The 57,671-nt window shown below is 41.7% G+C and carries 48 protein-coding genes and 2 riboswitches (1 of these 50 running past the window's edge); of the genes, 13 read left to right on the top strand and 35 right to left on the bottom strand.

Going from position 1 to position 57,671, the window contains the following annotated elements; genetic code table 11:
* From ACFSX4_RS09100 to gltB, 8 genes are all read right to left on the bottom strand, one after another.
* On the bottom strand, positions 1–784 hold the 5' portion of the coding sequence (locus ACFSX4_RS09100) for a metallophosphoesterase (RefSeq protein WP_377773822.1). The gene continues 65 nt to the left of window position 1, outside the view; only the first 784 of its 849 coding nucleotides appear in the window; the start codon lies at positions 782–784; its stop codon lies beyond the left edge, outside the window.
* Positions 785–815: 31 nt separating this feature from the next.
* On the bottom strand, positions 816–2,072 hold the full coding sequence (locus ACFSX4_RS09095; protein ID WP_377773820.1) for a hemolysin family protein: 1,257 nt from the start codon (positions 2,070–2,072) through the stop codon (positions 816–818).
* 128 nt (positions 2,073–2,200) lie between these two features.
* Positions 2,201–2,503, bottom strand: coding sequence for a metal-sensing transcriptional repressor (locus ACFSX4_RS09090; protein WP_377774009.1), 303 nt, complete (start codon positions 2,501–2,503; stop codon positions 2,201–2,203).
* Between the two features lie 135 nt (positions 2,504–2,638).
* Positions 2,639–4,663 (bottom strand): glucose-specific PTS transporter subunit IIBC, encoded by a 2,025-nt coding sequence (gene ptsG / locus ACFSX4_RS09085; RefSeq protein WP_377773818.1) that lies wholly within the window; start codon positions 4,661–4,663, stop codon positions 2,639–2,641.
* A gap of 110 nt (positions 4,664–4,773) precedes the next feature.
* On the bottom strand, positions 4,774–5,607 hold the full coding sequence (gene glcT, locus ACFSX4_RS09080; RefSeq protein ID WP_377773816.1) for a glucose PTS transporter transcription antiterminator GlcT: 834 nt from the start codon (positions 5,605–5,607) through the stop codon (positions 4,774–4,776).
* Between the two features lie 44 nt (positions 5,608–5,651).
* Entirely contained in the window at positions 5,652–6,704 is a 1,053-nt protein-coding gene (locus tag ACFSX4_RS09075; RefSeq protein WP_377773814.1) for a hypothetical protein, read from the bottom strand.
* 136 nt (positions 6,705–6,840) lie between these two features.
* Complete coding sequence (locus ACFSX4_RS09070) at positions 6,841–8,301, bottom strand: glutamate synthase subunit beta (protein WP_377773812.1); 1,461 nt, start codon at positions 8,299–8,301, stop codon at positions 6,841–6,843.
* A 23-nt stretch (positions 8,302–8,324) separates the two neighbouring features.
* Positions 8,325–12,773: a glutamate synthase large subunit gene (gene gltB, locus ACFSX4_RS09065; RefSeq protein WP_377773810.1), complete on the bottom strand. Its 4,449-nt coding sequence runs from the start codon at positions 12,771–12,773 to the stop codon at positions 8,325–8,327.
* 137 nt (positions 12,774–12,910) lie between these two features.
* Here gltB and ACFSX4_RS09060 point away from each other — a divergent pair, with 137 nt between their 5' ends.
* Positions 12,911–13,801: a LysR family transcriptional regulator gene (locus tag ACFSX4_RS09060; RefSeq protein WP_377773808.1), complete on the top strand. Its 891-nt coding sequence runs from the start codon at positions 12,911–12,913 to the stop codon at positions 13,799–13,801.
* Positions 13,802–13,835: 34 nt separating this feature from the next.
* Here ACFSX4_RS09060 and ACFSX4_RS09055 read toward each other — a convergent pair whose 3' ends face one another.
* Entirely contained in the window at positions 13,836–14,888 is a 1,053-nt protein-coding gene (locus ACFSX4_RS09055) for a tartrate dehydrogenase (protein WP_377773806.1), read from the bottom strand.
* 171 nt (positions 14,889–15,059) lie between these two features.
* On the opposite strand from ACFSX4_RS09055, the gene ACFSX4_RS09050 reads away from it, so the two are divergent.
* Positions 15,060–16,124: a branched-chain amino acid aminotransferase gene (locus tag ACFSX4_RS09050; RefSeq protein WP_377773804.1), complete on the top strand. Its 1,065-nt coding sequence runs from the start codon at positions 15,060–15,062 to the stop codon at positions 16,122–16,124.
* Between the two features lie 112 nt (positions 16,125–16,236).
* On the opposite strand, the gene ACFSX4_RS09045 is transcribed toward ACFSX4_RS09050, so the two are convergent.
* From ACFSX4_RS09045 to ACFSX4_RS09030, 4 genes are read right to left on the bottom strand one after another with little or no spacing between them, the layout of a single operon-like run.
* Positions 16,237–16,572, bottom strand: a complete 336-nt coding sequence (locus ACFSX4_RS09045) for a cupin domain-containing protein (RefSeq protein ID WP_377773802.1) — start codon at positions 16,570–16,572, stop codon at positions 16,237–16,239.
* 5 nt (positions 16,573–16,577) lie between these two features.
* Entirely contained in the window at positions 16,578–17,864 is a 1,287-nt protein-coding gene (locus ACFSX4_RS09040) for a TRAP transporter large permease (protein ID WP_377773800.1), read from the bottom strand.
* Positions 17,861–18,328 (bottom strand): TRAP transporter small permease, encoded by a 468-nt coding sequence (locus tag ACFSX4_RS09035; protein ID WP_377773798.1) that lies wholly within the window; start codon positions 18,326–18,328, stop codon positions 17,861–17,863. The genes ACFSX4_RS09040 and ACFSX4_RS09035 overlap by 4 nt, the downstream gene beginning before the upstream one ends.
* An 18-nt stretch (positions 18,329–18,346) precedes the next feature.
* A complete protein-coding gene (locus tag ACFSX4_RS09030; protein WP_377773796.1) occupies positions 18,347–19,345 on the bottom strand; it encodes a DctP family TRAP transporter solute-binding subunit in 999 nt (332 codons plus the stop codon).
* A gap of 185 nt (positions 19,346–19,530) precedes the next feature.
* Between ACFSX4_RS09030 and ACFSX4_RS09025 the strand changes: the two genes are divergently transcribed.
* Genes ACFSX4_RS09025 through ACFSX4_RS09015 form a run of 3 tightly spaced genes read left to right on the top strand, consistent with a single transcriptional unit; the run spans position 19,531 to position 22,967 of the window.
* Positions 19,531–20,676: an aminotransferase class I/II-fold pyridoxal phosphate-dependent enzyme gene (locus ACFSX4_RS09025; protein WP_377773794.1), complete on the top strand. Its 1,146-nt coding sequence runs from the start codon at positions 19,531–19,533 to the stop codon at positions 20,674–20,676.
* A 14-nt stretch (positions 20,677–20,690) separates the two neighbouring features.
* Complete coding sequence (locus tag ACFSX4_RS09020) at positions 20,691–21,371, top strand: GntR family transcriptional regulator (protein ID WP_377773792.1); 681 nt, start codon at positions 20,691–20,693, stop codon at positions 21,369–21,371.
* The gene (locus ACFSX4_RS09015; RefSeq protein ID WP_377773790.1) at positions 21,372–22,967 is read left to right on the top strand and encodes a M20/M25/M40 family metallo-hydrolase; all 1,596 of its coding nucleotides are present in this window, start codon (positions 21,372–21,374) and stop codon (positions 22,965–22,967) included.
* Positions 22,968–22,994: 27 nt separating this feature from the next.
* Here ACFSX4_RS09015 and ACFSX4_RS09010 read toward each other — a convergent pair whose 3' ends face one another.
* The 6 genes from ACFSX4_RS09010 to ACFSX4_RS08985 all read right to left on the bottom strand — a co-directional run bounded on the left by ACFSX4_RS09010 (position 22,995) and on the right by ACFSX4_RS08985 (position 29,054).
* A complete protein-coding gene (locus tag ACFSX4_RS09010) occupies positions 22,995–23,849 on the bottom strand; it encodes a MurR/RpiR family transcriptional regulator (protein ID WP_377773788.1) in 855 nt (284 codons plus the stop codon).
* A 4-nt stretch (positions 23,850–23,853) separates the two neighbouring features.
* Positions 23,854–24,867: a MupG family TIM beta-alpha barrel fold protein gene (locus tag ACFSX4_RS09005; RefSeq protein WP_377773786.1), complete on the bottom strand. Its 1,014-nt coding sequence runs from the start codon at positions 24,865–24,867 to the stop codon at positions 23,854–23,856.
* A gap of 3 nt (positions 24,868–24,870) precedes the next feature.
* A complete protein-coding gene (locus ACFSX4_RS09000) occupies positions 24,871–26,187 on the bottom strand; it encodes a PTS transporter subunit EIIC (RefSeq protein WP_377773784.1) in 1,317 nt (438 codons plus the stop codon).
* 14 nt (positions 26,188–26,201) lie between these two features.
* Positions 26,202–27,077 carry an N-acetylmuramic acid 6-phosphate etherase gene (gene murQ, locus ACFSX4_RS08995; protein ID WP_377773782.1) on the bottom strand — a complete coding sequence of 292 codons (876 nt, stop codon included), beginning with the start codon at positions 27,075–27,077 and terminating at the stop codon, positions 26,202–26,204.
* A 135-nt stretch (positions 27,078–27,212) separates the two neighbouring features.
* Entirely contained in the window at positions 27,213–28,688 is a 1,476-nt protein-coding gene (locus ACFSX4_RS08990; RefSeq protein WP_377773780.1) for an anthrax toxin lethal factor-related metalloendopeptidase, read from the bottom strand.
* 87 nt (positions 28,689–28,775) lie between these two features.
* Entirely contained in the window at positions 28,776–29,054 is a 279-nt protein-coding gene (locus ACFSX4_RS08985; RefSeq protein ID WP_377773778.1) for a YciI family protein, read from the bottom strand.
* A 162-nt stretch (positions 29,055–29,216) separates the two neighbouring features.
* Between ACFSX4_RS08985 and ACFSX4_RS08980 the strand changes: the two genes are divergently transcribed.
* Both ACFSX4_RS08980 and ACFSX4_RS08975 read left to right on the top strand, forming a co-directional pair.
* The gene (locus ACFSX4_RS08980) at positions 29,217–30,233 is read left to right on the top strand and encodes an NAD(P)/FAD-dependent oxidoreductase (protein ID WP_377773776.1); all 1,017 of its coding nucleotides are present in this window, start codon (positions 29,217–29,219) and stop codon (positions 30,231–30,233) included.
* A 145-nt stretch (positions 30,234–30,378) separates the two neighbouring features.
* Entirely contained in the window at positions 30,379–31,599 is a 1,221-nt protein-coding gene (locus tag ACFSX4_RS08975; RefSeq protein ID WP_377773774.1) for a DUF819 family protein, read from the top strand.
* Between the two features lie 53 nt (positions 31,600–31,652).
* Here the strand turns inward: ACFSX4_RS08975 and ACFSX4_RS08970 are convergent, their stop codons facing one another.
* Both ACFSX4_RS08970 and ACFSX4_RS08965 read right to left on the bottom strand, forming a co-directional pair.
* Positions 31,653–32,540, bottom strand: coding sequence for an ROK family protein (locus tag ACFSX4_RS08970; RefSeq protein WP_377773772.1), 888 nt, complete (start codon positions 32,538–32,540; stop codon positions 31,653–31,655).
* Between the two features lie 54 nt (positions 32,541–32,594).
* Positions 32,595–34,274 carry a glutathione ABC transporter substrate-binding protein gene (locus tag ACFSX4_RS08965; RefSeq protein WP_377773770.1) on the bottom strand — a complete coding sequence of 560 codons (1,680 nt, stop codon included), beginning with the start codon at positions 34,272–34,274 and terminating at the stop codon, positions 32,595–32,597.
* A 262-nt stretch (positions 34,275–34,536) separates the two neighbouring features.
* Between ACFSX4_RS08965 and ACFSX4_RS08960 the strand changes: the two genes are divergently transcribed.
* On the top strand, positions 34,537–36,354 hold the full coding sequence (locus tag ACFSX4_RS08960) for an oligopeptide ABC transporter substrate-binding protein (protein ID WP_377773768.1): 1,818 nt from the start codon (positions 34,537–34,539) through the stop codon (positions 36,352–36,354).
* A 51-nt stretch (positions 36,355–36,405) separates the two neighbouring features.
* On the opposite strand, the gene ACFSX4_RS08955 is transcribed toward ACFSX4_RS08960, so the two are convergent.
* From ACFSX4_RS08955 to ACFSX4_RS08945, 3 genes are all read right to left on the bottom strand, one after another.
* Positions 36,406–36,924 (bottom strand): thioredoxin domain-containing protein, encoded by a 519-nt coding sequence (locus ACFSX4_RS08955; protein ID WP_377773766.1) that lies wholly within the window; start codon positions 36,922–36,924, stop codon positions 36,406–36,408.
* A 78-nt stretch (positions 36,925–37,002) separates the two neighbouring features.
* Positions 37,003–38,667 (bottom strand): glutathione ABC transporter substrate-binding protein, encoded by a 1,665-nt coding sequence (locus tag ACFSX4_RS08950; protein ID WP_377773764.1) that lies wholly within the window; start codon positions 38,665–38,667, stop codon positions 37,003–37,005.
* Positions 38,668–38,743: 76 nt separating this feature from the next.
* A riboswitch (SAM riboswitch) is annotated at positions 38,744–38,840 on the bottom strand.
* 140 nt (positions 38,841–38,980) lie between these two features.
* Entirely contained in the window at positions 38,981–41,869 is a 2,889-nt protein-coding gene (locus ACFSX4_RS08945; protein ID WP_377773762.1) for a DUF3427 domain-containing protein, read from the bottom strand.
* A 162-nt stretch (positions 41,870–42,031) separates the two neighbouring features.
* Here ACFSX4_RS08945 and ACFSX4_RS08940 point away from each other — a divergent pair, with 162 nt between their 5' ends.
* From ACFSX4_RS08940 to ACFSX4_RS08925, 4 genes are all read left to right on the top strand, one after another.
* Complete coding sequence (locus tag ACFSX4_RS08940) at positions 42,032–42,964, top strand: ornithine cyclodeaminase family protein (RefSeq protein ID WP_377773760.1); 933 nt, start codon at positions 42,032–42,034, stop codon at positions 42,962–42,964.
* A gap of 111 nt (positions 42,965–43,075) precedes the next feature.
* Entirely contained in the window at positions 43,076–43,609 is a 534-nt protein-coding gene (locus ACFSX4_RS08935; RefSeq protein ID WP_377773758.1) for a chromate transporter, read from the top strand.
* Between the two features lie 13 nt (positions 43,610–43,622).
* Positions 43,623–44,159, top strand: a complete 537-nt coding sequence (locus tag ACFSX4_RS08930) for a chromate transporter (protein WP_377773756.1) — start codon at positions 43,623–43,625, stop codon at positions 44,157–44,159.
* 252 nt (positions 44,160–44,411) lie between these two features.
* Positions 44,412–44,978 (top strand): glycerol-3-phosphate responsive antiterminator, encoded by a 567-nt coding sequence (locus ACFSX4_RS08925; RefSeq protein ID WP_377773754.1) that lies wholly within the window; start codon positions 44,412–44,414, stop codon positions 44,976–44,978.
* Here ACFSX4_RS08925 and ACFSX4_RS08920 read toward each other — a convergent pair.
* The 10 genes from ACFSX4_RS08920 to ribD form a co-directional block, all read right to left on the bottom strand.
* Complete coding sequence (locus ACFSX4_RS08920) at positions 44,973–45,752, bottom strand: HAD-IIA family hydrolase (RefSeq protein ID WP_377773752.1); 780 nt, start codon at positions 45,750–45,752, stop codon at positions 44,973–44,975. The genes ACFSX4_RS08925 and ACFSX4_RS08920 overlap by 6 nt on opposite strands.
* Positions 45,753–45,767: 15 nt before the next feature.
* Positions 45,768–47,459 carry an ABC transporter permease gene (locus tag ACFSX4_RS08915; RefSeq protein ID WP_377773750.1) on the bottom strand — a complete coding sequence of 564 codons (1,692 nt, stop codon included), beginning with the start codon at positions 47,457–47,459 and terminating at the stop codon, positions 45,768–45,770.
* Entirely contained in the window at positions 47,456–48,583 is a 1,128-nt protein-coding gene (locus tag ACFSX4_RS08910; protein WP_377773748.1) for an ABC transporter ATP-binding protein, read from the bottom strand. The genes ACFSX4_RS08915 and ACFSX4_RS08910 overlap by 4 nt, the downstream gene beginning before the upstream one ends.
* A 17-nt stretch (positions 48,584–48,600) precedes the next feature.
* Positions 48,601–49,656, bottom strand: coding sequence for an ABC transporter substrate-binding protein (locus tag ACFSX4_RS08905; RefSeq protein ID WP_377773746.1), 1,056 nt, complete (start codon positions 49,654–49,656; stop codon positions 48,601–48,603).
* A gap of 198 nt (positions 49,657–49,854) precedes the next feature.
* Positions 49,855–50,592, bottom strand: a complete 738-nt coding sequence (locus ACFSX4_RS08900) for a hypothetical protein (RefSeq protein WP_377773744.1) — start codon at positions 50,590–50,592, stop codon at positions 49,855–49,857.
* A gap of 193 nt (positions 50,593–50,785) precedes the next feature.
* Positions 50,786–52,267, bottom strand: a complete 1,482-nt coding sequence (locus ACFSX4_RS08895; protein WP_377773742.1) for an aldehyde dehydrogenase family protein — start codon at positions 52,265–52,267, stop codon at positions 50,786–50,788.
* Positions 52,268–52,381: 114 nt separating this feature from the next.
* Positions 52,382–52,846: a 6,7-dimethyl-8-ribityllumazine synthase gene (gene ribH / locus ACFSX4_RS08890; protein WP_377773740.1), complete on the bottom strand. Its 465-nt coding sequence runs from the start codon at positions 52,844–52,846 to the stop codon at positions 52,382–52,384.
* Positions 52,843–54,021, bottom strand: a complete 1,179-nt coding sequence (gene ribB / locus ACFSX4_RS08885) for a 3,4-dihydroxy-2-butanone-4-phosphate synthase (RefSeq protein ID WP_377773738.1) — start codon at positions 54,019–54,021, stop codon at positions 52,843–52,845. The genes ribH and ribB overlap by 4 nt, the downstream gene beginning before the upstream one ends.
* A gap of 1 nt (position 54,022) precedes the next feature.
* Entirely contained in the window at positions 54,023–54,622 is a 600-nt protein-coding gene (locus tag ACFSX4_RS08880; RefSeq protein ID WP_377773736.1) for a riboflavin synthase, read from the bottom strand.
* Positions 54,607–55,653 carry a bifunctional diaminohydroxyphosphoribosylaminopyrimidine deaminase/5-amino-6-(5-phosphoribosylamino)uracil reductase RibD gene (gene ribD, locus ACFSX4_RS08875; protein WP_377773734.1) on the bottom strand — a complete coding sequence of 349 codons (1,047 nt, stop codon included), beginning with the start codon at positions 55,651–55,653 and terminating at the stop codon, positions 54,607–54,609. Before ribD ends, ACFSX4_RS08880 begins: the two co-directional genes overlap by 16 nt.
* A 137-nt stretch (positions 55,654–55,790) precedes the next feature.
* Positions 55,791–55,928: riboswitch (FMN riboswitch) on the bottom strand.
* Between the two features lie 258 nt (positions 55,929–56,186).
* Between ribD and ACFSX4_RS08870 the strand changes: the two genes are divergently transcribed.
* Entirely contained in the window at positions 56,187–56,705 is a 519-nt protein-coding gene (locus tag ACFSX4_RS08870; protein WP_377773732.1) for an acyl-CoA thioesterase, read from the top strand.
* 40 nt (positions 56,706–56,745) lie between these two features.
* Here ACFSX4_RS08870 and ACFSX4_RS08865 read toward each other — a convergent pair whose 3' ends face one another.
* Positions 56,746–57,651 carry an AEC family transporter gene (locus tag ACFSX4_RS08865; protein WP_377773730.1) on the bottom strand — a complete coding sequence of 302 codons (906 nt, stop codon included), beginning with the start codon at positions 57,649–57,651 and terminating at the stop codon, positions 56,746–56,748.
* Between the last annotated feature and the right edge of the window lie 20 nt (positions 57,652–57,671).

Here is a 57,671-nt window from a genome sequence, read left to right as displayed (position 1 = left end):
GGCTGTTGCCGAGCCCCCTGCTGATGGACAGAGTGGTGCCTGATGATTCATGTATGCCTTCAGTATATTTAGGAAGGACGCCCTGATGCGGTGCATAGAGTCCTTTCACAAACGGCAGTCTGATTTGCCCGCCGTGGGCGTGTCCCGATAAAACGAGATCCACAGGCATGGTGCGGTACATGCTGAACAGCTCCGGACGGTGTGACATCAATATGGTAAATGAATCATCTTCCACCGCCTTCTTGACCATCTCCACCAGCTGCATCTTGAAACGCTGAAAAACAAAAGGATCATCTTCATGTCCGAAAAACCAGGGATCGTTTATTCCTGCAAGGTTTATACTGCTGCCGTTTCTTTCAAGCTGAATCATTTGATTATCCAGACGAACCATTTCAGAATTCACGATTGCTTCTTTCAATTTCGGCCATCTCTTATAATGCGCCTCATGATTCCCCGTAATATAATATGTCGGCAGAATCCGGGTCATTCCTCCAATAAAGTGAACAGCCCGCTTTAAATTCGGCGTCCGCCGGTCGATAATATCACCGGTCATTAAAATAACATCGCCTTTTTGTGCCTCAATCAGTTTAAGTAAATGCTTACTCCGTCTGCCAAAGTATGCATTATGAAAGTCGGATACATGAACCAGCTTATATCCGTCAAAACTTTCCGGTATATTTTTATGCGTAATTGTCCGGCTGTCGACTACGAGGTCTTTATCCTCTTTATACAAAAATCTTGCAGCAGCTATCACTATACCTAATGCTATCGCCTTATATTTCATATCTCGCCTCTTGAATTTCCTATTATTAAATCTATTCTTCTTCAATGATATTATCAGAAGGTACGGTCTTGGTAATTCTCACTTTTCGGATCATTTGATTTTCCATTATCAGTACTTCAAATTTTAAATGATTCTCATCCATCATAGTGTCACCCTCTTCGGGAATATTATAGAATAACTTGAACAAGTATCCGGACAAAGTATCTTCCTCTTCCGAAATATCTGTATCAAATTGAATATTCAGCCTGTGCAGCGTAATCTTCCCGTCACAAACTATCTCATCAACCTTCAAATAATCAATCAAAGCATCATTCTCAAGGTCAGTCTCATCCTCTATATCAAAACCAAGCATGCTTTCAATAATATCTTCATGAGTCAGAATCCCTTCAGTACCCCCGTACTCGTCTAAAACAACTGCCAGATGTCTGCGTTCTTTCGTCATCTTCCTAAGGACCTCTTCAACCGGCTGAAATTCATAAATCATTAATGGTTCAGGATCACAGAAATCCATTAAAGTTTTATCCGGCTCAAGTGACCACTGGAGAATATATTTGGAATGAAACACACCGACAATATCATCAAGGTCATTATCATAAACCGGATAACGCGTATGCATCAAATCCACAACTGTCCTCCGGACTTCATCAAATGCCGCATCCATCTTAATCGCATCCATCTCAGTTCTTGGTGTTGTCAGCACATCTTTAACATTAAGATTCTGAAAATCAAGGACACCTTTCAAGCGGTCGGATTCATCTTTATGAAGCGAACCTTCAGAGTCCGCAATTTCCACCATATTTAATATTTCTTCCTTGGACACTGTCCAGCCGGGATTCTCCCCTTTAGAAAGAATTCGTGTAATTGCATCAGTCAATTTATTAAGTATCCATGTCACAGGTTTCAATACAATAATCACCAGACGAATAACCGGGCCTGCTGCATAAGAAATACGTTCCGGAAACGCTGCTGCAACTGACTTTGGAACGACTTCCGAGCAAACAATAATTGTCACTGTAATTACAAGTGACGCAAAGGCCACACTCCACTCATACTGAATTGCCATCGCAGTAACAATTGTCGGCAGAATAATATTGGCAATATTATTGCCGATTAAAATCGTTGTAATAAATTCACTCGGTGTCGACAAAAGTTTATACAGCCTTTCTGCTTTCTCATCACCGTTTTTAGCCTGTGTCTGTATCTTTCTTTTATCCACCGCAGTCAGTGCAGTTTCACTGCTTGAGAAAAATGCGGAAACTAATAATAACAGAATGATCGCTATCAGCACTCTGTATTCCTCCCCTTGTTACCTTTTGATATAAAAAAACTGCACCTGTCAGAGATGCAGATCATGTAATTAAATTCTATTATATCACGTGATGATTAAAGGCTACAAATGTATATTCCCTGCTTACTTTATTTCGAAAACTGCTTTAAAACAGCCATCAATTCTTCAATCGATTCATCACCGTCACCATTGGCAATCGCATCTTTAACACAATGTTTCATATGACGTTCAGTCACACCATATCCAACATTCTTAAGTGCAGACTGTATTGCACTGATTTGTATTAATATATCCACACAGTAACGTTCTTCTTCAATCATTTTCTCAACACCGCGCACCTGACCCTCAATTCTTTTCAGACGTCTTTTCAGCTTATCTTTTTCTTCATTTGTCCGCGGAGTCACCGGATGGTCATGCAGTGTTTCATTTATTGTCTCAGTCATAGTGCCGTTCCTCCTTTTTATCTCACTCCAATCATACCCCTTATAGGTATAAAAGTCAATGTTAACCACTGATAAAAACGCATGACAACAGCTGTCGTCATGCGTTCTGAATATACTTTTAAGTTACTTCACACTGATTACAATGTCTTCATTTGTAATTTCACCGAGATTTCTCGCGGCAATTTTCACATTTGAAGGTCCTGTAATAATCACAGGTGTAATGGTGCTCTTTGCATGTTCTTTAATATAATCTAAATCAAACTCGAGGAGAACATCACCTTTTTTAAATGTGTCTCCTGTTTTCACATGAAGCGTAAAACCTTCACCCTTCAGGTTTACAGTATCCAGCCCGACATGGATGAGGACTTCGAGGCCGTGTTCATTTAACAGGCCGAGCGCATGTTTTGTCGGGAAGTCTGTCGCAACCTCGCCGTCAAATGGTGCGCGGATTATGCCTTCTGACGGTTCAACAGCGATACCGTCTCCCATCATTTTTTCACTGAATACCTGATCCGGTACATTTTCAAGCTCAACTGCCTTACCGTTCACCGGACTGTATACATCAGACGGGATAATGCCCCCGCTTACTGATTCAGGTGCTTCGGGACTTTCTACTACTGTTGTTTCTTCCGGGGATGTAATCTCACCGTCAATAATACGCTGCATATCATGTCTGATCTGGTCTGATTTCGTGCCGAAAATTGCCTGCATATTATTGCCGACTTTCATAACACCTGAAGCCCCGAGACTCTTTAACGTACCCTCATCAACAACACCGGTATCAAGAACTTCGACTCTGAGACGCGTAATACATGCGTCCAGATGTTTAATATTCTTTTCGCCGCCCATTGCAGCAAGAACATTAAACGGCAGTGCTGCGATGTCCTGGTTACCTTCAGCAACCACTTCATCTTCACGCCCAGGCGTTTTTAAGTTCATTAATTGAATTAAGAAACGGAATATACAGTAATAAATCACTGCGTAAACTGCCCCGACAATTAATACCCACCACCATTCAGTACGGTTCTGCAGAATACCGAATAAGAAGAAATCGATAAACCCGCCGCTGAATGTATAACCGAGATGCACATTAAGCAGATACAGTATTAAGAAACTCAGTCCGTCAAGCACTGCGTGGATAACATATAAAATCGGCGCCACGAACAGGAATGAGAATTCAAGCGGTTCAGTAATCCCTGTCAGAAAACTGGTCAGTGCTGCAGAAATCATAATACCTGCAACATATTTTTTTCGTTCAGGTCTTGCCGTATGATACATCGCAAGTGCCGCTGCCGGCAGACCGAACATCATTACAGGGAACTCACCCTGCATGAAGTATCCCGATGTTAATTCTGCTCCGTCACGAAGCTGCGCAAAGAAGATGTTCAAGTCCCCTCTGACGACTTCACCGGCTGCTGATGTATACGTTCCGAATTCAAACCAGAACGGTGCATGGAAAATATGATGAAGACCGAATGGAATCAAGAGTCTCTTCACCATACCGAAGACGAAGACGCCTAATGCAGTTGCCTCTTCCATTAAGAAGTGGGAGACTGCGTTCAATCCTTCCTGAATCGGCGGCCATATTAAAAACAGAGCCAGACCAATCAGAAACGCAAATGCGGATGTAACAATCGGTACAAACCGCTTTCCTGCAAAGAAGCCCAGGAACTGAGGCAGATTGATATTATAATATCTGTTGTAAGCCCATGCTGCGAGCACCCCGATAATGATACCGCCGAAGACGCCGGTCTGGATTGTAGGCACTCCGAGTACAAGTGCATACGCAGGATCCTCCATTGCCATTTCAGGCGTGACCCCTGCAACCTGGCCGAGTGTCACATTCATAATCATATAACCGACAAAAGCAGCAATCGCTGCGACACCGTCACCTTTTGCAAGACCCACAGCGACACCTAAAGCAAACAGTAAAGCAAGGTTGTCAAATACCACGCCGCCCGCTGCCTGAAGCATATCCGACAGACCGATGACCCAGCCCGTTTCTAAATACGGAATGAATTCAACCATCGCTTCAGTCTGCAGTGCAGCACCAAAACCAAGCATTAAGCCGGCAGCAGGTAAAATCGCAACCGGCAGCATTAATGCTTTACCGATACGCTGCAGTTGACCAAATAACTTTTTAAACATTGTTTTCCTCCTTTTTCGTTTCAGATGATGCATATAAAAAAGGACATAAGTATATAGAGATAGTTTAATAAACTATTCCTATAAACTTATGCCCTCTTATGGTTACACGCTTATTTAGAATAATATTCAAATTGATTAATATGCATGGTTAAGTAAACCACTTCTGATTCATAAACTTTACGCTGCAGTTTATTCTGCATCATCTTCACGATTTTTATAGCAATATTATAACATATCGGATACTGCGCTTTCAATAAGGCATCAAAATGTTCCTGATCCGGCGCTCCTTCACCTTTCATCACCCGCTCCACGCAGAAGCTGATATGTCTGACAAAGCGGTCATATAGAAGAGAGGCCTGGTCCACTTTTGTATTTAAGCCGTTCTCAATAATCAAAATCGACTGATGAACCACCTCTGAAATCATATTCATCTCATGTACGGTCCGGTTATACAGTGCTGAGTGGACGTGAAGCGTGATAAAGCCAACTTCTGCATCCGGCAGCTTAAAACGATATTTCTTATTAATCATTTCAACTACCTCTTCAGCAATTCGGTATTCCTTCGGATACAGTGCCCGGGTTTCATTGATAAAAGGATTTTTAACTTCTATTCCTTCTTCAAGGCGTTTAATGCTGAACAGAAGATGATCAGTCAGTGACAAAAGAATCCGGTCATTAATTTCATGTGCCGTACGTGCATCAATAATTTCTATCGCCTCGAATGCCAGTTGAAACAACGCGTCATCAGCCATTTTTAATAATGTCTGATAACGGTTGGAATCCTGCTGCCCGAGTAATTGATATACTTTGTCAGCTTCATCTTTTTTTATCATGTCACCGGCTTTTTTATTAAAACCGATACCACGGCCGATTAATACAATCTCTTCAAACTCATCATGCGCAACCACCACATTATTATTCAGTGCCTTCTCAACTCTAATCACAAAAATACTCCTTATTCAAAGCTTATTAACACAATTATACAATATCAGGGACCTTCTATGTTCACCGGTTTTTCGATGCCTGTTTCATCATATTCTCCGTACTGCATAAAATCGAGTGCCACATCTATCTGCAGATATTCACTCGGGTTCATACCCGGTGCATGGGAAATATAACTGATATGTTCAAGCTCATCAGTCTCTTTATTGATAATACCGAACACTGAAGACACCAGCTCATCCATATTGGCATTTGTAAATTCTACTTCAAACAAACTGCCGAAACTGTCATATACCGCTTCGCTTTCACCAACATAATAAAGTACATAATAATCTTTAGTTTCACGTACTTCAATGGTATCGGAAAGATCTTTAAGAATCGGTTCCACATTCATGTAAAGGCCGAACATAATTTCTTCTGCACCTGCTTCAGCGGAATAATCCTGCCATGACACACCATCAAATAAAAATGTTTCTCCATCTCCAGTATCACCGAAGCCGTGAGGTGCATAATCTCCGGCAGCTGGATCATACTGATCAACCAGTACTCTGAGGCCGTCACGCTCATCAACTGCACCTCTTAATGCCACCGTATCCGAAAACGCCGGTTCATCGGTGTCCTCAGTGAAGCCGTAAACGCCTAAATATGTCGCAGTATTATACGTTGTAACTGAATCTTGTTCCATCAGCACATCATCGACTGTTAAATCAGTTTCTTCAGCCGAATTAATGACATCAATCAGTTCAGGGTTCGAACTCACCAAAAACGTCACTGAATAGTCTCCGGAGACAATATCTCCATCCGTACTGTTCTTTAAATCATCGACATCCACATCTTCTTCAATCAAGTCGCCGTCCTCGAGACTTTCCTCTGTTCCCGCTGTAACGTTGTCCTCATTGTCCTCACTCTCGGTATTTTCTTCTGTTTCTGCTGTCTCTTCAGTTGTATCTTCTGTTTCTTCCTCTGTACCGCCGTTGTTCTCTTCCGTACTTTCTGTCGTCTCTGTCTCTGACTCCGGAGTCTCTTCATCTGAAGTATCACTGCCGCATGCTGCAAGAAACAGACTGAACAGAAGACCTGCTGCCATCAATTTTTTCATGAATCATCCATCCTTTCAATATTCAGTCTTATGTAAAGTAATAGTTCCCTATACCACTAATCCCATTATAAATAACAAAATTTTTAAAATAATTAAAAAAACAGTGATTCCAAAATTTGAAATCACTGCCTGTTTATCAGCTGTATACTTTTTCTTTAAGTACAAATTTATGTGCCGCACGCGCTGCTCCGCGACCCTCTTTAATCGCCCAGACAACCAGGCTTGCACCGCGTCTTGCATCACCGGCTGCAAATACTTTTCGTCTGTTGGTACGGTAGTCTGTATCATTCGCATGAATACGGTTCTGTTTCACATTTAAATCAAATGCTTTCGGCAGTTCATTTTCAACACCCTCGAAACCGATGGAAAGGAGTACTAAATCCGCTTTAAAATATCTTTCCTGATCTTCCATCGTCATCGCATTGAGTGCTTCCTGTCCGAGCACCTGAGTTCTGAGCCCCTGTAGTTCACCCAGATTATTGACATCATACCCCATTGTCTGAATGCCATACACTCTCGGTTCCACACGGAACTTACTCTGATATTCTTCATGTGCGTAGTCCAGTTTAAATATCTGTTTTGTCATCGGCCAGTCCGGATTCCCATCAATCTCGTCCGGCAGACGGTCATATTTATTAAACTGAAATACACTCTTACATCCTTCACGCAGTGCTGTTGCGACACAGTCTGCACCGGTGTCACCGCCACCGATAACAACCACATGCTTATCCTTCGCTGTAATTGTCACGTCATCAATGTCACCATCCAGATGCAGCATCTGCTCTGTTAAATAGTCCATCGCAAAATGAATATCTTCACTGAATCGGCCTTCAAGCGGCAGGTCACGGTGTTTTCTGGCACCAGTTGCCACAATTACAGCATCAAATTCCTGATCCAGTTCTTCATAACTGATATCACTGCCGACATTCACTCCACATTTAAATTCAATTCCTGCCTCTTTCATTAAGTTGATGCGGCGATCCACAATATGTTTATCCAGTTTCATATTCGGGATACCGTACATCAATAATCCGCCCGGTTTTTTATCACGTTCAAATACCACCACGTTATGTCCCCATGCATTCATCTCATCTGCAGCTGTCAGACCTGCCGGTCCGCTCCCTATCACTGCAATTTTTGTGTCGAGTCGATGCTTTGGTGTACGTGGTTTTACATACCCCTGTTCAAATGCTTCATCAATAATCGTTCTCTCAATCCCCTTGATTGCAACAGCGTCATTATTAATCGCAAGCACACATGATGATTCACATGGTGCAGGACAGACCGTCCCGGTAAAATCCGGGAAGTTATTTGTCTCGGCCAGTCGTTTATATGCTGCTTCAAAATCCCCTTTGTATACTAAATCATTCCATTCCGGAATATAGTTCCCTATCGGACAGCCGACAGTCTCTTTCTCCACACCGATTCCGGTCTGACAAAAGGGTGTGCCGCAGTCCATACATCTTGCACCCTGTTCAGATGCATCTTCATTACAAAAACGCTGCTGGTATGCATCATAATTATCAATTCGCATCTTCGGGTCAAGCTCCCCGAGGTTTTTCCGGCTGTGCTTCATAAAGCCTTTAAATTCACCCATCTGTCCCACCTTCTTCCTTAAAATTAATAGATATTCAATTCCTCAAAATCCGACGCATCGTGATTAAATGCCTGAAGTTCAGCTTCTTCACGTTCCACTGTCTGTTTCAAATGATGCAGTATTCTCTGCTGCATCGTCTTATATTCAGTCGGGATGATTTTTATAATCTCAACATCTTTATGTTCGAGACGGTCTAAAATACGTTCCGCCTTATAACTGTCTGTATGCTTATGATGTTTTTCAATCATCGTCGTCACTTTACGCAGTTCTTTCGGATCTGACACTGTTGATACTTCAATCATTTCATGATTCATGAAACTTTCATTTTCTGAAACAGATTTATCATTGATGATATAGGCAATACCCCCGCTCATACCCGCTGCGAAGTTCTTTCCGATACCGCCGAGTATCAACACTCTGCCGCCTGTCATATATTCAAGACCGTGGTCACCGATTCCTTCAACGACAACTTCAGCACCGCTGTTTCTGACACCGAATCGTTCACCGGCCATTCCGTTAATATATACTTCACCTTTGATTGCACCGTACAGACATACGTTACCGACCGCAATTTCATGGCTTCTTGCAACATTCGGCGCCTTGACAATAATCTGACCGCCGCTCATCCCTTTACCGAGATAGTCATTCAAGTCACCCGTGTGCTTCAGTGTCAGCCCTTTTGGAATAAAGGCACCGTAGCTCTGACCCGCGTGTCCGAATGTGTTCACTTTATAATAATGGTGCGGCAGACTGTCCATTCCGTGCAGCTTTGTAATCAGACTGCCGAGCATGACACCGACATTACGGTGTCTGTTTCTGACATTATATGCCTCTTCGTGCTGAACGCCTTTTTCAACATCTGCATGAAAATCTTTTAAAACCGCCTGATCATCAAGAGACCATTCAAAAGGATGTTTCTGAGACTCAGTTTTGAACCTGTTACCTTTAACACTCTTGATAATCGGTGATAAATCAAGCTCTTCAGCATGATGCTCACGGATCTTTTCATGGTCAACTTCCAGGTACTCTACGGCACCGACCAGTTCATCCATTGATTTCAGACCGAGCTCAGCCAGAATCTCTCTCACTTCTTCAGCAATAAAATACATAAAGTTAACAACGTGATCCGCCTTACCCGTATACAATTTGCGCAGTTCGCCGTTCTGCGTCGCAACACCGACAGGGCATGTATCTTTATGGCAGACACGCATCATAATACAGCCGAGTACCACAAGTGGTGCCGTTGCGAACGCGAACTCTTCAGCACCAAGTGCACATGCGACCGCTACATCACGGCCCGTCATTAATTTACCGTCTGTTTCCAGAGTCACCCTGCTTCTCAGACCGTTCAGCATCAGTGTCTGATGTGCTTCCGAAAGACCGAGTTCCCACGGCAGTCCTGCATGCTGGATACTTGTAATCGGTGACGCGCCTGTTCCGCCGTCATAACCGCTGATTACAATTTTATCTGCATATGCTTTCGCAACACCTGCAGCAATGGTTCCAACACCGTCTTTTGATACGAGTTTCACTGCAATATCCGCTTCACGGTTTGCATTTTTCAAATCGTGAATCAACTGTGCCAGATCTTCGATTGAGTAAATATCATGGTGCGGCGGCGGCGATATCAAGCCGACGCCTGGTGTGGAATTTCTGATTTCGGCAACCCACGGATACACTTTCTGTCCGGGCAGCTGTCCGCCTTCTCCCGGTTTTGCACCCTGTGCCACTTTAATCTGGATTTCCTTCGCACTGTTTAAGTACTCGGAATTTACACCGAAGCGGCCGGATGCCACCTGTTTAATTGCACTGGAGAGCATTTTTCCGTCACTCTGTGTTTCGTAGCGTCTTGGATTTTCACCGCCTTCACCACTGTTGCTTCTGCCGCCGATGCGGTTCATCGCCTCTGCGAGCGTTTCATGTGCTTCTGCTGAAATGGAACCGAAACTCATTGCACCGGTTTTAAAACGTTTCACGATACTCTCAACCGATTCTACTCTGTCGATGGAAACATTTCTTTTGGATTTAAATTTCAGCAGATGGCGGATACTGGAATCATGAGATGCTTTCATATGATCACTGTATTCTTTATATGCATCCTTATCATTTGTCCGGCAGGCAAATTGAAGCAGCCTGATAGAGTTCGGGTTAATTACATGGTAATCCCCCTGCTGTCTCCACTGGAATTTACTTCCCGACTCCAGGTATTCACTTTCAACGTCCTGAAGTTCTTTATTATCACGGTCAATATCACGGATGGATTTACCCCCGATTTTTGAAGGTGCGCCGCCGAAATAATGGTTCATCACATTTTTACTTAAACCGACTGCTTCAAACACCTGTGCACCATGGTAACTCTGCACTGTTGAGATTCCCATTTTCGCCATCACTTTAATCAGACCTTCAGTCAGTCCCGTATTATAATCTTCGACTGTTGCAGGGTCTTTGTGAAGATTATAAAGTGTTTCCTGAGCCAGATGCGGTATCACTGCATTGGCACCGAAGCCAATCAGCGCTGCCACATGGTGAACTTCACGTACTTCACATGATTTCGTCACAAGACTTGTTTTCGTTCTTACATTTTCTTTTATCAGCGCCTGATGTACACAGCTCACTGCAAGAAGTGACGGTATAGCATACCTGTCCTCTTCAAGTACACGTTCGTCAGTTAAAACAAGCACACCGTTTTCGATTTCATCGAGTGCATTTTTACTGAGCGCCTGAAGCGCATCTTCCAGTTCACCGTCGTAAGTGGTATCGAGATACTTCACGCCAAGAGACTGTACATGCTCCTCTTTCAATAGATTGTCAACAATCACTGGGCGTTCAATTTTCACACGGTTAACGTTTTCTGAACCCGGAGACAACAAACGTCCTTCCCCGCCAAGATACTGGGTTTCACTGGTCACAATTTTCTCGCGGTATGAATCAAGCGGCGGGTTTGTAACCTGCGCAAAATGCTGTTTGAAATAGTCAAACAGTAATTTCGGGCGTTCAGACAGAAAAGCAAGCTGCTGATCAAAGCCCATAGCACCGACAGGATCTTTTTTATCTTTAGTTAATGGTTCCATATATTTTTCAATATCTTCTTTTGTGTAGCCGAACTTGACCAGGACACGGTGAAGCAGATCCGCATCATTAATCACCGGCGAATAGTCAGGCACCTCAATTTCATCACCTTTTGCCTGCAGCCATTCGCTGTATGAATACTCATTCGCAATACGGTCTTTCAGTTCATCATTTTCAATGATTTTCGACTGGTCGAAATCAACAAGGAGCAGTTTCCCCGGACTCAGCTGGCCCTTATAAACGATATCCTCTTCACCCACATCAACGACACCGATTTCCGAGGAAAATATAATTTCATTTTCTTTCGTTACATAATAACGTCCCGGTCTTAAACCGTTTCTGTCCGTAAGTGCTCCAAGTTTATGGTTGTCACAGAAGCTGATCATTGTCGGACCGTCCCACGGCTCCATCAAATAACTGTAGTACTCATAAAAATCTCTGACTGCCTGATTATCGTAGCTTTGGTACTTCCACGGTTCAGGAATTAAAATCATCGCTGCCTGTTCCGGCGACATAGACAGACTCAAAAATTCAAGAACATTATCAACAATCGCAGAGTCACTGCCTGTCTCGTCTACAATTGCTTCAATTTCACGCCCGCGCTCTCCGAAAGTATCGAGAAGCAGATTTTTTGTACGGGCTTTCATCCAGTTCACATTGCCTTTAATCGTGTTAATCTCACCGTTATGCATCAACAGACGATTTGGGTGTGCACGCGCCCAGCTCGGGAATGTGTTTGTTGAGAACCTTGAGTGTACAGAGCCGAATTTTGAAACATACCGTTCGTCACTCAAATCCACATAGAACTCTTTAATCTGGGATGCACGGAGCCATCCTTTATATACAATCGTTTCATTCGAAAATGAAGTGACATAGTGCTCGATATCCTCCGCATTTAATGACTGTTCGATTTTCTTTCTGATGTAATAAAGATCAAACGGATCATGAGCATCTGTAAACACCTGCACAAACTGTGGTACTGTATCTTCTACATGTGATGCCAGAGCATCATTATTCGTCGGTGGAATACGGAAGCCGATTAATTGGTATCCTGCATCCGTAATTTCTTTTTCTGCTGTCTTCTTAAAAGCATCCAGCGGTGCATGCTGATCAATAAAGTACATTCCCACCGAATACTCTCCAAAATCAGGAAGGCTTGAATCATATGCTTCCTTAAATAAGTTGTGGGGGATTTCAGTCATAATCCCGGCACCGTCTCCAGTGATACCATCCGCCCCGACGCCGCCGCGGTGATCCAGACGCTCAAGCATCTCAAGAGATTTAGTAACAATATTATGAGAGCGCACATTATCCATGTTTGCATAGAAGCCGATTCCACATGCATCGTGCTCATTTTTATAATCATAAAGTCCATACTGTTTAATTGGTTGAAATACACTCATTGATTCAACACCCCAATCATCGATTCTAAAAGTTTTTTAATAATTCTATCATATTAAAATAGTAATCATGCAATCAATATATCAATGTGATAATATTAATCTAATAATTAGATTAATAGGAAAAGAGGCTGACATACATGGAGTTTAAGCAGTTAAATTATTTTGTAGAAATTGCAAATCAGGAACATATGACAGAAGCTGCACTGACATTAAACATTGCACAGTCTGCCTTATCGAGGCAGATCAGCATGCTGGAGGATGAACTCGGCGTTAAACTTTTTAAACGTCAGGGCAGAAATATAAAGTTAACTGAAGACGGTCATTTATTTTTAAAGGAAGCGGTCGAAATATTGGAAGCAGTAGAAAGATCAAAAATGGTTTTAAGCGATGAGGCAGATAAAGATAAACGTACATTAAATATCAGTTTGACACCAACTGACATGACAGGAAAAGTGATGCAGTCATTAACCCATGTCGTAAATACCGAAGACATCGAATCCTTTTCAATATTTGATATTCCAGATGTCAATCTCACATCAGCTGTCTATGAAGGTGTGATAGATATTGCACTGTCCCCTGTTAAAATGCCCGGGTCCGAGATGAGAAGTATGCTGTTATTTGAGCAGAATTACCGGTATGTATTCCGTGAGAATTCAGCTGTCAACCTGCCGAAAAATGCCAGAATGAGCGAGATAGTTGAATACCCGCTTGCGTCATTCAATCCTATATTAAATATGAAGAATAAATTCCAAAATGCTGAAATCAATAATTTTAACGACCTGACAATTATCCAGCATTTACTGATGTCCCACGGCTACGTGGCCATTGTCACATCCGACCAGGCAAAACTGTTAAAACATTACTATCCAGCCCTGATTGATTATTCTTTAGATCATTTAAATATTACTCAGCCGCTCTACTTATCAATGAAGGCGGATAGTAAAAAGACATTCACACGCCGGTGGTTCAATCAGCTCCGCCAGTCATTCCAGCTTGATATCGACAACACGTTTCCACTTCGTTATTAAAGCGGTCGTGACGTCACGACCGCTTTAAATGATGTTATTTAATTTCGCTGATAATTGCAGAAACGACTTCTTCTGTCGACGATGTTCCGCCGATATCCGGTGTCATGATTCCTTTTTTAAACACTTGTTCAACCGCATTTAATAAAACGTCTCCCAGCTCTTCTAATCCATGATGATCAAGCAGCATTTTAGCTGTCCAGATCTGCCCCACCGGATTGGCAGTTCCTTTACCTGTTATATCCGGTGCGGATCCATGGACCGGCTCAAACATGGACGGATGTTTTCCGTTCATGTTTAAGTTGGCACTCGGCGCAATTCCGATGCTGCCCATAATTGCAGCACCGATATCTGTCAGGATATCCCCGAATAAATTACTCGCAACAATCACGTCATAACGCTCAGGGTGTGTCACAAATGATGCAGCAAGTGCATCGATATGCTGAGAGGATGCCAAAGTCTCCGGATATTTTTTTGAAACATCATTAAACACTTCGTCCCAGAACGGCATTGCATGAAAAATACCATTTGATTTTGTGGCACTGGTCACACTGCCCCGTCTCGTTTTTGCAAGTTCAAATGCATAATTTACTGCCTGGGAGGTCGCACGCCGTGAAAAAATACTGTTTTGTATCGCTATTTCATTCTCTTCCTGAAAAATCCGTCCGCCGACTTCACTGTACTCGCCCTCGCTGTTTTCCCGTACCACAATCAAATCAAAATCTTTCGGGTTTGAAAGCGGGGATTTCACACCTTCAAATACACGTGCAGGACGTACATTGAGTTCCTGCTGAAACTCACGCCGTATTTTAATCAGAAGCCCCCACAGCGAAATATGATCCGGCACCTTCCCTGCATCACCGACAGCTCCGAGAAAAACACTGTCCGACTGTCCCAGCCTGTCAATTCCATCCTCAGCCATCATATTACCGTGCTTCAAATAATAATCACAGCCGTAGTCGAAATGGTTATACTCAAACTTCACACCGCCGTGAAGTGCTGCAAGATGGTCCAGCACTTTTAAAGAGAGTGGTACTACCTCCTGCCCTATACCGTCACCGGGAATTACTGCCAAGCTTATTTTCTTCATTATAAATAAACCTCTCATTCTCAATTAATATTGCCTTCCCAGTTATTATAGCAAAGTTTAATCAAATAATTCTGAAAATAACTTGCATTTTTTATTTGAAATTGATAAAATAAATACAATTTTCACTCTACATTAATTCATTATCACTACATATTATAAGGAGGTCCATTTATGGGACAAACAATTCAAATCGAGAAAGCAAACAGTTTAAAAGAAAAGCCGGATGTGTCCAACATTAAATTCGGAACTGTCTTTACAGACTACATGTTTTCTTCTCACTACACTCCCGAGCACGGCTGGGAGACACCAACCATTACACCATACAAAAATTTGGAACTTTCCCCCGCCCTGCAGAGTATCCATTATGGACAATCAGTCTTCGAAGGATTAAAAGCGTACAAAAGCGGAGATGATATCCTTTTATTCCGTCCGGAAGAAAACTTTAAAAGACTTAATCGTTCATTAGAGCGGCTTTCAATGCCTAAAATCAATGAAGAAGATGCCATTAAAGCACTTAAAGAACTGCTGCAGCTTGAAAAAGACTGGGTGCCTGACGGCCCGGGACAGTCACTTTATATCCGGCCGTTTGTTTTCGCAGATGAGCCTTTTCTCGGTGTCCGGCCGTCAAGAACATACCGCTTCCTCATCATCTTAAGCCCTGTTGCAGGCTACAGCGGTGCAGCTCTTGACCCGACAAGTATCTATGTTGAAGATGAATATGTCCGTGCAGTACGCGGCGGCATCGGCAACGCAAAAGCTGCCGGAAATTATGCAGCAAGTCTTCTTGCACAGCAAAAAGCAAATAACCTCGGTTATGAGCAGGTTCTCTGGCTGGATGGTGTCCACCAGGAATATATTGAAGAAGTCGGCAGTATGAATATCTTTTTCGTACGAAACGGTGAAATTGTGACGCCTGAGTTAAACGGTTCAATCCTGGAGGGTATTACACGTAAATCCATTATTGAACTTGCGGAATATAAAGGATATACCGTTAAAGAAGAACGCGTTCATATCGATGACTTCCTGAAAGGTGTTCAGGACGGCAGCATTTCTGAAGTTTTCGGTGCAGGAACAGCAGCAGTAATCTCGCCGATCGGCCGTATGAACATTCACGATACCGACTACATTATCAATGATAATCAACCCGGTGATGTTGCAAAAGATTTATATGATCACTATACAGAAATCCAGTACGGCCGTCTTGAAGATCCGTTCGGCTGGGTTCAGAAAGCTTAATTAAACATATAAATCCCCGTGTCATTATTATAGTGACACGGGGATTTTTCATATGCTTAAAATCAGCTTTGTCTGCCGTATAAGAACTGCTCAGGATGATCCGGGTTCTTCATTAAAATACCACTGCAATGAACTCCAGCACACAATCTCCTGTATTCTCAATACCATGTGACTGACCTTTTTCGATTACACAGCAGTCACCCGGAGTGACTGTTTTTTCAGATTCATCCGCATCAGTAAACAGACCGCTGCCTGAAATGATATGGTATATTTCAGAATCATCTGTGTGCTGATGATATCCGATGGAGGCCCCTGCTTCAAGCGTGACATTCGCAAACATCTTCATCCGTTCAATTTTATTTTCTGTAATATGCTTATAAATTTTTGTTCTGCCCGTACCGCCGTACAGATTTTCAATTTCAATAATCTCTTCATTATTAAATATCATATGTTTTATTCTCCAATCAAGTTAGGCAGGAATGTAGAAATGCCCGGCAGGAATATAATCAAAATCACCATAAATGCAACAATAGCGAGAATATGAAGGATGTAAGGCAGTGTTTCTTCTATCCCCATTCTCCTGTCAGTAATACTGCATCCCGCAATTAATGATAAACCGACAGGCGGTGTGATGTTTGCAAGCGCAAAGTTCATAATCAGAACCATACCGAAGTGAATTGGATCGATGCCAAACTCCATTGCAATCGGCATAAATATCGGACTTAATAATACAATAAGTGATGTGACTTCAGTCAGTGTACCAAGGATAAGAAGAATCAGTGACACAATCAAAAGAAACATCAGCGGTGAGTCAGCAAAATTCAAAAAGAACTCTGAAACTGCTGCCGGGATTTTATTCACAGTCAGTACATATGTAAATGCACTCGCAGCTGAAATAATTATTAATATTGTCGCTGATGTCACAGCAGAAGACAACATAATTTCCTTAAACTTCCTCATTGTCAGTTCCCTGTAGTACAGTGACAGCAGAAAACCGTATAACACGGCAATGACTGCCGCTTCTGTCGCTGTAGCGAAACCTGAAAAGATACTTCCGAGAATAAACACAGGCGCAAGAATCGGCAGTACTGCCTGACGGGTTACTTTCCAAAACTCATATTCCGGACCGTTCTGCAGCTTAATGTCGCCGTACCCCTCTTTTTTAGCCATCAGCGAAACGTATACACATAAAATCCCCGCCAGGATAATACCGGGAATAATACCTGCAAGAAATAAATTGCCGATAGAAATGTTCGCTGTGATCCCGAGCACAACCATCGTAATACTCGGCGGAATAATCAGACCGAGCACACCGGCAGGGCCGATAACACTTGCGATAAAAGAATTACTGTATTTTTCTTCCTGAAGTCTCGGCACAAGTACGGACCCCACAGCATATGTCGTCGCAACAGTTGATCCTGATACTGCACCGAATAATGCAGTTGTGACTACTGTTGTTACTGCCGTTCCGCCTGTTAACCTGCCGACAATCATGTTCGCAAATGCCATCAAACGTCTCGTGAGACCGCCTTTTCCCATGATATTTCCTGCCAGTATAAATAAAGGAATTGCTAAATACGAGAAATTGTTTACCCCTGCAAACATTCTCTGTACAATAATTTCAAGCGGCACACCACCGAGGAGAAGCATCGCTGCAACAACCAGTCCGATAACAAATGCAATCGGCATACCGAGGAACAGAAGCGTAAAAAATAAAAGCAGTATTAATATAATTGTCATAATCCCGCCTCCTCTTCTTCAGTTGTTGATTCTGTCAGTGATGTCAATATGAAGTACAGCGCAAACACACTGCTGACCGGAACAGCAAGATAAAATATCCCCATAGGCAGCTGTAGTGTGGATGATGTATAATTCATCGATTCTATAGAAAACTTAAACCCGTACACGGCAAGCACCAAAAAAAATATAACAATCAGACTGTTAACCAAAGTATGTATTCGTTTTTGGTTTTTATGTCCGGCCCGCTTCACAAAGAAGTTCACCGCGAGATGCATCTTATCATGAAAAGCAAGACTCGTTCCTAGAAATGTCAGCCAGACAATCAGCAGCCTGGAAAGCTCATCAGTACCGGTCAGGGAAATATTAAAAAATCGTGTGACCACCTGTGCCAGAACAATTACTGTCAGTAAAGCCATGCTTATAATACACAAATACGAAAGTAATTTAACAATATATTTTCTCATTTCTCTTTCTCCCCTCAGTTATTCTTCCCATCCGGATGCTTCGCGGTAAATATCCATCAGTTCTGTACCGAATGCCTCTTCTTCCCACTTGTTATATATCGGCAGCAGTGCCTCTCTGAATGCTTCTTTATTTACGTCGTCGTTCACCTGCATGCCGTTCTCTTCCAGCGTTTCTATGTAAGATTCCTCCATTACATCATTTTCTTCCTTAACTCTTTCAGATGCGCTTTGTACTTCCGACAGGATAATCTCCTGATCAGAAGGCGAAATATCATCCCAAGTTTCTGTTTCCACCATCAGCATCACCGTATTATAGAAATGCCCGGTCAGCGATAAGTAGTCCTGCACTTCATAGAACCTCGGCGCAACAATATTCGCCAGCGGATTTTCCTGGGCACCGAGTGCACCTTGTTGAAGCGCTCCGTACACTTCACTGAAGGCCATTACAGTCGGTATCGCATTTAACTGCTCGAATGTATCCACCCTGAGCGGTGTTTCAGCAACTCTGATACTTAAATTCTCGACATCTTCCGGCTCTGAAATCGGTCCCCTGTTATTCGTAATATGTCTGAATCCCCATTCAAAATATCCAATCTGCGTCATTCCTTCTTCGGAAATAATATCTGCCAGATAATCACCGAACTCACCCTCATAAGCACTGCGTGCCGTTTCAATATCCGGCCACATATACGGAAGGTCTTCTACTGCCATCCTCATATCCAGCGTCTGCATCGAACCAATCATAATGGCCGACGATTCAAGTGCCCCCATCTGCATCTGCTGAAGCATCTCCGTTTCCGAACCGAGCTGACTGTTCTCATAAATATCAAATGATATTCTCCCATCAGTCTTCTCTTCAACAGCGGCAGCCATGTTAACGACTTCATCAGAAGCAGCTGTTCCCGGAGACAATGCATGTCCGAGCTTCAACACTGTCTGTTCCTCATTTTCCTGACCGCATGCTGTCATCATTAAAACTAAGGACATCAGCATGATTAACCTCAGAATATCTTTCATTTCTTTTCCTCCTTGTCATTCCCTCTCTCAGTGTTGTATACTGTATACAATAAAATTACACTAGTTTTTATTTTCTGTCAATTTAAAATAAAAAGAATCGATATGCTTTATATTGAATATTAATTCTTTAAATTGACGATTTAAGGTAAGATTATAACATAAATATGCATTGGAAGGTGCTACTAATGAAAATTAATCCAAACGCAGTAGAGATTCAAATCCCCGGTATCAGAGTATACTCCAACAAAGTAAATGAGTTTGAAGATGGTATTAATATGACTATCGGGCAGCCCGATTTTCCGACACCGGAAAGTGTTAAAAAGGCAGGCATTAAAGCCATTGAAGATAATTTGACAGGCTACTCACACAATGCAGGCCTGCTTCCGTTAAGAGAGTGTGTTACGAATTTCTTTAATGAAACTTACGGCGGCACATTTGATACAGATGATGCTGTGATTACAAACGGTGCGTCGGAAGCACTGGATTCTGTTCTCCGTACAGTGATGACACCAGGTGATGAAGTGATTATCCTCTCCCCCGCCTATCCGGGTTATGAGGCACTCATTACCTTAAACGGCGGCACAACAACTTATCTCGACACTTCGCATAACGGATTCAAACCGGATATTAAAGCACTGGATGCGGCCGTTAATGAGCGGACTAAAGCGGTTATTTTAAATTATCCGTCTAATCCGACAGGCGTTTCCTTAAGCAGACAGGATATTGAAGCGGTGATTGATTTATTGAAAGAAAAAGATATCTTTATCATCAGTGACGAAATCTACAGCGAAAATACTTTCTCAGGCAGCCATGTCTCTTTTGCTTCTTTTGATGAAGTCAGAGAGCAGACTTTCATCATCCACGGCTTATCAAAATCCCATTCGATGACCGGCTGGCGGATAGGATACGTGCTCGGGCCGACAGAAATTATGAAGCATGTACTTAAAGTTCACCTAAACAACTCCATCTGTGCATCTGTCCCGAGCCAGTATGCAGCGATAGAAGCATTAACAAACGGACGCCACTATCCTGAAATCATGAACCGGAAATATATCGAACGCCGTGATTATTTATATGACTCACTAACTGCTCTCGGCTTTACAGTGTCAGAGCCCACCGGCGCATTCTATATTTTCCCTGACATCTCTTCAAGCGGTCTGGATGATGTGACATTTGCCGACAGACTTTTAGAGGAAGAACATGTTGCGGTGGTACCGGGGTCGACATTTTCGAAAGACAATCACAAATGCGTCAGAATCTCCTACGCCAACTCCCTCGATAATCTTAAAGAAGGAATGCAGCGTATGAAATCATTTATGGACAGACTGTAAAGGAGGGATTTTGTATGAAAAAAATTGCTAAAACACATACACTTGCAGATCAGGCATTTTCTATTATCAAAGAATCCATACTAACTGGAGAGCTCGGTCCGGGAGAAGCACTGCCTGAAGAAAAATATTCAAAGCAGCTCGGTATCAGCCGCACCCCTTTCAGGGATACTTTACTGCGGCTCGCTTCAGAAGGACTGATTATCCAGAAAACCGGTTCACCTGCAGTGGTGGCTGACTTCACGAAGATAAAATCTCTTGAGTATATGGAACTCAGACATTTAGTCGAGGTTTATAACATAGAAAAAATAGTTCATAAAATAGATGATGAGACATTAAAGACTCTTGAGGAGAACCTGTCCAGGCAGTATCATGCCATTTCACGTAATGACTACTCCGACTTCATGACACTGGATAAAGAGTTTCATCTCACTTTGATTAAATTGAATGATAATGAAGAAATGCGTGCACTCGCAGAGAAAGTAAATACAGGCATCAGCCGAGCTTTCTTGATCCTGTCTAAAACTGTACCCCAAAGCGCGAAAGAGGCATATGAAGAACATACCGCTGTTTTGGATACGCTGAAAAAACACGATCATATACAAGCAAAGAATAAAATGATTGTTCATTTAAGCAACGTGGAAAAAAGATTTCTTAATTACTACAAAGATCACACAAATACCAAGGAGGACGAATAAATGCTCTGGCAGACAGAACAACAACTTGAGGACTTAATATGTAAGCTGGTTTCTTTTGATTCAAGAACCGGCACTGAGGGGGAAATTTCATTTCCGTATTTGTTAAAAGATGAGCTGATGAAGCTCGATTATTTCCGCTCACATTCTGAATATATTGAACTCCACGATGCCGGAAAAAAAAGAAATACGCTTACTGCACTCTACAAGTCTAAGAAGGCTGTCAAAACAATTATCTTTATCAGTCATTTCGATACGGTACATACCGGGGAGTTCGGCGCAGTCGAAGACCTCGCCTTCAAACCCCGGGAACTGACTGAATACTTTAAGAGTATCTCTCATGACTTCAAAGAAAGCATCAGGCATGACATTGAATCGGATGAATACTTGTTCGGCCGGGGAACGATGGATATGAAGATGGGACTTGCCCTGCAGATGCACCTGATTGAGAAAGCAGTCATTGAAGAATGGCCTGTCAATCTTCTGTTGACAGCTGTTCCTGATGAAGAGGTTGATTCAGCGGGCATGAGAACCGCTGCAAAATGTTATGAATCCTTGAGTGAAAAACACAGTTTGAACTATTCACTGATGTTGAACTGTGAGCCGAGTTTCACTCAGAAACCCGATGATGAAAACTATTATATCTACACCGGTTCAATCGGTAAAATGATGCCGTCTGCATTATTTTACGGGGTGGAAACACATGCCGGAGAGCCGCTCCGCGGATTAAATGCTAATTACATGGCGTCATTTTTAAACCGAAAAATGGAGTTCAATAATTCATTTAAAGAAACACATTTCGGTGAAACTACACCACTTCCGATCACCTTAAAAACGTATGATTTAAAAGCCGACTACTCCACCCAGACAACCAACCATGTCGCATCACTGTATAATGTGTTCACGATGAAACAGACTGAGGAAGAGGTATTCAGTACGTTCAACCGCATTACAGAAAATGCCGCTTCAGAGATGAACACGCACTATCAGCATTTATGTGAACGGGAACACGCTTCGCCTGTCGGTGAAGTAAAAACAATGACCTACAAAGAACTGAAAGACTATACGGTAAATAAAATCGGCAGTGCTGCTGTTGAGGCACTGATTAATAAATATTCACAGTATCGACATTTAGATGACCGGACACAATCCTTTGAAGTCGTCAACAGCTTCATTAATCAGTGTAAAGAACTCGTTCCGCTGATTGTGACATTCTTTGCACCGCCTTACTATCCGTCGGTCAATAATTCTGACGATCCTTTGATTCAGGACATTGTTTCATTCACAAAATCAGAACTTAAGAATGATGATATCGACACCAATGTCGTCCACTATTTTAACGGTATATCCGACTTAAGCTATGTCACATATGATGCAGACGACAAAAGTTATTTAACTTATATTGATAACACGCCGATGTGGGGATATACCTATACTGTCCCTTTCAGTGACATGCAGAAACTTCAGGCACCGTTTATTAATATCGGACCTTTTGGTAAAGATGCCCATAAAATCAGTGAACGCCTCCATAAAAAAAGCGCCTTTACAGTTACTCCCCGGCTGCTTGCCCGGATGATTCAAAAATTCTTTACTGCATAAAAATAAGAAGGATGCCGGGCATCCTTCTTATTTTTCTTTATCCACTTTATACTGCTGCACTGCATCATGTGTTTCAGTCAATTTATCAAATACATCACTGCCGAGCTGAACAGCCGTCTGCATAAACAAGACATCCACCAGATAGAGTTGTGATATGCGTGCGGTCATTGTACCGATCCTGATATTATTTTCTTCCAGTGATGTAGACAGGACAATATCCGCCTTATTTCTCGCAATTGAATTCACATTTTGAGTGACGAGAATAGATGTCACCCCGTACTCTTTCGTACGGTTGAGTATATCTATTATTTCTTTTGTCCGCCCCGATGTGGAAAATAAAATTACTGCGCTGTTTTTTTTCAGATTAGCCACTTTAGTCAACGCTACATGATTGTCAAACGGCACATCCACCCTGAAGCCGATACGGCTCAGCTTCAAATACAAATCCTCACACGGGATTCTCGAGCCGCCTATACCGAATAACATCACTTCATCGGCACCGGACAATATCCGGCAGGATTTTTCAATCATTAGTGAATCCACCGTCTTACGCGTATTATAAAGTGCTGTTACAGTATTATTCAGCGCCTTATCCAGAGTGTCCTTAACAGTATCTGCGCTCGACAGTGCTGCAGTGTACTCCGGACGATCTGCCGTTTCTTCTTTTGCGAGCTCCATTTTCAATTGGCTCAGACCTTTTAGACCGAGTTTCTTTGAAAAGTTAGTAATACTCGCCTGGCTGACTCCGATAGCTTCCGCATTTTTCGCAATGCTTGATGTGCGGAATTTTTCTTTACTGCCGAGTATATAATCTGCAATCAGCCTTTCCTTATTTTTCATATCCGGATACTGCTGTTTGATGTGTTTCATTACTGAATACATAGACCTACTCCCATTCGAATTGAATTGTATACTGTTCCGGAATATACTCAAGCAGGTTCTCTTCCGCTGTCTCGCCGATTTTATAAAACGGATAATTCCCCGCAAATGCGTCCCTCCGGGCAATTTGAATTTCTCCGGCATATCGCGGTGTTTCAGGACCGTCTATTAAAATATCCCCTTTTGAAATAAGTTTCACCCTGTCGGAATCTTTTAAAGTAAATTTCCGGAGCTGTCCTCTTGTTCCTGAAAAGCGGTGAAGATATGCAGACTGATCCCGCCTCGCTGAAACCTTAAAATCATTTACCTTCTCAAAAATATCAGGGTATTCCGTAGATATTTTCATTTTCAGCACGCCGTCTTTTAAAGCCGCGAGCTCAGTCACTTCACATTCTGTCAGATACTCATCTCCGAGGAATACCTTATCAATATTTAACGATTTCAAACTTAAATAATTTTTTATTGTTCCGTCATAACGATGCGCCTCAATCGTCGGAAGACCGGCATGAACCGGCCCCCGTCTCGACATAGAACCGGGGATAAACCCATACACTTCCATCCCTTTTTCCTGGAGTTTCTCCGTCAATTCTTTCACTGCCGCTTCAGTCATGCCGGTTAAAGGTTTTGGATAATAATTAAACATTGCACTGATTTTATGTTTGCTGTTGATTTTTTCAAGCAGTGTATCACTCACAGTACTTGCATTCAAAATAACCGCATGCCGTTCAGACAGACTGAGAATTTCCGCTTCAGAATTTCCGTCATCCAGCCTGCAGATGATCTGCGGATATTTCTGATACAGCATTTCAACCGTCATATCAAGCGCCCGGAGTGTTTCTTTTGATATATCTGTAATGACTTGATACCCCGAGTCAAAAAGTGACGTCATCCACTTAAAAGAATCGTGATTCAGCTGCATCGATGTAAATACATATTCCGTTCCTGTCATACCGTATTCTTTCTTTAAGTCATCAATCGTTTCTGTTGTTCCCGGATAAAAACTTCTTTCAATCAATGTCATCACCTACTTGTCCAGGTTTTCTACCATTTCTTCTTTAAAGCCGAAGAAATACGTCAATACAAAGCCGCCGAGGTAGCCGAGCAATAGCCCGATAATATAATGAATATACTGTCCGTCTGCGATTAACGGTGTCAGTGAAATCCCCGAGACGCCGATGTTTATGGCTCCTGTTGTCATCAATGCCTGATATGCCCCGCCGAGTGAAGCGCCGAGACAGGCTGTAATAAACGGCCGTCCGAGCGGCAGTGTCACCCCGTACAACAGCGGTTCGCCGATACCGAGAAAACCGACAGGAAGTGCACCTGCAATAATTTTTTTCAGACGCTTTGACTTTGTTTTCACCCATATTGCCATCGCGGCACCGACCTGTCCGGCACCCGCCATCGCAAGAATCGTTAAAATTGGTGTGTATCCTATATTTTGAATATAATCCAGATGAATCGGTGTCAGACCGTGATGCAGGCCGACCATAACAAGCGGCAGGAATGTAGAAGCCAGCACAGCACCTGCAAACGGACCTCCGACACCGAGCACCCAGTCAATGCCTGCAGTAATTCCCGATGACATCACTGCACCGAGCGGCTGAATACCAATGACAGTAATCAGTCCGACTACAAGCAGCGTTAAAGTCGAAGTCACAATTAGATCCACAGCATTCGGCACCACTTTTCGAACCTGTTTTTCAACAACAGCCATCAACGCAGCTGAAATCAATACCGCAAATAAACCACCCCGTCCTGAGACAAGATTCTCACCGAACAGCGTCATACTATCCAGTGCCGGGTTGAATATCAAGGCACCACTGATGGCACCGAGTGCCGGCGTACCGCCGAATTCCTTCGCTGTATTGAAACCGACAAGAACTCCGATAATCGTAAAGAATGCACCGCCGATAAACTGCAGCAGCTGCACCCATGTTAATTCCGGATCAACGCCTGAGTTTACCGAAAAATTGACCACTCCGTTGATAAGACCTGATGCCACAAGCGCCGGAATCAAAGGGATAAATATATTCCCTATTTTTCTCAAGAAATATTTTACACCGCGCTTTTTCCCGGAACTGTCTTCCGACTGTTCAATTTCACCCAGTGACTCCTCCATTGCACGGCGTGTTTTTTCAGCTTTTCCCGGGCCAAGTATGATCTGAAATTCATCCCCGTCGACAATCCCTGATACATCATCGAGTGCTTTTAAAGCAGCCGTATCCACCTTGCTTCTGTCTTTTACAGACACTCTGACCCGCGTCATACAGTTGTATAAATGAGTAATATTCTCCTTGCCGCCGAGAAGGTCAATCAGTGTAGTTGGCAGATTCTTCATCCTATTTCCCCCTGTTATTTAATTATTTTTCTGATATTCGGTTCTTTTGCAATCAGTTTCTCCGCTTCATCTGCTCCAACGTTTAAAATCAGCGATACTACTGCAGTTTTGACATGCCTGCCTGAATCACGATAGGCACGTTTTGATGTCTCCCGGTCCTCTCCTGTGATATCACTGATCATATTCACCGCGCGGTTTTCCAGTTTTTCATTTGTAGCACTGACATCAATCATAAAGTTTCCGTACACCTTGCCCCTTTTAATGTTGACAATGGTAGAAATCATGTTCAGTACCAGCTTCTGCGTGGTGCCTGCCTTCAAACGGGTTGAACCCGATATAATCTCCGCACCCGAATCCACCTCAACTGCAAAATCAGCAATTTTGGAAATCTCGCTCCCTGTATTATTGGACACAGATGCTGTCAGTGCCCCTTTTTCTTTCGCCGACTCAAGCACCCCTTTCACGTACGGCGTTCTGCCGCTCGCTGCAATACCAATCACACAGTCACCTGATGATACTCCAAGCGATTCTATATCCGCTGCGCCGAGCTCTATCGAATCCTCTGCACCTTCAATCGCAAAGCGCAGTGCTTTCTCCCCGCCTGCAATCAGGCCGATGAATGCTTCTGGATCTGTATGAAACGTCGGCGGACACTCAGAAGCATCAAGAACTCCGAGCCTCCCGCTCGTCCCGGCACCCGCATATATTATTCTGCCTGAGTCTCTATTGAGAATTTCTTCGATTAACGCCTCAATATTGGGTGACGCATTCTCAACAGCCCGGAGCCCTTTCTCTGTTTCTTCATTCATCAATTCAATAATTTCCCTGACGGACATTAAATCCAACTGCTCTGAATTACTGTTACGGCTTTCTGTACCCAACAATACCACTCCTGTCTTTTTACACCATTATATATGAAAACGCTTTTAAAATAAATAAAATTTAATTATATTTTTAAAATACAGTTAATAAAATTCATAAAAAGAATAAAAAAATCAGCCGGAAAACCGGCTGACACATATTTTCTATTTTCTTCTGATAAACATATATAAGAATGAACCGACCGCAAGAATGATCAGGAGTCCTGCTGCGATAAACCATATCGTATTATCGCCTGTGTTGGCCGCAGTGCTGCTTTCTGTATCTGTGTCACCGCTCACACTATCAGACTCGCTGTCATCACCGGCACTCTCGTTGTCTTCACTGTTCTCTCCGTCAGAAGCAGATTCATCTTCAGATGCTGTACCTTCTTCTGAAGACTCACTTTCAGACCCGGTATCACTTCCGCCTGACTGGCTGTTCTCTGTACCTTCCGTGTCTTCTGCCTCTTCGGTCTCTTCAGTGTCCTCTGCATCCTCAGTTTCCTGTGATTCTGCCTGCTCTGCTTCGTCCCTCGCAGTTTCCGCGTTCTCAATCGCAGACATCAGTGCTTCATTCATGTCATTAACTTCTGCCTGTGTTAAATCTGAAGATGACTGATCAAGCAGGGCTTCAGCCTCTTCAATCAATGTTTTTAAGTCTGTGTCTTCAAATGTTTCATCGAGCGTTTTCGCTTCTTCGAGAGTACTCTGAAGCGCCTCTCTGTCTATCTGATCCGGATCCTCTTCAGCACTTGTAGTTGCATACCTGAAGTAGCTTGTAAGAATTGAGTTTCCGGAAGCGTCCACAGGCTCCACATAAAACTCATACGTTGTTGAAACATCCAGGTCCTCTGCCGTATATGATTCTGTGCCGCTGTCGACTTCCGCTGTTTTTTCGCCGTCCTGATAAATATTATAAGATGCCGCACCATCCACATCATCCCATGTCACAGTCATAGTGTTTCCTGTCACTTCACTGAAGCTGATCAGCCGGTTGTGAAGTGTTGAAATGAAGCGGTATGTTTCAGGTGCTCTCGATTGAAGCTCATCCCGTTTTGCACCGCCCAGGTTATACATGCCAAACACTTCAGCAAAATATTCCGACGGCACATCAAAATATTCCGGAACCTCGTGATCACTGAATAATGTATTTTTCTCTCTGCTCATTATATCTCTGAACTCTGCCGATTCACTGATGGTGAATCCTGCAACATATGAATCCACAGCATGCCCGAATTCATGAAGTTCGAGATTTGATGTAGAATGCCCGTTACCGGGGTTGCTGTATCCGATTCTTGCCGCTGTAATAAAACCGCCCGCGCCAGGAACTGCATCCCAGGTATTTCCGTTACTCTCCCAGCCGCGCGGCACAATTCCGGATAAATGCGCAAATTCCGGCAGATCCGTCAAAGGCTCATCCATCAATATAATCTTCGCACCAGACCGGTTTGCCTCATACAGAATCCGGTCATCAATATTTGACAGCCTGTCAATCATTGCTGCCGCTTCACTTTGCTGCTCAGCACCCGAAGCCCTCACTTCAACCATATTATTTAAATCATCATTAGCCTCTGCTGTCTGCGTAACAGCGGCAATCATTAAAATAACAAGTATCATACTTCGTTTCAGGGCATTTTTCATATCACAGTCCCCATTTCTTAGAATAATTGAATTTAGTAAGTCAGTATACGCAATAAATGTGTGATATTCAAAGAAACAGCTGTAAAATTATTTTTCAAAAGTATACGTTGTCTGCATATCCCACTCATGAATCTCCACATCACGCGCACCGTTCACTACATATGGATCTTCCTTAACAATACCCTGAACTTCTTCCAGTGAATCAGCCTGATAAATCACAAGACCGCCGGCACCATCTGTAAACCTGCCGTTCATCAGTACTCTGCCGGCCTGGGCCTGTGCTTTCAAAAACTCTAAATGTTCCGCTCTGTATTCCGCGCTTTTCTGTTCATCTTTCATTGGTGATAGTGCTGCAAAATATTTCATCCATACGTCCTCCTGCAATCTTTTATGTTAATTTCATTATACCGTATTTGATTAAATATTTGTTTCAATTCCCTGTCGTGTATCACAGGCATATATTGATAATGATTATCAATTGCACTATAATGAACTGAGACTATTAAAAAAGCGAAAGTGTGGATCATAATGAAATTGTCTGATGTATTAATTATCGGAGGCGGACCTGCAGGATTATATGCGAGCTTCTACTCAGGACTCCGCGGACTCAAAGTACAGATTATAGAACACCACAGTGAACTCGGCGGCAAATTAAACTTATATCCTGAAAAAATAGTGTGGGACATCGGAGCAGTACCCCCGGCGCCTGCAAACAGTATAAAAATGCAGATGATTGAACAAGCTAAAGTATTCCAGCCGGATATCAGTGTGAGCACCACCTGTGAAGACATTAAAAAGCACGAAAATTATTTTGAAACCATCACAAATAATGGTTCTTTTTATTCGAAATCCATTATTATCGCAACAGGACGCGGTATATGGGAGCCCGTAAAACTGGACGTCCAGGGAAGTGAGAAATTCGAATTAACCAATCTGCACTATACGATTAAACAGATGAAGCGTTTTAAAAATAAGAAAGTCATTATCTCCGGTTCCGGCAACTCAGCAATTGACTGGGCGGATGCATTGTCCGATATCGCAGCTGAAGTTACCCTGATACACCGAAGCGGCGAGCTGAAGGCACATGAAGGCAGTATTGAAAAATTAAAAACTAAAGCTGTCACCATCAAAGAATCCACCACAATCGAAGCGCTCCATGCCGAAAAGGATCCTGCCCATGTAGATCACGTGAGTCTTTCCGACGGGTCGATTATAGAAATCGATGAGGTTCTGATTAACCATGGATATGATTCAAACATACATTTTCTCGAAACAATCGAAAATGACCTTGATTTCGGGGAATATCAGGTAATCCGGACAAAGAATTTTGTCGATACCAACATCCCGGGCATTTTCGCATGCGGCGATCAGGTTGATTATAATCATAGAATTCATTTAATCGCGGGCTGTTTTACAGAAGCAGGTATCGCAGCCAATCATGTAAAAGTATTTCTTGATGAGGAAGCAAGTATTGAAGGCATGGTTTCTTCACACAATAAAGTGTTTGAACAAAAAAATAAATCTGTAACAAAACGTTATTCCTAAACTGCCCGGCCCCTTCTTTCAATCATACAATTATAGTATTTTGATAATCACCGTTATTTATTGTCAGAAAATTAGGACATCAAGTGCCCGCTCAAAATCTGTGTGATATACTCTAATAATAATAAATTAAGAAGGAGTGGAATTTATGGAGGAAGCAAACAGCTTGATTTCACCGGATCAAACATGGATTTTATGGGCTTTTCTTGTCGGATGGGCAGCAATTTCAATTGTGCTGGAGAATAAATATTCGTGGGCGTCTAAAATATCCGGTGCCATTATTGCTTTGTTAGGTGCCTTACTACTTGCCAATTTTCAAGTGATTCCTCTGGAATCACCAGTTTACGATGCTGTATGGAGTTACATCGTCCCACTGTCTATCCCGCTTCTTTTATTCTCTTCTAATATCGTTAAGATATGGAAAGAGAGCGGACGGCTGCTTATCATCTTTTTAATCAGTTCTATCGGAACGGTCGCAGGAACAGTCGCAGCATTTGCTATTTTTAAGGATTTAATTCCAAATCTTCACCTTATTGGTGCGATGCTCTCTGCTTCTTATACCGGCGGCGGTGTGAATTTCGCAGCCATGGCATCCCGTTTTGAAGTACCGGGTGAGATTGTTTCCTATACAGTGGTTGCAGATAACCTGCTGATGGCGGTCTACATACTGATTTTAATCACAATACCCGCCATAGGAATATTCAGAAAGAATTTCAATACACCCCATATTGATGAAATTGAGCAGAACACTGGTTCCGACACGAATCAGGCTGCATCCTACTGGAAGCGTAAAGATGTTTCTCTTAGTGATATTGCAATGGCTGTCGGTACTTCATTTGCAATTGTTGCCGCTTCGTTTACCCTGTCGGATTTTTTTGCGGAAATCATACCGGATGATGCAAATGTCTTCCTGACTATTCTACGGGGCATTATCGGCGATAATTATTTGATGTTAACCACTCTGACACTGCTCCTTGTAACCATGTTCCCTAAATACTTTGATAACATCAACGGCGCACAGGAAATCGGTACATTTTTAATCTACATTTTCTTTGTGGTCATCGGTGTTCCGGCGTCAGTCGTACTGATTATTCAAAATGCACCTTTGATATTCTTCTTCGCAGCAGTGATTGTGTTAATCAATATGATTATTTCCTTTACCTTCGGAAAACTTTTCAAATTCAGTCTCGAAGAAATTATTTTGACGAGTAATGCAAATATCGGCGGACCGACTACCGCGGCCGCAATGGCAATTTCACGCGGCTGGGTCAAACTTGTCGGCCCGATACTGATTGTCGGTACTCTCGGCTATATTATCGGAAACTATATCGGCGTCGGCCTGCACTCATTATTTTTAAGTATGATGTAGAGGAAAATCAAGTTCAAAAAACGGAAGTGCTGAATTTCAGCACTTCCGTTTTTTTATTTAAAGATACTCATCGCAGCACCTGCCGCCCCTTGAATCCCTTCGCCTTCAGTTACAGTCATATTATCAAGAATATGCATATGCCCCTGAAGCATAAATGGCGTCATCTTTTCCTTAATCATCTCCAGATAGGCCGGTTGATATACCATCACACTACCCCCGAAAACTATTTTATGGGGGTCCATTAAAGCAATCAATGTGTATATATTTTTTGCGAATAATTCTGCCGTCGTTTCTATTATTTTCAATGCTTCCGGGTCACCGTTGTCATATTTTTTGAACACATCCTCTGCTTTTAATGTATCGTCACCATAAATTTCACGGCCGAGTCTGCCGATTCCCGTACCGGATACAATATGCTCGAGTCTTCTGTGTTCACCGTCCCATTCAACAATGACATGGCCGAGTTCCCCGGAAAAACCATGCCCGGAAAGACGGATACCGTCATGAATCACAGCACACGCCATGCCGGTACTGACAGTAATGTATATGACGGTTTCACCTGGATTTCCGACTGTTTTAAATGCATGGTACCCAGCCATTGCGACATCATTATCCACTTTAATTTCAGATACCTTAAACACTTCCGACAATCTTTCCGACACATTAAAATTCTCCCAGGGAATGTTACTCTGATAAACTGCAACGCCTTTATCCGTATCGACAAAGCCAGGAACACCCACACCGATTCCTGCGATTTCCCCGGAAATCTTTCCACTTTTTTCTAACAGCATATTTACAGATGAAGTCACAGATTGAAACAGTGTCTCCTCCGTTTTGATATCTGATGGGATTTCCACAGTTTCATGTACCTTATCTGTATCATCCATCAATGCAGAAAGTACTTTTGTGCCGCCGATATCAACGCCGATTGAATACTTCATTCCATCAACTCTCCCAATAAAAAAACAGGGATTTCTCCCCGTTTTTATGAAAATTTATTCAAAAGTTACATTTTCAAGCCTTACATCACCGATTGCATCAAGTTCAACACCCTGAACTTCAGAAGTATTGACACCAATTGCAAAGTTTGAATGTACAGTATACGCTGCCGGTGCTTCTTCTATAAGAATTTCCTGAGCTCTGCTGTATGCTTCCGCTCTTGCATCCTCATCAGATTCAGTACGTCCCTGATCCAGTAATGCATCAAGTTCTTCATTCGCATAGAATGAACGGTTACCCGTTTCACCAAAACTGTTTGAATGGAATAATGCATATAATCCGTAATCCGGATCAGCTGTCACAGTCGTCCAGCCGAGCATGAACATATCCTGGTCTCCCTGTGCAGTACGCTCAAGGAATGTACCCCACTCATACTGCTCGATTTCAACATTGATATTCAGTTCAGCAAGACTTTCCTGAATGTAAATCGCAGTATCGACAATCATCTGGTCGTCACGTACCCATAACGTTGTACTGAAACCATCCGCAACGTCAGTTTCACTGAGCAGTTCTTTCGCACGGTCTAAATCAAACACCTGTCCTTCAAGTGAATCATCATATCCCCATACATCCGGCGGAATCGGGTGTGTTGCCGCTAAGCCCATGCCCTCATATACACCTTCAACAATAGCATCTCTGTCAATCGCATAAGAAATCGCCTGTCTGACTTTAGGGTCATTGAATGGTTCTTTTTCTACATTAAATCCTAAGTAATCGAGACGCAGTGACTCCTGTTCAAGAAGCTCAGTATTCTCACCGTTTGCGACACGGTCTGCACTTGAAGCATCCACATTCCGTGCAACATCCACCCCGCCTGTTTCAAGTTCTGCAAGACGGGCACCTGTTTCAGGAATAACAACAAATGTTAATTCTTCGAAATTTCTTTCGCCTGCCTGGAAGTCTTCAAATTTAGTTAGTACAGTTTCTTCACCCGGTGTTCTTGAAGTCAGTTCAGCATGGTTTGTGCCGTCTGCTTCAGGACCGATAACTGTCCCGATATGCTCTGAAATCTGGTCTTTTACTTCATCATACTCCGCACCGCCCTCAGCACGTAAATCATAGTACTCATCAGCAGTCATATCTACACCTGCTTCATCCAAAGCAGCCTGATAATCGCGGTCAATTAATTCTTTACTGATAATACCGCCAGTGTTGTGCGCGAGGTGACTCGGCAGCGGTGCAAACGGATATTCAGTATGCAGGTTGACTTCATAGTCTCCCACTACTTCAACCTCTTCAATCATTTCAAATAAAAATGCTACTTCTGAAGCAACCGCTTCGTCATTTACACGTTCAAATGTCGCTTTAACATCTTCCCCTGTAAACTCTTCTCCGCTGTGGAATGTTGTGCCTTCACGCAGTTTAAAGTTCCATACATCTTCTTCAACTGCCTCCCACTCTTCAGCAAGCCCCGGGACCTGTTCCATATTCGCATCAATCGATACCAGTGACTCATAAATATTCATACGTACCTGTGCAGAAGCTGAATCATTACTGCCGTGTGGATCCAGTGATACTACATCTTCCTGCATCGCAATTCTCACATCACCGGTGCCGCCTTCACCGCTGTCTGCTCCCCCTTCAGTATCACTGTCGACATTTGAATCATCAGTACATGCTGCCAAAAACAATACGCCGAACGCCAGCATAAACGTCCTTAAATGAAATTTCTTCATTCTTTTTCCTCCCCTTTTCATATATGAAATATTTTAACATAAAAACTATGTAATTTTCCGATTAATTTAAATAATCCGTCGTTTTTATCTGCAAGCCTTTACATTGCATATTGAAAAATGTAATAATTAAATTGGTTATAACCAATAATAATATAAAGAATCCTTTATTAAAAGGTTTTTATACATATATTTAAATAGAGGTTATAACATATAAATATTTATTCAAATTAATAAAAAAGAAATTTAAAAAGGGGGATAAAGTATGAGTAAAGTAAATTTGTATTTATTTATTTCATTATTAACCGGTATCATGTTTCTTTCGGCATGCGGCAGTAATGAAAACACTTCATCAGAAGATGATGATACAGAGACTGAAAATGCTGCCGACAGTGATGATACATACAGTTATACCGACTTTGAACCGACTGTCTCAAACCAGGGGGAACCGACGGGTGAAGGGACACTCAGAATCGGTTATGTCAGGAATGAAAGTTTTATACCTGTACTAAGCCCGACCCACTCTGCCAGCAGTGATGAATTTGAACTGATGCGTTTCTTCTTTGAACCGCTGCTGACTTATGATGAGGAATATCAGTATACAAATGACGGAGCTATGGAATTTGAAATTGATGAAGATGCCCGGACAGTGACATTCACAATTAAAGAAGGCATCAACTGGCATGACGGCGAACCTTTAACCATCAATGACTATATTGCATCCTATGAAGTCATCGGCTCTCCGGATTATGAAGGGGTGAACGGCATGACCGACGGATTTACCCTGCTTGAAGGATTTGAAGAATACCGTGCAGGTGACAGTGATGAAATTTCAGGTATCGAAGTCATTGATGATTACACTGCAGTGTTTACTTACGAAGAAATTGCACCGTCATTTACTGCAGGCGGTCTTTGGCAGTATGCCTTCCCTGAACACCATTATGAAGACGTTCCTGTAGAAGAAATCCCAGAAGCATCCCAGTCTTTAGAAGATGTGATCGGCTTTGGTCCGTATAAGCTCGATGAAATCATCCCGGGCGAACACGTTATCTTCAGTAAAAATGAAGACTACTGGCGCGGTGAACCACAGCTTGACGGCATTGACCTTCGATTCATCGATACATCTACTATCGGACATGCGGTTGAATCAGGCGAAGTCGATGTTGCGCTCGGATTCCCTTCCGATCAGTATCCTGACTTAGCGGATATTGAAAATGTGGAATGGATCGGCTCTATCGATTCCGGATATTCCTATATCGGCTTTAAAATGGGCGAGTGGGATACAGAAGAAAACAGAGTCATTTATGAACCCGAAAACTACAAGATGGGTGACGTTAACCTGAGGCGTGCCATGTGGCATGCATTAAATCTTGATGCTGTCGGTGAACGCTTCTATAACGGCCTCAGATGGCAGGCCACTTCTCCAATCACACCGGCAAGAGAAGGCTGGCATCATGAGGATCTCGATGTACCGGAGTACGATCCTGATGAAGCGAACCGAATTTTAGATGAGGCCGGCTATGAAGATGTTGACGGTGACGGCTTCCGCGAAACACCTGATGGTGAACCGCTTGAAATTAACTATGCAGCGATGTCCGGCGGCGACACAGCAGAACCGCTCAATAATTATTATATTCAGGAGTGGAGAAACATCGGCTTAAATGTGCAGCTTCTTCACGGAAGACTCCATGAACCGACATCTTTCTATTCGATGGTACAGTATGATGAACCTGAAGTGGATATATTCAGTGCAGGATTCGGTGTTGGTCAAAATGTAGATCCATCCGATACTTACGGTGTGGATGCTTACCATAATTTCTCACGTTATGAGTCCGAAGAAAACACCCGTCTTTTGGAAGAAGGCAACTCAGCAGCATCTCTTGACACACAGCACAGAATTGACACCTATAAAGAGTGGCAGGAGCTGATGGTTGAAGATATTCCGATTGTACCTTTAATGTACAGCACTGTTTTAAAACCAGTCAGCACAAACGTGATGAACTGGTCAGACAATGAATTTTATGAAGAAGATTTTGAAATCTACCGCGTAGGGTTCGAAGAAACGCCGGAACCTGAAGAGTAATAAAAAACAGGCCCGGATGCTTTTAATTAAAGCATCCGGGCCTGTAACTGTTTATATCAATGCTGCATCAATAATTTCCTTAAAACTTCTGACAAGCGCATCTTCTTCATAATTACCATCAAAATCAACTCTTCTGCCGTTCACAAATACTGTAGGAACGACTTTAATATCCCGTTCTTTTGTCTCATTTAAAATCTCAACAGAGCGGGCACCTGCTTCATGCTGTTCATGAAGGCCGAGTTCCCCTGCTGCTTTTTCAAGCGTGTGATGAAAACTCTGCGTCCAGTCTTCCCGGGTGTTTAAGAGTGTTTTAATGTTCTCATAAGCTGCTTCCGGCTCACCCACATCAAGGTATGCATTTGCGACAGTTCCTTTTAACAAGCCGGAACGTGTCTTGTCGAAATGCTTAATCACATGTCTGACTTTCCCGTCGTCAATATATCTCTGAAATAAATCATCGACTGCATTAATATATGCAGTACAGTATGGGCAGCCTAAATTAATATACGATTCAATCTCCACTTCTGCTTCAGACGAACCCAAAACCAAGTGCTTAACTTCTTCTGTCATATTATCATCTCCCATTTCATTACTAACTTCATTATATCTTAACTTCGGTTCAGTCTCATGCCAACTGCTTATCAATTATTATTTGAACACTACATTGTCAAAACGGATACTGCCGATCGCATCAAGTTCAATTCCTTCAACCTGCGTTGTATCCACACCCGCTGCAAAATTCGTATTAATCACCGGAACTGTCGGTGCTTCGTCAATTAATAACTGCTCTACTTCGCTGTATGCATCAAGACGTTCATTATCATCTGTTGATTCACGTCCGGCATCAAGCAGTGCATCGACTTCAGGATTAGAGTAGAATGAGCGGTTCCCTCCTGCACCCATATAATCTGTATGGAATAATGCATAAAGTGAATTATCTGCATCCCCCGTCACCGTTGTCCAGCCGAGCAGGAACATGTCATGATTTCCGTTACCGAGTGTTTCTAAAAATGCGCCGTATTCAAATTGCTCAATTGAAACATTAATGCCGATTTGCTGCAGACTTTCCTGAATATAGACAGCCATATCAATTCTCTGCTGGTCTTCATTAACCCATAATGTTGTAGAGAACCCGTCAGCAACATCTGTCTCACTTAAAAGTTCACGGGCACGGTCTACATCATATTCCAGACCCGCCACACTTTCATCATATCCCCAGATCACTTCAGGCACTGAGTTTTCAGCAACTTTACCCATATCATCATACACACCGCTGACAATTGCTTCTTTATCAATCGCATGAGCAACAGCCTGACGCACTTTCACATCATCAAACGGTGTTTTTTCAGTATTAAAGCCTAAATATTCAATACGTGTAGACTCTGTCTCAAGCAGTTCAGCACCCTCAGTGCCTTCAATCGTTACCGCTGTGCTCGAATCCACATCCTTCACGACCTGTGCACCACCGGCCTGAAGTTCTGCGATTCTTGAGCCGGATTCAGGAATCACTCTGAATGTCACTGTATCAAATTCTCTGTCCCCGCCTTGGAAGTCTTCAAACTTTGACCCAACCACTTCATCACCGCTCGTACGGGATTCGAGTACAAGATGATTCGTACCGTCGGCATTGTCACCAAGTACCGTACCGGTATATTCTGAAATCTGCTCCGACACCTCTTCATACTCTTCACCGCCGGATTCACGCAGTTCATAATATTCATCCGCAGTTAAATCCACACCCGCTTCATCTAAAGCATACTGGTAATCTTCATCAATGATTTCCTTGCTGATAATCGCACCTGTGTTGTGGGACAGGTGGTTTGGAAGCGGCGCGAATGGATATTCTGTCGTGATGTTCACTTCATTATCCAAAACTTCAATATCCTCAATCATTTCAAACAAAAATGCAGACTGGGAAGCAACCGCAGGATCTGTTACCCTTTCAAGCGTTGCCTTTACATCCTCACCTGTAAATGCAGAACCATTGTGGAATGTTGTACCTTCACGAAGTTTGAAATTCCATACCGTGTCCTCTACCTGCGTCCATTCTTCAGCAAGCCCCGGTACAAGTTCCCCGTCAATATCCTGGGCAACCAGTTTTTCATATATATTTTCCCTCACCTGTGCAGACACTGAATCATTACTGCCGTGGGGATCAAGAGAAACAATATCCGAAGACACTGCAATCACTAAATCATTCCCTGCATCCCCGTCCTCTTCTGTCACTTCATCAACATTGGAATCGCTGGTACACGCTGACAATACGAAGACAACAAGGAGCATTATGTAACTTACAAACCATTTCCTTTTCATCATTCAAACCTCCATTTAATTTATTGCATAATAAAAGCCCCTTCTTAAATTTTAAGAAGAGACCAATCTATAACCCCTCTTATCTTTAAGCAAAACGCTCTGGAATTGGCACAGTACAAACGTCTGCTGCCGAGGCTTCAAAGGGCCAGTCCCTCCACCTCTCTGGATAAGATGCAATATTAAGTTTATGAGTTATATGATAAGACCTGACTCATTGTAAGTCAATGAGAATTTTACACTTTATCGTATTTAAATACTTACGCAACAGCCCTCCATAAAAATGTTATTCCATGAAAAGCATACTTATTCATTTTCAAACCTCAACATGTCCTTCCTCAAAAAAACGATATAAGTTTTGCTCCAATGGATGAGTCATCATTAGATTCATTTTCACTACATTATGTTTTTTCTCGGTTCCATTCATCTTAGTTTGTTCAACTGATTCTTCATCTATTTTTGCATTACCTAAATAATAAAATCCTTTACCCTCATCATCATCTCTTTTTACAAAAATATATATTGGTAGATCATGTTCTTTATGTGCCATTAATATATTCTTTATTTCTGGGGATTCCTTTGTTCGATTACTTCTCGTAAACCATTGGAGTATGTGTGTATCCAAAAATTTATCTTCATAGCTAATCGAGGCCTCTATTTCATCACTTTTATGATATGTAATGAAAATAGGCAGTGTGCCATGCTTTTGCTTATAACCATACATCGTACTTGTTTCATCATTATCCCAATTCAATAGACGACATACATCTTTTCGTCCATATTTTTCATTTAAAGTTAACGGGTACTTTTGGTCATATTCATAAGAATTGATTTCAGCCACCTCTAAAATATCTTGTACTTGTGAGGCATACTTAACACCTTCTAGTGAATCCCGAAATTCGTCTGAGAGTGATATTATATTATTTTCAATATTAATGAGTGGAATACCATATTTCTTCTGATTTTGTTCAGTATAAAAATCAAGTGTCAGCATTCTAAGTATAGAATTTAAAGTTTGGTCGTTCATATGATAACCATCTTCACGCATTCTACGTTGAAAATCACCTTTATTCACAGGTTCTTTCAGTAAATTTTGAATGAGCTTTACTTCTGTTATCCTTTTTCCATCAACAATCTCTTTAGAAAGAAAAGTTAAAATTTTATGTTGTGTAGTCGTTAAAATTTCAGTCGGTTCTTTAATTTTTTCTAGAAATTCTACATAGTGGTTAAATTTATTTAGTATCACTAAAGGATTGATTGCATCAGCATCTTGACTTAAGTCTACTAATGAAGGAATGTGACCAAGCTTATTTTTAACGTAATAATATATCTTTTTCAAGTTAGCTATAGAGTCCACTTTCGCTACTGATATCGCTTTGTATATTTTCTCTTTTGCCACTTTTTCAAAGTTGATTGTTGATACACCACTGATCATATTACGACCAATCATATCTTTCCTCATCTTATCTTTGTTAAAAGATTTATCTCCCGTCAGAGCCACTGGAATCAAATAATTGTTCTTATAATTACCAATAAAATCAATAACCGTCAAAAACTCTTTACCCTCATGCTTACGTAATCCTCGGCCCAGTTGTTGAACGAATATAATACTGGACTCTGTTTGACGTAACATCACCACTTGATTGACTGAAGGAATATCGACACCTTCATTAAATATATCGACTGTTATCAGGTAATCCAATCGATTCCCTTCTAGATCTTTAACCGCATTTTGGCGTTCTTCCTGCGAATGCATTCCTGTTAAAGATTTGGTTTTATATCCAAGTTTATTCAATGAATTTTCTATTACGCTTGCTTCTTTTCTATTTGAAACAAACATAAGTCCTCTCACCTTATCACCTGCATGAGAGTAGTATCCTAGTTTTTCTGAAATGTGTTCTATCCGTTCATCAAGTACCAGTGACTCAAATGGGCTATCGTCACTAATTACCTCACCATTATATTCATAATCAGTCACTCCAAAATAATGAAACGGAGATAATATTTCTGCTTCTAATGCTTTTTGAAGTCTAATTTCATAAGCAATGTTGTAATCAAATAATCCAAATATATCTGCATCATCCGTACGTTCTGGTGTGGCTGTCATACCCAGCAAAAATTCTGGCTCAAAATAATTTAAAATTGAAAAGTAAGAATTTGCCCCACTTCTATGTGCTTCATCAATAATAATATAGTCAAAATGTTTAGCATCAAATGCCTTTAAATGTGCTTCTTTAGATAAAGTCTGAATCGTTGCAAATAAATATTTTGCCTCTCTGTTTTTTCTGGAACCACTATAAATACCGTAATCTTCAATCGGACCACCTAACAACCCACGGTAATCTTCCATTGATTTAGCTAAAATCTGTTCTCTATGTGCAATAAAAAGCACTCTCTGCGGTTTAAACTGTTTCACATCGAATGCAGATAAAAATGTTTTTCCTGTACCAGTTGCAGAGATAATTAAACCCTTGTCTGCCCCTGTTGCCCTTAAGTGTTTCAAAGACTCAAGAGCCTCCACCTGCATCAAATTCGGTTTAACTTCCTTAACATTTGAATCATCATAACGATATGGACTCCTTGCTTCAAGCAATTGAAGTACTTTGTCATCATGATTTAATTCATTATAAATACTTTCATAATTCCTAATCCAATCCTCAGTTAAAACAACTGCCTCGTCCCAAAGCTCATTAAACTGGCCTTTGAAATTTCTAATTACCTCCCCATTATCTAGTGAAGTGAGCTTTAAATTATATTCATAATTTTTCTTTAATGCCGTATCGGTTAAATTTGAGCTACCGATAAACATTGTTGAATATTTACTGTTATCAAAGATATATCCTTTTCCATGAAACCCATTTTTATCAGTGATTTTTACATCTATGTTTGGAATTTTTAATAATTCTTTAAACACTTTTGGCTTATTAAAATTCAAATATGTAGAGGTGATAATCTGTCCCCGTACACCTCGTTTATTAAGTTCATATAAGGATGTTTTAAGTGATGCTAATCCGCCTTCTGTAATAAACGCAACCGAAATCATGAAGGATTCACATGATTCTAACGCGTCTAACATTGGTGATAGAACATTCTCTTCTGGGTTATTAATGATTAACTCAGGCGGATAATGCGAAGTCTTATTCGTATTTCTATCAATAAACCCTCGTTCATATGCATTTAATAAATTATCTCTGACATTCTCCACACTTTTCCTCCTCAACTTAGAACACAAAACTTCTAAACTAGTATTGGTTTGAATTATACCGATTAACTCGCATCACTTCAAAGACTAGTTTCCAGTTAATTGACACTTTTCACTATTAACCCTATGATAAAATTAAAGCGCTTTTAAAGAAAGGACACGTTTATGATTACTCTTACAGATAAAGAAATTGAAGAGAGATACAAGATTCATCACGCGATTAAAGATATTAAATCAATTCTGAACGACTATCGAAATGATCAGATTGTTGAATCTATCCGAACTGTGTTGCCCGCAGGAGATGACAGCTCAATGCTCTATATGCCGTGCATCAGCTTATCTCAAAAAGTGAGTATTATTAAAACCGTCAGTATTTTCCCGAATAATAAAGACCTTCCTACAACTCAGGGCAGTATATTGCTTACGGACTTATCAGATGGTAAACACAAAGTAACAATGGAAGCTTCATATTTAACCCGGCTCCGTACCGGGGCAATGACTGCGATAGCCACTGATAAGCTCGCAAGACAGGATTCAAAAACTCTCGGCGTCATCGGTACCGGAAACATGGCTTTTGAGCAGGTCCTCGGCGTTATTGAAGTCCGTGACATCAAAGAAATTATTTTATTTAACAGAACTGCTGAAAAAGCAGAAAAATTTAAAAAGGACTTAGAAGAATTCGGCATAGAGATAGAAATAACTGTTGCAGCTTCAGTAGATCAGTTAACCACTGGTTCCGATATTATCAATTGTGCCACACAGTCTGTATCACCTGTATTTAACGGGGAACACTTGACAGCAGGCACCCACATTAACGGTGTCGGTTCATTTAAACCGTCTATGAAAGAAATGGATCATACAACAATTAAGAGTGCAGATCAGATTTATGTTGATGATTTGTCGAGTATTAAAGAAGAAGCCGGCGAACTGATTGATGCGGTTGAAAATGATGTCATTCAGTGGAGTGATATTAAAGGACAGCTGTCAGATTTTTATGACGGAGAATTCCTAAGAGAATCAGATAAAGAAATTACACTTTATAAATGTGTCGGCGCAGGCTATTTTGACCTCGCTGTTGCGAACGGTGTATATAAATAATTGATACTACGGTATATCTATCGATATGCCGTTTTTTAATTTTGTTCACTAAATCGACAAATTTAACACTGAATACTGATATAATAAGTATTAATAAGGTGGGTGGTTTATATGAAAAACATTAAAAACAGTCTGCTTATATTCTGGATTTTTTTTAAAGTCTCCCCTTCTACTTTTGGCGGCGGATACGTCATGATTCCAAAAATACATGAGGAAATTGTTAAAAAACATCAATTGATCAGCGAAGACGAAATTAAAGATATCCTGTCTTTGTCACAGTCAATACCCGGCGCTATTGCTATTAATACGGCACTTTTTGTCGGACAGAGAGTGAACGGCATAGTCGGTGCACTGGCTGCGGTCTCAGGCATCAATATTCCTACATTTACTATTGTTTTAGTACTTGGTTATTTTTACAGTGTTTCAAGTGATAATCCAGTCGTCTCATCTGCCATTCATGCTGTGACGATTTCAATCGTTGCAATGATTCTTTATGCTGCATTCATTTTATTCAAACATTCACGAATTGATATCTACTTTATCGCCATTTTAATATGCGGCATTATACTGCTGTTTTTTGTGCACCCGATTTACGTGTTGTTAACCGGTGCATTCATCGGCCTGGCTCGATCACTCTTTAGATAAGGAGGTAAATCAAATGGTCTATATTAATTTATTCATCACCTTTTTCATCATTGGACTTGTTTCTTTCGGCGGCGGCTATGCGATTCTGCCTCTTGTCGAAGAAGAAGTAATCAGCCATGGATGGATGACTACTGCTGAATTATCCAATGTCATTGCCCTTGCCAGTATGACGCCGGGCTCAATTGCCATCAACAGTTCTACGTTAGTCGGTTTTAATGTTGCCGGGGTTCTGGGTGCATTTATATCTACAACAGCTATGGTAATGCCTTCCTTAATTATTGTGGTGATTGTATCCAACCTGATCAGTAAAATATACAACCACCGAATTACTATCGGCTTTTTCCAAGGGCTGAGACCAGTAATTATTGCTTTAATTGTATATGCTGCAATCCGTTTTGGAATTACAAACGGCGTATTCCTTATTGAATTCAGCTATGAATCTTTAATCACACTGTTTATATTTATTCTCTCCGGAGTTTTGCTGTTCACACGGCTGAACCCGATGTATATTATTTTAATATCAGGTGTCCTTGGTATTATTTTATTTTAACGTATTGGATAAGCCCTGTTTATCAAGGATAACCGAATAATCCGCCATAAAATATTAAGCATGCTGTCATCAGGGGAACTCAATATCCAGAGGGACAATAAATTAATATGAAATTCAAATACTTAAACATTGAAAAAAGGGATGAGTTTTCATCCCTTTTCTTATATATTAATACAATTTCTAAATTCTGATAATTCTATAATTATACTACTGTGATATAATTTAGTTACATTCATAAAAGGAGGATAACTCATGGATATTGTTGATATGGTCAACTCTCAAGTTATTGCAGCAGTTCAAAAAGATGAACATTATAATCCTGCCAAGGAGAGCAGCTGTGATATAGTATTTCTTTTAAAAGGGAATTTAATGACAATTATTAATGATGTTGATGAACTCGAAAACACTTATAATAAAAGAACGTTTATACATTTTGATCTCATAGACGGCCTCTCAAGTTCACGAGCTGCCGTAGAGTATATTTCAAAAGTCGTGAAGCCTACAGGTATTATTTCCACTAAGCCTAATGTTTTAAAATATGCCAAAGAATTTGATCTTTCAACTATACAAAGAGTATTCCTATTTGATACAAACGCGCTGGAAAAAGCAATTTCAATGGCACGTTCATCTAAACCTGATGCCCTTGAAATAATGCCGGGAATTATTCCTGAAATTCTTGATCAATTAACCAGAAAGATATCTTTCCCGATAATTGCCGGAGGCTTAATCAACACACCGGAAGAAGTTCATAATATCCTTGCTTCAGGTGCGCTTGCTGTATCTTCTACAAATTCTAAAGTATGGCAGCTCGGACTATAAAGTATCGATTGATTTCACACTTTCAAGAATATACTTTGGCTTATCTTTACTATTCTCGAGAATGCTGCTGTCTGTTATTCCAGTCATAACCAGCACAGAACTCACTGCAGCTGTTTCATTAGCCATTCTTACGTCTGTTTCCAACCGATCACCTATCATATAGCAGTTCTCTTCCGGCAGATCAAGCACCTTATCGATAACATAATTCAACATTATTTGAGAAGGCTTCCCGATAACTTTAATCTTTTCATCAATTACACTCTCTATTGCACCAATCATAGCTGCGCAGTCCGGTATTTCCCCTTCCTGAATCGGACAGGTTTTATCAGGATTTGTTGCAATTAATACTGCACCTGCCTTCCATGCCTGGAAGGCAGTATTAATTTTGGAATAATTAAAATCTCTGTCCCATCCAATTAAAACATATTCAGCCTCATAAAAATGTTCTGTGATTGGAACTTCTGCATCCTCTATCTCTTCAACTAGTGTATGCTCTCCAATCACAAGTACCTTCCCATTCTCACTTAAATTCTTTTTTAAATACAAACCTGCGATATAGCTTGAAGTAATTACCTCACCAATCTCCACATCTATATTCATCTTTTTCAATTTAGACTGGTATTCTGAACGCTTTGAAATAGATTTGTTTGTTAAAAAAGCGACCTTATGTCCCTTCGTTTTAAGTTGCTGAATCGCTGCATCCGCACCCTCTATCAATTGATCACCTAAATATATTGTTCCATCCAAATCAAAAATATATCCTTTTGTATTCATAGATGCACCTCGGTATTATAATAATTTTTTCGAACCGATCATTCTGGCAACACCTTGTAATAAAAGAACAATCGCTATTAAAATGATAGACATCGCCGCTGCAGTATAATACTCAGCTCTCATAATATTTTGGAAAATCGCTAAACTCATAGGTGCCCATTGTGCCGGCGCCAATAGAATTGAAATACTTGTCTCTTTGATAACAGTTATAAAAACCAGTACAGATCCAGCCGCAATCCCCGGAAGCATCAGCGGTGCAATAATTGTAATAGCAGCTGTTAACGGCGTGGCTCCAAGATTTATAGCCGCTTCTTCGATATCCTGCTTAATCGCACGCATCGACCCCATAGTTGATCTAATCATGTAAGGAAGCCTTCTGATAGTGTATGCAATAATTAACAGGATTGCGGTTCCAGTAAGCTGTAACGGTGCAACATTAAACGTTTGAATTAAAGCTACCCCGTATGCAATACCAGGTACTACTAATGGTATTGACGTCATAAAATCTAATTTTGAAGAATTTTGTCTGACTACAAAGTATGAGATAAATGTTGAAATAATAACGCTCAAGATTAATGCACCGAGTGCAAGAATAATACTATTCTGTATACTTCCCAGTGACGAAGTGAATACTGATCTGTAGTTATCCAGAGTATATCCGGCAGGAAGTAAATCGGAGCCCCATGTTGTAGCTATCGACTGCATAAACACTGTCCCAATTGCTAGAACAGGTACAAGGACTACTACTAATGAGAAAATGAATAATACTGTGTTTGCAAGCTTATTGTCGTTTAGTTTGGGCTGTTTAGGTTTACCGGAAATGGACCCATAATTTTTCCCCTTAACCAGCAAGTGCTGCAGCCATAGGAATAATGCAGCAACGATAATCATAACCACAGTTAGGATTGCCGCTCCGCCCCAGTTAAAGAACCCTGAGATTTCCCTGTAGGCCTCAACTACGATTAAGTTCAGATTGGAGGGTGCCAATATAATTGGAGTTCCAAAATCTGAGAAACTGACGGTAAAAATCAATAATGCACTCGACAACATTCCCGGAATTGCGAGAGGGAATGTTACAAAAATAAATGTAAACCAGTTTTTCGCGCCCATATTCTGTGAAGACTCTTCCAGTGTTGCATCACTAATTTTAAATGCCGCTACCAATGGCCACAATGCATATGGGAAAAAGAAAAATATCTGTACAATCACTATGCCGGTAAAAGAATATGGATTAAGAAGCATTCCTTCGCCACCAAGCATATGATAGATTTGCGTCACCCATCCTGAACGTCCGAACATAATAATAAACGCATATGCAGAAATGAATGTAGGCACTATTAAAGGAATAATACATAATGCAGAAATAATTTTTTTAAACGGCATGGTAGTTCTCGCTATTGCATATGCAAGAGGTATGCACATTAAAGTAACCAGTACCATTACAAGCAGGGACATCAATAAACTGTTTCTCAAAGAAGAGAAGTAGCCGCCTGATAACATCCTGCTGTAATTTTCAAGAGATGATTCAGCAATGATGGATATGCTTGTTCTAAATGTCTCAAGACTGATAAAAGAACCTATTATATTTACAGGGACACCTGTAAAACTGATTAAGAATACTGATAAAAGAGGCAGAATCAGAAAGAGTCCAAAAAAAACATAGATCAGTATCTTCACAATTAACAATCCATTTATTTTATCTCTCATAGCAGAAGCACCCTTTCAAAAGGGATTGATAATTTCACCGGCGTTCCAGGATCATATACTTTCTCACCTGCCGAGTAAGTATGATCCACAATAAATTGAGTTCCCTGCGCTTGAATTTCATATCGGACACTTGGTCCGAGATATGTACTTATTTCCACAACCCCAGCGACATAATTATATCCCTCCTCTTCATTGATATTCTCTTCAACATACATATTAATGTGCTCCGGACGAATAACTACTTTCACATCTTTATTGTCACTTGTATGGTTCGTTTTTAACGACAATCCGCTCTCTAAAGTCACACTTTGAGAATCTCCATCACTTTTACTGCCGTTTAAAATATTTGATGTTCCTACAAAATCAGCAATAAATGGTGTTGATGGATTACTGTACAATTCAGTCGGTGTACCTAATTGAACGATTTCACCATTATTCAAAACAGCAATACGATCTGCCATGCTCATCGCTTCTTCCTGATCATGAGTAACAAAAATCGTTGTGATTCCCATTTCCTGCTGAATTCTTCTGATAGTATTTCTCATTGTATGTCTGAGCTTTTGATCCAGATTTGATAACGGTTCATCCATAAGAAGGACTGCAGGCTCCATAATTAAAGCACGCGCAAGTGCTACCCTCTGCTGCTGTCCGCCGGATAACTCACTGGTTAGTCTCTCAGCAAGATGCCCCAGCTCTACATAGTCCAGTATTTCTTTTACTTTTGTCTGGATTCTTTTTGGTCCTTTTCCAAATCTGCGGGACATCATTCTCAGATAAATAGGCAGATGCATAAAGAAATTAGTATTATTCAAATCTTTAATATTCAAACTGTATGCTACATTGTCGTACACTGTCATATGAGGAAACAGCGCATAACTTTGAAAGACCATTCCACAATTTCTTTTATTGGCAGGGACATTCTTCACTTCTTTGTCACCAATCAAAATGCTTCCCGAAGTCGGGTCTTCAAACCCTGCAATACATCTCATCGTGGTTGTCTTACCACATCCGGAAGGACCCAGAAGGGCGAAAAATTCGCCTTCCTGGATTTCCAGGTTTATATCTTTTAAAGCAGTAAAATCACCAAACTTTTTTTCAACATTTTTAATTTTGACAGATCCCATCGGTTCTCCCCCTAAAATTACTGATATCTGTTTCTCCACTCATCACGTACTCTGTCATAATTTTCATTCACCCAGTCAATATCCAGCTCCACTGCATGTTCTTTTGCGGTCTCTAAATCAAGTGGCGTCTGTGACTCTACATTTTCACTGATTGGAAGGTGCTGCCAATCTGCAATAATCTGCTGTGCTTCATCACTTAACATGAAATCGATAAATAATTTACCACCGTCCGGATTCGGACTGTCTGCCACTAATGCCGCAGGGTTAGCTATAACTGGTGTTAAATCCGGAATAATAAAGTCTACACTTTCACCATTGGACTGCTGCTCATATGCCATAAAGTCAAAACCTATACCAATATCTGTTTCCCCGAGAGACACTGCTGATGTTGGTGAAGATCCTGAGTCCGGAATAGAGTTTGCATGTTCAACCAATGTGTCAAAATACTCCCATGCTGAATCTTCCCCTTGTCTCATCATCTGATCCATGACCATTAAAGTAGCAGTCCCGGATGCTGCAGGGTTTGGAAACTGAAGTCCGTTTTCCCATTCAGGATCTAACAATTCATCCCATGAATTCGGAACTTCATCTTCTGAAAAGTTATCCGGATTATATGCAAAGCCGAGAACAAAGAGTTCAACGCCCGTGTAATATCCATCTTCATGTTTATATTTAATACCATCCTGTACTACTTCCCAATCTTCAGCTGCTTCAGGAGTATATTGTTCAAGAAGTCCCTGCTCAACAGCAGCTTCAAAAGGAAGAATACCTCCCCCGCCATACCAGACATCTGCCTGGGGATTGCCTTGTTCAGCCATCATTTGGTTCACCAGTACATTTGTACCGGCATAGTGAACATTCACATTAATACCGTGAAGTTCTTCGAATTTATTAGCAAGCTCCTGCGTGAACTCAGGTGTTTCCGGAGAATATACAGTAATTGAACCGCCTTCACCATCTCCACCGTCATCATTATTTGTTGCCACACCGCCTTCTCCGCCTTCATCTGCACAAGCAGTCAGCACAACCAGCATCAAAAACATTAACGCTGTAAATAGAAAATTCTTCTTCATAAAATTTCCCCTCCCTTTTTTGGATAAAAAAACACACCTAAAAAGCCCCCCACAGCTGTGGTCTCTTTTTTAGGTGTGTTCTCATATTCTCTACCTTAAAATTATGAAGTTAATATCCACTCTATAGGAAGCGCTTACATAAGTCAATGTATTTTTTGAATATTAGTAAAATTATTAAGTGCCTTTGATTTTAATACCTCACACCGGTAAATACACTGCGAAAATAATTAAAACACCAATCATGACAGCAATTTTAATTATTGAAATTCCTATATAACACAGCATTGATTTCCATAAGTAACGGGTTACAATCCTTTCAATAGTTTCTCCTACACCAAAATCACGTAATATTTTCATCGAATAACGGTTCTGCCAGATGTAAACAAAACATTCTTTAATTGTTAAAATAATATTCCCGGAAACGACTGCCAAGGACAGTAGAAATAATGTTGGGAGTACTTCCCGCTGACTAAGGTCATTAACGAAAACCGGCATAACCATCATAAATCCTGCAAACAAAGCTGCCAAAACAGTCAGCTGTATAAGCAGCCCCGTTATCACCCGGAATATCTGGACCAGGATCGCCGGATTTTCACGCCACTCTATAAAGCCTATAATCTTTGCAGCCTGACCCAGCGCTTCTGAATGTTCCGCCTTGATAAATGTTTCTTCTGTTTCAAAGCGTAATTTTTTCTGCCTTCCCTTCTCCACACGGACTGCTTCATTGGAATGTGGAATCACAATTCTATAGTCTCCTCCAGATTCACTATTTGCAAACCTGAAAAATGATTTCACGTTATCTTCACTTTCAATTTTTTCAGGCTTAACATCCCGGCTGACTTCGCTGCGGCTGAACCAGCTGAAGCGCGGACTGATTAAATAAGTAATAATAATGGTTCCTGCAAATGCAGCCAGCTCATACATAATCCCTTCCATTTTAAGACACCTCTGATATATTTTCTTCTGTTAATTATATCAGTAAAATCTCATCTGTTGTCGCCATTGATCAATGTGTTCATAATTGGCTGAGCTTTCCCTGATAAAAAGACACACATGAGTTCAATCCTCATGCATGCCTCCTTGTATCATTTTTTATTTTAAGTGTATCCTAAATTCAGTTTTTTCCACCTTACTGTTCCATATTTACAAACACACTTTTCACTTCAACATAATTGGAAATACCATAGTCTCCGCCCATTTCACGGCCGATACCTGACTGCTTGTAGCCGCCGAACGGCATGGTTTCAAGTTCAAGTCCGAAATCATTAATCCATACTGTACCCGCTTCAAGTTTAGACGCGATATAGTGTCCTTTTTTAATACTTTCTGTCCATACACTGGATGCGAGGCCGTAGTCGCTGTCGTTGGCACGCTTGATAACCTCTTCTACCTCATCAAACACAAACACCGACATCACAGGTCCGAATATTTCTTCTCTTGAAATTGTCATTTCATCTTCGACATCGGCAAAGATGGTCGGCTCGATAAAGAAGCCTTTATCTCCTTTACGTGAACCGCCGGTGATGAGTCTTGCACCTTCTTCTTTCCCTTTTTCAATGTAGCCGAGAATTGTCTGCATCTGACGTTCTGACACAATCGGACCCATATCTGTACTGTTGTCGAGACCGTCACCAAGTGTCAGAGCTTCCGCTTTTTCTTTCAGCTTCTCAATCACATCTTCATAAATCGAACGGTGCACAAAAACCCGGGTCGTCGCACTGCAGTTCTGACCGGCATTATACATTGTACCGTCAAAAATACCGTCAATTGATTTTTCAATGTCTGCATCACCAAGGACAATCGATGGTGATTTCCCGCCGAGTTCAAGTGTGACAGTTTTAACATCATCCGCTGCCTTTTTCATAATTTCCTTACCAGTACGTGTAGAGCCGGTAAACGCCACCTTATTCACATCTTTGTGCTGAACGAGAGCGTCACCTGTCGTACTTCCCGGCCCCGGCACAATATTGACGATACCGTCCGGAAATCCTGCTTCTTTAAATAATTTTGCTGCGTACAGCATGGACAGCGGCGTTTCCGATGCCGGCTTCAATACAACTGTACATCCTGCCGCAAGCGCAGAGGCAAGTTTCCATGCTGCCATCAGAAGCGGGAAATTCCACGGGATAATCTGCCCCGCAACACCGACCGGTTCATGAACTGTATAAGTCACATGACTGTTTGACACATTCGTTGTTTTACCGAAAATTTTAGTCGCCCATCCTGCATAATATCTAAACTGCTCCACTGTGCCGCCGATATCATCTTCCAGAGCCTGTTGATACGGCTTCCCGTTATCCAGTGATTCTATCTGCGCAAGTGCCTCACTGTTTGCTTCAATCACATCTGCGAGCTTATAAATTAACTTCGCACGGTCTGCCGGTTCCATTGTTGTCCATTCACCTTCAAATGCCTGTCTTGCAGCTTTGACTGCTTTGTCCACATCTTCCGCGCCGCCTTCAGCAACTGACGTAATGACTTCCTCATTTGACGGATTGACTACATCAAATGTCCTCCCTGACACTGACTGAACATATTCACCGTTAATATACAGTCCGGCTGTTTCATTCAAAAATTCTTTAACTTCAGGCTTTAATGCATCTCGTGACATTCACAACATCTCCTTAATTAATTTACATCCCGGGTAATACCGGATTAAATATTCTGTTAATTCAAGGGTATGATACGTCCTGTCTTAAAGTCAAAATTTTTCGCTCACACAAAATTATTTTCGTATTCTTTTAATGGTATGCGCCATTTCAATCGCCGCAACTGCCGCTTCACTTCCTTTATTACCGACTTTACCGCCCGCCCGGTCCACCGCCTGTTCAAGTGTTTCTGTCGTAATGACGCCGAATATCACCGGTACGCCGGTGGAAAGTCCCGCATGGCTGATTCCCTTTGCCGCCTCGCTGCAGACATAATCATAATGCGTCGTACTCCCGCGGATGACACAGCCGAGCGTAATGACACTGTCGTACTCCCCCGTTTCAGCAAGTGTCTTTGCCGCAAGCGGTATCTCAAACGCCCCCGGCACTTCCACAACTGTGACATTCTCTTCTTTTACACCATATTTGAATAAAGTGCTTCTCGCTCCTGAAAGCAGTCTTGATGTGATAAAGTCATTGAATGTTGCAACAACAACCGCCGTCTTTAAATTTTCACCGTTCATTGTATTTGTATGTGTCATATCATATCCTCCTGTAATAAATGCCCGAGTTTCTCTTTTTTTGTATTTAAGTAATCTCTGTTAAACCGGTTTGACTGAATCATATGCGGACGCTGATGCACTTTAATTCCTTCTTTTCTGAGCCCGTCGGCTTTCCTCGGGTTATTGCTCATCAGTGTCACCTGAAGGGCGCCGAGTTGTTTCAGCATGAAGGCAGCATCGTCATACGTTCTTAAGTCTGCATCAAAGCCGAGATGTTCATTCGCCGTCACCGTATCAAATCCCTGCTCAATGAGTTCATAGGCCTTTAACTTATTGGTCAGCCCGATGCCGCGTCCTTCCTGACGCATATAGAGAATAATACCGTCTTCTTCACTGATAATTTCCATCGCACGATCGAGCTGCTCACCGCAGTCACACCTTCTACTCCCGAAAACATCACCAGTCAGACACTCCGAGTGAATTCTGACATTCATCCCGGGTGTGATATCACCGTGGACCAGTGCCAGGTGGGAGATGCCGTCATGAGTGATAAAATCATACATTGTGAATGTCCCGTGTTCTGTCGGAAGATTCACCTTACTCCCCCGGGAGAGCGCGTGCTTCACATAATGTGTTAAGTCTTTAATCGTAATCATTTTAAGACCATGCCGCTGTTTATATTTTTCTAAATCATCTACTCTCGCCATTGTGCCGTCATCATTCATAATTTCGCATATGACCGCACATTCCGCTGCACCTGACAGTTTTGCGAGCGTGACTGCCGCTTCCGTATGTCCGCCGCGCTCCAATACACCGCCGGGTTTTGCGGTGAGCGGGAAGACGTGACCCGGCCGGTTAAAATCGCTGTCCTTTGATGTCCCGTTCATCAGTGCTTTCATTGTCATGAAACGTTCGTGTGCACTGATGCCGGTTGTTGTGTCGACATGATCGACTGACACAGTAAATGCAGTTTTAAAATCATCTGTATTATCCTCAGCCATCGGTGTTAAGTTGAGTGTTTCAGCAATTTCTGCAGATACAGGCGTACATATTAATCCTCTGCCGTGGATTGCCATAAAATTGACTGCATCACTGTCGATAAACTCTGTAATGCCGACAAGATCGCCTTCATTTTCCCTGTCTTCATCATCAGTGACAATAATCAGTTTTCCTGCTTTTAAATCCAAAAGGGCATCTTCTACAGTATCAAACATTTTAAAGCCCCCTTCCGCTGTGCATCAGGTGGTCAATATGCTTCATTACGAGGTCCGCTTCAATATTGACACTGCCGCCTGTGTCCCAGTGTTTTACAGCCGTATTCCTGAATGTTTCCGGAATAATATTCAATGTAAATCTGTCATGTTTAATTTCCACATCAAATAAAGTTAAACTGATTCCGTCAATCGTGACTGAACCTTTAGGAGACATGTACTTCATTAAACGGTGCGGACACTCTATATTCACCACTACTGCGCCGCCGTCTATTTTGATACCGGCAATTGTGCCTGTCCCGTCCACATGTCCTGAGACCATGTGACCGTCAAGCCTGCCGTTCATTTTCATTGCGCGCTCAAGATTCACTTCATCCGTCTCTTTCAAGCCGGATAAACTCGTGATACGTTTTGTTTCATTAATAATTTCTACTTTGAAATCATCTGTAGTGACAGCTGTCACTGTCAAACACGTGCCGTTTACTGAAACCGAGTCTCCGGTTGACAGTGTTTGAAATGGGTTTTGAAGGGTCAGAGTCATTAAATGGTCTGTATCTTTAACGGCTCGAACTTCAGAGGTATATTCGATTAATCCTGTAAACATAAAGCTGTCCTCCTGTAGGTGAGTTTAATATCAGAATCGAGCTTTTCAACATCATGCAGCATCAGCTTCAATGAATCCATATCATGAATTTTTTCATTATAAATCTGATAACTGGAATAACCAAATATTTTCGGGGCAATATATATTATGAGGTCATCAAATAATTCTTTCTTTAAAAATTGTGTCAAAATCCGTGTACCGCCTTCAATCAACAGCGATGAAACGCCTGCTTCAAATAAGTGTTCGAGAATTTCTTCATTTGAAAAAGAGCCGGTATGAATTTGACATGTACTGCTGAACTGCAGGTTTTTCTCATTGGTTGTGAAGATAACGGGCCTGACCGGATGATTGAACAATGCCATATCAGCACACAGCTCACGATTTCCGGCGAGAACGACGGGGACCGGCTGTCTGCCGGAGTCCTGACGTACGGTCAGCGCAGGGTCGTCATTTAAAAGTGTGCCGCCGCCGATTAAAATACCGTCGTGACGGTGCCTAATCTGATGCACATCCTGCCTCGACAAATCATTCGAGACGAAGCCGCTGTAACCGTCATCTGCAGCGAGCTTCCCGTCCAGACTGACCGCACATTTTAACGTAACGAACGGCCGCTTTTTATTTTTTGTGATCAAAAACGGTCTGTATAAATCAGCAGTACCTGGGTGCGGCATATAATGATAACCGATGCCGCTGCGGTTTAATTTCTCACCGCTCCGGCCGTCAAGCGTCGTATCTTTAAATGCATAGTACACATTTTTAATGCCTGCTTTGATTAATGCATCAACACAGGGCGGCGTCCTGCCGTGATGATTACACGGTTCAAGCGATATGAAAATATCCGCACCCTCCGGTGATTCATCACAGTCATTGAGTGCTTTCACTTCAGCGTGACTGCCGCCCGCCTTTAAGTGTGCACCCATACCGATGATCCTGCCTTCTTTGACAATGACCGCACCGACCGGCGGATTTTCACCCGTCTGTCCGGACACCATTTCAGCGAGTTCAACCGCTGTATTCATATATTGATTCAAGTTTTTCCCTCCTGAACAAAAAAGAGCCGTGGAAAATTAATCCATCGGCTCTTAAAAAATGTATGCTAAGGAAACGCTGCTTTTAAAAGCAACGCCAAATAAACGTCACAGAATATCAAAATTCTTCGTGTCGTACCTTATTCTTTCTACCATCCAGACTCTTACTGTCGGCTTCAGACTTTAACTGAATCAGCCATACGATATATACCGTACAGGTCGCGGGCTCTCCTAAGATTACCGCCGGTTGGGAATTACACCCTGCCCCGAAAGAAATAATTACATATTCAGTTGAAAAACTCTAATTAAAATATAGTACATCACTCGGAAAAGTGCAATACATAAAACTCATGATGCAGTTTTAGGAGATACATGTCACTCTGTGAATAACGCCAAAGACTATGTTTAGACCGGCCCTGTATTTCTGAATGCATCAGACAGCACACAGCAAAAATTTTTGAAGATGGTCTTTATTTAACAAAAAATCTTGCGAACGTGGGATAATAAAATCACCAAAGAGATATGGGGGAAATTTCATGCCGAAAGAAAGTAAATCAATGACTGCTTCAAAATCTATAAAAGCCACTCAAGTGTTCCCTGAGCACACAAATCATTTAAATACGATGTTCGGCGGGCATATCATGGCTAATATCGATGAAATTGCCGCCATCACAGCAATGAGACACAGCGAATCCAATGTTGTCACCGCTTCAACCGACTCGGTGGACTTCCTGAAACCCATCCGGACCGGAGACATTGTCACTTATGAAGCTCTTGTGTCCTACGTTGGTTCTTCATCAATGGAAATCTGTGTACAGATCAATGTAGACAACCCGTTCGACGGGACTTCGGAACTTGCGGTTTTAAGTTTTTTAACTTTTGTTGCGGTGGATAAAGACGGTAAAAAAGCAAGCGTCCCGAAAGTTTATCCGACAAATGAAGAGGAAGAATGGCTGTTTAATACTGCCGAAACCAGAGTTCAGCAGCGGATGTCAAAACGTACGGAAAGTAAAAATACTGTCTCATTTCTAAACCAAATTAAAGAACACAAATAAAAGTCAGGGATGCACTCAAATGAATGCATCCCTGACTTTGTTATATACCGACCCATAACAGACAAAGCGGAATGGTGATAATGCTTAAGAGTGTTGTAATCAACGTTGACAGTGATACGAGGTTCGGACTGGTATTAAACTGGATTGCGAGCATTGTTGAATTTGCTGCAACAGGCATTGCATTCAGAATAATAAACACCATCTTCATCGTCTCATCCACCGGCATAAACATGACGAGAACCGCTGCAGCCAGAGGAGAAATAATCATCCTGACAAGAATCACGATACTGATACTGCCTGTGTCAAACTGCTCTTTTTTAATTTCTGCGAGCTGCATACCTAAAATCAGCATTACTACAGGAATGGCGGCATTACCGGTCATTTGGATGATTTCGACCAGTCCGTTATGAAGCGGAATACCGAGCTGTTCAAACAGCACACCTAAAAATGCGCCGTAAATAATCGGCGTTTTAAGTACATTCAACACCGCCTCCCGCATCGGAATCACAGCACCGTTTCCAAGTGAGGCAATTAAAATGCCGATCGTCCCTATGATAAACCCATGAATGACCATCAGTACAATCGCATAATCAAAAGCAAGTGCCCCGAGTGCAAACAGAATCACCGGCGCCCCGTAATTTCCGCTGTTCGGAAATAAAGCCCCGAGCAGCACAGCTGCTGTTTCTTCTCTGTTTTTCCCCACACCTCTCGCGATGAGTACTGTGACTCCCGCTAAAACAAGTGTAATAATCATTGAAAATAAGAACAGATAAAAATAATCCATTGTCAGTGTATTACGGTAAAATGTATCAAATGTGAGGATCGGGATTAATATGTATAACGACATTGATGAGATGGCTTTAATATCCATGCGGAGAAATTTCTGCGCACCAAAACCAATCGCAAAAATCATAAAGACAGGAAGAATAATCATCAGAAGCTGCATTTCATTACCACTTTTCTTTT

It is taken from the genome of Corticicoccus populi, assembly GCF_042686195.1.
Lineage (GTDB): Bacteria > Bacillota > Bacilli > Staphylococcales > Salinicoccaceae > Corticicoccus > Corticicoccus populi.
The sequence above is the reverse complement of the archived record's forward strand: the minus strand, read 5'-3'. Positions and strand labels throughout refer to the sequence as shown.

What these genes read in the sequence shown, in the direction of transcription:
- ptsG (WP_377773818.1), bottom strand. Translation starts at nt 4,663, where the DNA reads ATGTTTAAAAAGTTATTTGGTCAACTGCAGCGTATCGGTAAAGCATTA.
- ACFSX4_RS09075 (WP_377773814.1), bottom strand. Translation starts at nt 6,704, where the DNA reads ATGAAAAAATTGATGGCAGCAGGTCTTCTGTTCAGTCTGTTTCTTGCA.
- ACFSX4_RS09070 (WP_377773812.1), bottom strand. Translation starts at nt 8,301, where the DNA reads ATGGGTGAATTTAAAGGCTTTATGAAGCACAGCCGGAAAAACCTCGGG.
- gltB (WP_377773810.1), bottom strand. Translation starts at nt 12,773, where the DNA reads ATGAGTGTATTTCAACCAATTAAACAGTATGGACTTTATGATTATAAA.
- ACFSX4_RS09060 (WP_377773808.1), top strand. Translation starts at nt 12,911, where the DNA reads ATGGAGTTTAAGCAGTTAAATTATTTTGTAGAAATTGCAAATCAGGAA.
- ACFSX4_RS09055 (WP_377773806.1), bottom strand. Translation starts at nt 14,888, where the DNA reads ATGAAGAAAATAAGCTTGGCAGTAATTCCCGGTGACGGTATAGGGCAG.
- ACFSX4_RS09050 (WP_377773804.1), top strand. Translation starts at nt 15,060, where the DNA reads ATGGGACAAACAATTCAAATCGAGAAAGCAAACAGTTTAAAAGAAAAG.
- ACFSX4_RS09045 (WP_377773802.1), bottom strand. Translation starts at nt 16,572, where the DNA reads ATGATATTTAATAATGAAGAGATTATTGAAATTGAAAATCTGTACGGC.
- ACFSX4_RS09040 (WP_377773800.1), bottom strand. Translation starts at nt 17,864, where the DNA reads ATGACAATTATATTAATACTGCTTTTATTTTTTACGCTTCTGTTCCTC.
- ACFSX4_RS09035 (WP_377773798.1), bottom strand. Translation starts at nt 18,328, where the DNA reads ATGAGAAAATATATTGTTAAATTACTTTCGTATTTGTGTATTATAAGC.
- ACFSX4_RS09030 (WP_377773796.1), bottom strand. Translation starts at nt 19,345, where the DNA reads ATGAAAGATATTCTGAGGTTAATCATGCTGATGTCCTTAGTTTTAATG.
- ACFSX4_RS09025 (WP_377773794.1), top strand. Translation starts at nt 19,531, where the DNA reads ATGAAAATTAATCCAAACGCAGTAGAGATTCAAATCCCCGGTATCAGA.
- ACFSX4_RS09020 (WP_377773792.1), top strand. Translation starts at nt 20,691, where the DNA reads ATGAAAAAAATTGCTAAAACACATACACTTGCAGATCAGGCATTTTCT.
- ACFSX4_RS09015 (WP_377773790.1), top strand. Translation starts at nt 21,372, where the DNA reads ATGCTCTGGCAGACAGAACAACAACTTGAGGACTTAATATGTAAGCTG.
- ACFSX4_RS09010 (WP_377773788.1), bottom strand. Translation starts at nt 23,849, where the DNA reads ATGTATTCAGTAATGAAACACATCAAACAGCAGTATCCGGATATGAAA.
- ACFSX4_RS09005 (WP_377773786.1), bottom strand. Translation starts at nt 24,867, where the DNA reads ATGACATTGATTGAAAGAAGTTTTTATCCGGGAACAACAGAAACGATT.
- ACFSX4_RS09000 (WP_377773784.1), bottom strand. Translation starts at nt 26,187, where the DNA reads ATGAAGAATCTGCCAACTACACTGATTGACCTTCTCGGCGGCAAGGAG.
- ACFSX4_RS08990 (WP_377773780.1), bottom strand. Translation starts at nt 28,688, where the DNA reads ATGAAAAATGCCCTGAAACGAAGTATGATACTTGTTATTTTAATGATT.
- ACFSX4_RS08985 (WP_377773778.1), bottom strand. Translation starts at nt 29,054, where the DNA reads ATGAAATATTTTGCAGCACTATCACCAATGAAAGATGAACAGAAAAGC.
- ACFSX4_RS08980 (WP_377773776.1), top strand. Translation starts at nt 29,217, where the DNA reads ATGAAATTGTCTGATGTATTAATTATCGGAGGCGGACCTGCAGGATTA.
- ACFSX4_RS08975 (WP_377773774.1), top strand. Translation starts at nt 30,379, where the DNA reads ATGGAGGAAGCAAACAGCTTGATTTCACCGGATCAAACATGGATTTTA.
- ACFSX4_RS08970 (WP_377773772.1), bottom strand. Translation starts at nt 32,540, where the DNA reads ATGAAGTATTCAATCGGCGTTGATATCGGCGGCACAAAAGTACTTTCT.
- ACFSX4_RS08965 (WP_377773770.1), bottom strand. Translation starts at nt 34,274, where the DNA reads ATGAAGAAATTTCATTTAAGGACGTTTATGCTGGCGTTCGGCGTATTG.
- ACFSX4_RS08960 (WP_377773768.1), top strand. Translation starts at nt 34,537, where the DNA reads ATGAGTAAAGTAAATTTGTATTTATTTATTTCATTATTAACCGGTATC.
- ACFSX4_RS08955 (WP_377773766.1), bottom strand. Translation starts at nt 36,924, where the DNA reads ATGACAGAAGAAGTTAAGCACTTGGTTTTGGGTTCGTCTGAAGCAGAA.
- ACFSX4_RS08950 (WP_377773764.1), bottom strand. Translation starts at nt 38,667, where the DNA reads ATGAAAAGGAAATGGTTTGTAAGTTACATAATGCTCCTTGTTGTCTTC.
- ACFSX4_RS08940 (WP_377773760.1), top strand. Translation starts at nt 42,032, where the DNA reads ATGATTACTCTTACAGATAAAGAAATTGAAGAGAGATACAAGATTCAT.
- ACFSX4_RS08935 (WP_377773758.1), top strand. Translation starts at nt 43,076, where the DNA reads ATGAAAAACATTAAAAACAGTCTGCTTATATTCTGGATTTTTTTTAAA.
- ACFSX4_RS08930 (WP_377773756.1), top strand. Translation starts at nt 43,623, where the DNA reads ATGGTCTATATTAATTTATTCATCACCTTTTTCATCATTGGACTTGTT.
- ACFSX4_RS08925 (WP_377773754.1), top strand. Translation starts at nt 44,412, where the DNA reads ATGGATATTGTTGATATGGTCAACTCTCAAGTTATTGCAGCAGTTCAA.
- ACFSX4_RS08920 (WP_377773752.1), bottom strand. Translation starts at nt 45,752, where the DNA reads ATGAATACAAAAGGATATATTTTTGATTTGGATGGAACAATATATTTA.
- ACFSX4_RS08915 (WP_377773750.1), bottom strand. Translation starts at nt 47,459, where the DNA reads ATGAGAGATAAAATAAATGGATTGTTAATTGTGAAGATACTGATCTAT.
- ACFSX4_RS08910 (WP_377773748.1), bottom strand. Translation starts at nt 48,583, where the DNA reads ATGGGATCTGTCAAAATTAAAAATGTTGAAAAAAAGTTTGGTGATTTT.
- ACFSX4_RS08905 (WP_377773746.1), bottom strand. Translation starts at nt 49,656, where the DNA reads ATGAAGAAGAATTTTCTATTTACAGCGTTAATGTTTTTGATGCTGGTT.
- ACFSX4_RS08900 (WP_377773744.1), bottom strand. Translation starts at nt 50,592, where the DNA reads ATGGAAGGGATTATGTATGAGCTGGCTGCATTTGCAGGAACCATTATT.
- ACFSX4_RS08895 (WP_377773742.1), bottom strand. Translation starts at nt 52,267, where the DNA reads ATGTCACGAGATGCATTAAAGCCTGAAGTTAAAGAATTTTTGAATGAA.
- ribH (WP_377773740.1), bottom strand. Translation starts at nt 52,846, where the DNA reads ATGACACATACAAATACAATGAACGGTGAAAATTTAAAGACGGCGGTT.
- ribB (WP_377773738.1), bottom strand. Translation starts at nt 54,021, where the DNA reads ATGTTTGATACTGTAGAAGATGCCCTTTTGGATTTAAAAGCAGGAAAA.
- ACFSX4_RS08880 (WP_377773736.1), bottom strand. Translation starts at nt 54,622, where the DNA reads ATGTTTACAGGATTAATCGAATATACCTCTGAAGTTCGAGCCGTTAAA.
- ACFSX4_RS08870 (WP_377773732.1), top strand. Translation starts at nt 56,187, where the DNA reads ATGCCGAAAGAAAGTAAATCAATGACTGCTTCAAAATCTATAAAAGCC.
- ACFSX4_RS08865 (WP_377773730.1), bottom strand. Translation starts at nt 57,651, where the DNA reads ATGCAGCTTCTGATGATTATTCTTCCTGTCTTTATGATTTTTGCGATT.